Genomic DNA, 54,869 nt, shown 5'->3' on the forward strand with positions numbered 1-54,869 from the left:
CGCCATATCCTTGCGTGCCCATTGGCATTGGCGGCGTCCTCCATATCCAAGTTCTGCCAGACTATAGGGCACGAAGCGAGCTGGGCGCCAGCCGGGTAGTTCGCGTGTCTCAAAGGAGGCAGTGTGCCGGGATACAAGCGAGAGCGCCTCTTGAGGAGAGGAGGCCAGGGCGAGGTGTGGCACGGCGTTGATGAGCACGGATGTCCTGTGGCGATTAAGCGACTCTCGCCCAGTTCGGATCCCGCAATACATAACGCTCGCCTGGCCCGATTCCGCCGGGAGGTGGCCTGCCAAAGTACGTTGCTGCATGAAGGAATCGTGGAAGTGACGTATAGCAGTTTGGACGAAGACATTCCGTATTTCGTCATGCCGTTGGCCGAAGGGTCGCTGCGCGACGTCCTCTCCCTCAATGTGGACGGGCTTGACGTGGACCGGGCAGTTGAAATCTTCACTGAGGTGGTCGAGGCGATGGCATACGCTCATTCGCAACAGATAATCCATCGCGACCTCAAGCCGGAAAATATTCTGATGTACGGGTCGCGACCTCGGGTCTCAGACTTCGGGGTTGGCCGGCGGTTGGCCGCGGATAGCCAGCAGTTGACTAGAGCCGGCTTTCCCGTTGGCTCGGCGTCATACATGCCGACCGAGCAACTACGCGACTCGCACGCGGTCACGCCTAGCGCGGACGTTTTTGCTCTGGGCCTCATTTTCTACGAGCTGCTCACAGGTGCTCCTGGAATTGAAGGTATGGACCTGGACCGAGTCCCGTCGCGTTTCCACTATCTCTTGCGCGTCTCCACCCAAGAGGAGCCTTCACAGCGCTTCCAATCTGCAGTCGAACTGTTACGCGAGCTTATGGTTGCCGCCGGTGGCCCAATTGCGAGTGAGCCGGGAGAGGAACTCGCTCGACTATTCAACGATGTCGTCCAGGGCCGGGACCGCTCGGGGGACATGTATCGGTTGCTCAACGAGCACTCTGGCGATTTGGACCTTTTCGTGAACGCGCTGACTCAAGCACCCGCGTCCGTCGTGAATTGCCTAGCAGCCCGACCGGGCGAGTTCGAATGGCTTGTTAGAACTGTGGCTCGTCACGCGGATGGCGAATTCCCTAGCAACGCGGTGGATCGAATCGCATACTTTCTTTCATCGGCGGTGAGTGCCACCGTTAGTGAGGGTGCCCGACTTGTGGCGTTGGAGCGGCTCCTAGTGATTGCATTTCAACACGAGCGGCTCTACGCGCGGGATCGATTTGTTGACGCACTTGCGTATTGCCTGCAGGGTTCTGCGATGGTGCAACCGGTCTGCGCAATCCTGCGAAAGCATCACGAGACATTTCCCTTCGTTCGGCATGCTGTCCTAGAGCTTGAACCTCCTCTCGAAGTGCAGGCAGTCTTCACCCAAGGCGCTGTCTAACCGCCCGGCTGATTTGTCGGGAAATTAGGCTTGCGTGCTAGCCAAATTAGCCCACATTTTGCCCACCATCGGGTGAGCTCCTATGTGATCGCAGTCATCTCGAGGAGGTCCAAAAGCGCGGAATTCCGCAGATTTTGCCATCACGCGGACAGTGCTTGAAGGGTGGTCGCAGTTTTCCAGTCCCTTTGGCGGCGCCCGTGTCTCACTTCACCATTTCTCGCCCGGGGTGCAAGAAATCACCTGGGCGCAAAGCGTGGGCCAACTGACCGCGAAGCCGACTGTAGACGCTTCGTCAATCCGAAAGGTGTTGATGCCGAGAACTTCGCCAGCGGCATTCACCAACGGGCCGCCGCTGTTGCCGTGGTTGATTGCGGCATCCGTCATGACCAGTTGGCTTTCCGCAAGAACGTTGGAGGCAGTGCCAAACGTGACGGTGCCGGCAATCCCATGAGGGCTGCCGAAGGCTGCGACCCACATACCGACCTCCGGTTTGGTCGCCCGGGGCAGGGAGGGGATCGAGTGATCGATGCGAAGTGACGCAAGGTCGGAGTCGCTGTCGTCCGCTTCGACTGCGGCATCGCTCGTGAAGCCATCGCCGTCTACGCTCAGCGCGCCGCCTCCATGCGCACAGTCGGCGATGACATGGTGATTGGTGATCACTGTCCTCGCCGAGCCGGTCTCTGTGCCGTCGGCGAGTGCAAAGCCGGAACCGGTGGCTGTCTGACCGTCGCTGATGCAGTGCACCGTTACGACAGACTGCTGCACCTTGCCAACGAAATCTTCCACGCCGGCCGGCCGATCGAAGAGGGAAGGACCGCCGAGGGAGCCGGACCCGACGTTTGTGAAGACCACGACCGCCACGATCGTCGCCGCGCATAGGACGATCGAGGTGACGACCCACGAGGTCGGGCGCTGCCAGCGGGATCCGCTAGCAGTCTCGGATTGTGCCGCCTGACCCTCAGAAGAACTCGCTTCATGCAGGCGTCCGCCGCTGAAGACGTACGGCGCGTCGGCGAAGTGAATCGTGTCACCCTCGACCAGCTGGACTTGGTCCACGCGCTGCCCGTTGACGAAGGTTCCGTTTGCTGACTGGAGGTCGTGGATGGTGGCGCAGCCTTCGGTCACCGTTAGTTCCGCGTGTTGCCGCGACGCAAGTGGGGAGGGAACGATGACGTCCGCCGGCGCTTCTCGTCCGATGATGAAGCGATCGCCCGATGCCTCACTCATAGAGCATCCGGGTACTGGCCCCTGCAGGCTGTATCCGCACCACCGGGTAGGGACGCAATCAGATCGTCGACGCTAGACCATAGGGTCTTCACGTCCATTTGAATCATTGTGTTTTGCCGGGGGAGGAGGTCGTTGAGATTCCCATACTGAGATGGGCTCAGCCCGGCAATTGCGTTGGAGTACGAGTCCCAGTCCGTGATTACAGCAGACAGAGCATTCGATACAGCATCCGCGGTCCTTTTGACGCCCTCGGTGTACTCAGCCGCCCCGCCGGTTAGCGGAGCCTTTGATTGCTCGGTGGCGGTAGCGAGCTGAGCAAAGAGGTCGTTTGCCAGGCCCTTGGCTCGAGAGGCCCAGACATCCCAGGAAGCGGTCCCGCCTGCCGTGTACCCATGCGCCGCCTGAACGGAGTTGTAACTCTCACGAATGCCGATCAGCGTCGCTAGTCGGGACGACCACGCCGCCGACGTCGCGGATACGCACCTCTTGTATCCCTCGTATTCCTGGGTGACGTATTGCGTCTCATTGGCGCGGTCGAGCACGACGGTTCGCGGCTTCGGTGAACCCCAAAGTGAAGAGGGAGCGAGCGCCAGACGTACCTTGTCGTCGGTGATGTGAAGCCTGATGGTGAGCGGCTGGCCGACGGTGAACAAGCTCATACCCAGCTCCTCCGCGGCGAAGGTCTTCGAATAGCGTTGGTCGTTCTTGAACACAGGCTCGTATGAGACTGTGATGCGTGATCCCGGTTTCCAGGAAGCAAGCGTTTTAGTGTCGGAAAGCTGGTCGAGCTGCAGTGAGCGGCTCTTGCCTTTGTCGACGGAGACGCGGAGGGTGGGCGCCTCGCTGAAGCTGTTGCTCGGAGCTTTCAAGTCATACGTGACGGCGATCGCGCCACCGAGCGGTGCAACGGCGTTGGCGGTGACAACACCGAGGACGATGAGTAACACGACCAGAACCGCCGACGCGGCGACCAGTACGGGGCGGCGGCGAAGGCCGCCAAACATGTGGGTCGCGCCGGCCGCCTCTGCCCGCTCCGCTGCGTTACGCCCAAGGACCGTCGGCGACGCGATGACCGTGGGGGGTGACGCCCCTTCCGACGATTCCCCCATTCCGCTGAGCTGGGCTAGCCGGTAAGCGACCTGGGCTGCCGCCGGGCGCGCGGAGGGATCCTTGCTCATGCACGCAAGAGCGAGTTCCTTCAGTCCGTCTGGAACATGGGCAACGTTGGGGTCCGAGTTGACCACGCGGTAAAGGATCGCGTCGGGTCTCCCTTGACCGAACGGAAATGTGCCCGTACTGAGGTAGGCAATCAGAAGTCCGAAGGCGAAAATATCAGAGGCCGCTCGTACTGAATCACCGGTTGCCTGCTCGGGTGAAATCCACCCTGGCGTGCCGGCGAATGCGTTGGCCGTTGAGGCCCCTTCGACCTCACTGAGGACGCCGATGCCGAAGTCGATGACGCGAACCCCATCCGAGCCGTACAGGATGTTTGCCGGCTTCAGGTCGCGATGCACGACACCTGCGTCGTGAATGTTCACCAGAGCGTCGGCGATGCCGCTCAGCACCGTGTATAGCTCGGCGCCGCGGAGCGGCTGGGCTGGGAGTCGCTCAGAGAGTGGGGAACCTGGCACGTATTCGGTGACGAGATAGGGCATCTCGGCCACAGCGTTTACGTCCAGCACCCGTGCCACTCGGGTGCCGCGGACGCGCTCGAGGAGGAGGGCCTCCTGCGTCAGCAGGGCGCGTACCTCACGAGAAGTGCTCCCTTCGGTCCGCAGCACCTTGACGGCGACGCTTTTGCCGTCCCCTGTGCTACCCAAATAGACCGTCGACGAGGCCCCGGCACCCAACCGACCGACAATCCGGATCCCGCCGATCTCGAACGGATCGTCTGGCAAGAGCGTGATTGGCGTTTCCTGGTGCTCAGCGTCAGACCCTCGCGACATGCCTCGACCCTAGTGGGGCCTCAAGACTGCAGCCATTCCACGTTCGGGGGACCGAACGAGAGGTCCGCAAGCACCTAGATGGACGCCGTTCTTGCTTCGGGTGGCCTATCGATCTCGATCGTGGCCAGCCAGGCGGCGAGGTTGTTGACGTTCACCCGGTCGTGCGTCAGTAGCTGTCGCCGGCGCTGCGGACAGCTCGTGCCCCAACTCCGAGCAGATTTGCCATAAATTGCCCCCAACCGGGCGAGTTCTTATGTCATCGCCGTCATTCCTTGCGATGAAAAAGCGCGGCATTCGCGATTTAGGTGCGACGTCGACGGGCTTAGAGGCTGGTCGCAGTTTGTGAGGCGCCTTGAAGCTTTCCCATTGAGACGGGTTCGATATCGCCTCCGCGACGGTTGCACGTAGCGCTACGCTGCCTCCGCCTCGTTTGGGGCCAACTACTAGGGCTTGACCGGCGGGTCCACCGCGGAAGGCTGCTCGTACTTGCCGACGAATCGGATCGGCTCCCACTAGCTTTAGACGGTGACCTCATTGATCGCCTGGCTCGATGCCGACACGGACGATCAAGCCAGGATGCGGGACATCATCAAGCTGTTCACCGATCGAGATAGTCGTGATGAACTTGGGATCGGGCAAGTCCGTGACGTGATTTCCGAAGGACTGTTTCCCGGGACGACAGTACTGCTGACGCGGGCGCGCTATCTCCTGTTTGTTCCATGGTGTTTCCAGCTCGCCGAGGGCGCATCCGATCCGATGGCGCTGGCGGAGAAGAACGAGCGGCAGCTGATCTCCACTCTTCGCGCATCGGGTAGCGACGATCTCACCGGTCTGCTCGGTGCGCGAGCCGGTCAAGCCCTGCAGACGCTGCCGTCGACGATCTACTGGGGAACCTTGCGCCGATACGGCATCGTCCGCGAGGAGAGCACCGCAAAATCCGACGTGTTCGATTCGGTGGCACGGGTCCAGGACGGCGACGATGAAAGTGTTCGCAAGCGAAGCTCGGGATGGGCTCCAACCCTTCCGCCGATTCCGCCAAAGTTCCCGCACCAGATAGAGAACGCGTTCGCCCTCTCGCGGGACGAGGCCAGTTGGCTGCGGGAACGCGTGCTGGAGCACGCACCCGACACGGTCATGTCGCACCTCATGCAGCATGCGCCGCTAAAGGACAGCCGGAGCCCATGGGCCGATCCTGCTGTGCTCGGGAGCGAGGGAGACGCGGCGACATTGCTGCGCAACGCGGAGGCCTTCTCGACAGCGATGCACGGGGCTGCACTGCTCTACAACCTTCTGCTGGCCGAAGAGTACGAAAGCCTCGTTCCCGAGGACCGCCGTAGGTATCCTGCGGCAGTAGACCACTATCGGGGCGAACTGGCTGAGTGGGCCGACCGGGTGCAGCGGACGCGGATTGATCGGTGGGACATCGGTGAACTCTGGCACTGGGTGTACGGCACCGCGAAGGCGACGATCGCACCCAGTTCGAAGCGCTTCGTCTCCGATTGGGTCGAACACGTCAAACGCGCCGACCCGCGAACGATCGCCGATGACAGTGTCGCGAAGGGTCTCGTCCGCGAGCGGGAGCGCCGACAGAAGGGGGCGCTTGCGCGGCTGGGCAATCCGAAGCGGCTCAGTGCGTGGTCCGGTGCAGCCGGTGCTGGAGCCCTCACGTTCCGCTGGGAGACAGTGCGTGCACTCGCCCTCGACATCCACGCGGGTTTGGACGGCGATGCTTGAGCCGCAGGCGCGGGCCGCGCTGACGGACATGCTGCGCCCTCCGACGGGCTTCGCGCTGTCCCACGCGGTCGCGACGACTTTCACCCTCGATCTCGACACCGCGCTGACGGTTCCGCTTTCGTTTGCAGCGCACCGGGTCACCGCGGACGACGACCCGATCGGGATCCTCGACGCGGTTCGCCGTGCCGGTGACAAAGTCGACGTTTTCGCGCAGGCAGGGCAGGTCGGCGTCGAGATCCCGCCTAGCGCACTGGTGTCGTTCCTGGAGTCGATGGTGCATCCCGTCGAGGTCGCGCGAGGGATCTTCCATCCGAAGGTGTGGTTCCTCGAGTACGAGCGCGGGACAGAGCGCACCTATCGATTCGTCTGCGCGAGCCGTAACCTCACCGCGGACCGGAGCTGGGATGTCGTGATCTCTCTCGATGGAGCACCGGCTCTGCCGCCGGAGCGGGCCGCAGCACGGATGGTCAACGAACCGCTCGCGCGCCTGCTCCGTGCTCTGCCGGACCTGGCGGTTCGGCCGTTGCCTCCCGAGCGGCGGTCGCGCATCGAGCGCTTAGCGTCGAGCATTCGCGATGTGGTCTGGACGGCGCCTGCGGGTATGCACGATGTCCGGTTCCATGTCTGGGGTGTGGGAGATCGACCGCAGCCGGAGTTCCGGGGTGTCCGGGGGCTCTTCATGTCGCCGTTCCTGACTGACGCCGGCTTGATCGAGGTCAAGAGGGGAGCCTACGGCGATGCGTACTTGGTGTCTCGGCCGACCAGCATCGACTCGCTCTCGCCGACGACCTTCGACAGGAAGCTGCGCCAGGCCTATGTCCTCGACGACGCAGCCGATTTCGCGTCGGAGGACGACCTCCGGAAGAATCGTCGGTCTCCGCTCACCGGGCTCCACGCCAAGACGTATGTATTCGACCGTCAGGACGGGGCCCATGTCTTCATGGGATCGCTCAATGCCACCGGTCCGGCGCTGCACGAGAACGTCGAAGTGATGGTTGAGGCCGTCGGAAAGGTGAACACGTTCGGGGTGGAGAAGACGCTCGAAGGCCTCAGCGATTTCCTTCAGGAGTACGAGTACACCGGCGGTGTCGCGGAGACCGAGGACGACCGGGCGGATCGTGACCTCTCCGCAGTGTTGAGACGGGTCGCGGGAATCCGAATGTATGCGCGCGTGGTGCACGTTGCGTCGTACGAATTGCATGTCTGGCGAGAGGGGGAGGTCGCGGTTCCGCCGGATGTGGAACTATCGTGGCACCCGATCACCCGCACTGGTCTCGTCATTCCGGGTCTTCCAAACGAGCAGGGCGCGCCGTCGACCGTTGGCGATCTGAGTCTCACCGACATCACGCCGTTCATCATTGTGAGAGCACAGGACGCGCGGGGTGAGCGGTTCGCTCAGCAAGCTGTCGTCCTCGCCGAGCTCCACGACGACCCGGCCGATCGCCGAGACGCGGTGATCGCCGCGCATCTCACCGATCGTGCGGCGTTCGTGCGCTTCCTCATGCTCTTGCTGGAGTTGGGAGGCCTTGCGCTTCCTGGTCGCGGAGGCGAAGGCAGCTGGCAGCCGATTGCCGCCGAAGGTGCGCATACGGGGGGCCTGTTCGAAGCGCTGGTGCGCGCGGTCGGCCCCGACCGCACCGGTCTCGAGGACGTGCAACGGGTCATCGAATACCTCGGAAGGCAGCCGGACGGCACGTCCGTCCTTCCGGAAGGCTTCGAAGCGCTGTGGGCATCGATCTGGGCAGCGCAGCAGACCTTGACGAAGAAGAGCGAGCATGGCTGACGTCGACGTTGCCGGCGTTCTACGCGGGCTCAAAGGCTTCCAGCACGACGCGGTCGATCACCTCATCGCACGGTTCTACCCCGATGGCGACGAGCCCGCCTCTCGTCGATTCCTGATCGCCGACGAGACCGGCTTGGGAAAGAGCATCGTGGCGCGTGGCGCGATCGCGCGATCGATCGAAAAGCTGGAAGTGGATCCGAGGGTCGAACGGATCGACATCGTTTACATCTGCTCCAATCAGGACCTCGCGCAACAGAACCTTCACCGTCTCAATGTCACCGGTGAGGGCGAACTCCCGCTCGCTACACGCCTGACTCTTCTCGCGACTGTTTTGCCACGGCTATCCGCTCCGTCGGAAGGCGGCGGAAAGAAGATCAATCTGATCTCGTTCACGCCGGCGACGTCCGGGATGACCGGAGGCGGATGGCGCACCGGCAGATGGGAGGAACGAGCGCTCCTCTGTCTCCTCCTCAGGCCCCTTGTCGTGACGGAGGGAAGCGAGTGGGACGCGCTCATCGATCTGATGAAGGCGACCAAGGGAATTGAGAGATTCCGAGACGGGGTGGACGACCTGGCCCGGCAGATGGGAGGGGATGTCGACCCGGCCATCCAGGGCGCGTTCGAGTCGTTGATCCGGGATGGCGGGAGCGCCGACGATGACGCGTCATCGGTGCTCGGTCGTGTACGGGCACTCGTTAGGGAGCGGGCATCCGGTACGGACGTGCACGGGGATCGCATTGCGTCCGTCGTCGGCAGCCTTCGCCAGGCTCTCGCGAAGGCGAGCTTGAACGCACTCGAGCCGGACCTGGTCATTCTCGACGAGTTCCAGAGGTTCCGCGAGCTGCTCGCCGACCCCGGAACGAGCGAGGCCGCCGAACTGGCTCACGCGATGTTCACGCATGAGAGCGCCCGCGTGCTGCTCCTGTCGGCAACCCCGTATTCACCGTTCACGCGAGCCGACGACGTCGAGGACGACCATTACACGGAATTCCTCGCTACGGTCCGATTCCTCACAGGCTGGGAGGACGAACCGGTCGCTCGCGTTCGTGGTGCGCTCGAGGGCTACCGCGACGCACTGATCCGGGGCGGGGATGCCCACGCTGCGGCCGAAGCTGTGCGGGATGCCTTGCTTCCGTATATGACGAGGTCGGAGCGCCCGCAACTCAGCCACAGCTTCGTGATCAGCGAGCTGCCTGTCGACGTGCCCGAGCCTGCAGACATCATCGACTTCGTCCACCTGCGTACCTTCGGCGAGGAGATCGGCGCGCCAATCGATATCGAGTACTGGAAGTCCATCCCGTACTTCGCGAACTTCATGGAGGGATACAAGCCCGGGGTGACGGCGCGCGAGGCGTTCGGTCTGCCTGAGGGGCGACGTGCCGAGGCCGTACTCGCCTTGATGCGGTCGATAGATCCGACCGACGTGGCGGAGTTTGCCCCGGTCGCGCCAGCCAACGGATACCTCGCCGCTCTGAAGGGGGAGACAGTCGACTCCGGCTGGTGGCGGATGCTCTGGATGCCGCCCTCTATGCCGTACCTCCAGCCGGGTCCGATCTACGCCGCGATCGGCGATGTCACGAAACGGCTCGTGTTCTCGGCCTGGTCCGGTGTGCCGACCTCGGTCGCTTCGCTGCTCTCGTACGAGGCGGACCGAGCCATCGCCGAAGCATCCGGGGGATTCCTCACGGAGAACACCCCGCAGGCGCGGCTCCGGGTCGCCGACCGCTTCACGTATCGGACCAAAGCCGGCGAAGTCGGCGCCTTGTCGACCCTCGCGCTGTTCTGGCCCCACCCGTCTCTGGCGCGCGCGGGTGACCCTCTCGTAGCCGCACGAACGGCCGGGCAACGATTGGCCGCAGCCGACGCCGAGCAGTACGCCGAGCGAGGTTTCCCGACCAGCGTTGCGGACAACGCATGGGATGCCTTCTTCTCGATCGACGGACTGTTGCCTCAGAACGGTGATGCGCGAAGTCTGGTGCGCACCGCGCTCGGTGACGAGACGAGCGAAGACGCGGCTAACGATGTCCCGGATTCGGGTGTGCTGCGCCATGTCGAGGAGGCGATGAGCCGGTTCGAGGCCTCTCGTGCGGAGTCTGGACATCCCGACCTTGCCCGACTCGCAGTGCACGCGCCGGGCAACATCGCGTATCGAGCCGTCCAGCGCATCGCAGGGGCGAATACGACTCCTGAGGGAATATGGGCGGCTGCGTTTGCGCTCGCCGATGGTCTGCGCCGGCTCTTCGACCGAATCGAGAGCGTCGCCACCATCGTCGGAATCTATGGCGACCGTGCCGACCAGCCTTACTGGTCGTCGGTGCTGTCCTACTGCGCCGATGGCAACCTCCAGGCGGTCCTTGACGAGTACGTCTTCCAGCTCCGAAGCGATCTCGGCGGAGCGGACATCGGCGACGCGCAGCTGCTTCAGATCGCACGGCACGCCTCCGAAGTGCTTCGCCTTCGTCCCGCGCGTTACCTTGGTCACGACACCACCCAGAGTCGCGCACCGATCCCGTTCCATGCGCGATTCGCACTGAGGTACGGGGCGCGCTTCGGCGACAACGCGGATGTTCGAGACGGCGCTGTGCGCGCCGCATTCAACAGTCCGTTCGCTCCTTTCGTCCTCGTTTCGACAAGCGTCGGCCAGGAGGGCATCGATTTCCACTGGTGGTGCCACGCCGTCGTGCATTGGAACCTCCCGCGCAACCCCGTCGACTTCGAGCAACGTGAAGGGCGGGTGAATCGCTTCGCGGGTCACGCCATCCGCCGGAATGTAGCGGATGCGCACTGGAGCGATGTTCTCGCAGATGACAGCGAGGATCCGTGGGCGGCCGCCTTCAGCGCTGCTTCTTCGTCGGCCGCCGTCGAGGAGTACGGCGAGTTCGCCCCCTGGTGGGTGTACCCGGGAGCTGCGCACGTTGAGCGGATTCTCGCGCGCTACCCGCTGAGTCGCGACCAGGAGCGATACGAGCGGCTTCGCGACGACCTCGCGCTCTACCGGCTGACGCTCGGGCAACCCCGACAGGAGGACATGGTCGAACTGCTGCGCAAGCGCGGCGTCGACGGCGCCCGTGTGCCCACGATCGACCTGCACCCGCCACGATCACCCGCGCGTTGAGTCCGTGGCGCGTCGGTGCTGCCGGGTAACCTCAGTTCTCGAGCACTCGGGACAGGAGAACAGTGAGCGACGATGCTGAACGCCAAGCCGACCACGCTGACAGTGGTTCTACCGACGCAGGCGCCGTGGATGTGAATCCAGGTACTGCGTTGGTCGAGGTTGCACCGGGTCAGGCACTCGTCTTCGGTGACGTTCCCGACGGTCTGGATCTCGTTCCCTTCAAGCTGATCTCCTCCGCCGATCAACGTGCGATCGTAAGCGCCTTCGCGGCGTCCAGCTCGATCCTGAACGTGGGCGCACAGGCGGCGAACGCGCTAGCGCAGGCCCAGGGGCTTGTGCGGCTCGCCCCTGAGACCTTGAAGGCACTTCAAGCTGGTGCCGAGCCGATCAAGAGCGGTGGCTACTTCCTCGGAACATTGCGTGTCGGCAACCACTTCTCCAACTCGGTCCGTTGGCTGCCGGCCACAGCACCGACAGTGGCTGGCGTCCTGGCAAGCGTCGGGCCGGCGATCGCCATGATCGCGATCCAAATGCAGCTCAGCGAGGTCTCGTCGCTGGTTCGGCAGAACATGGCGCTCACCGAGTCCGTGCTCAAGTCGGTCCGCAATCTGCAGTGGGCGGAGCTCACCGGTCTCGAGCAGGCTGTCTCGAAGGCGCTGGCAGAGGCGACCAGGGTCGGTGAAGTTACGCCTTTGATCTGGGAGAACATCGCCGGCTACGAGGCTGAACTCAGCAAACAACGAGACCTCTTCCGACGCAACACACTGACCCACACGGCCGAGCTGTCGAAGCTGAACGGGCACCAGGAGCGTCGGCAGTACATCGAAAAGAACGGTGAGGCGATCCTGCTCGATCTTCACTGTCTCGTCGTGGCTCACAAATCATGGTTCGAATACCAAGCCATCCGCGCCGGACGTGCTCGTCTAAACGCGGAGAACGATCCGGCCGACGCCAGACTCCTGGAAGCCATCGTCGACAGCGCCCGCGCCGAGCACGACAAGGTCGTTGACGAAATGGCGACGATTCTCGGATCGGTTCACCGTGAGTTGGCCATTCTCGCCGAGCTCCCGGGAAAGCGGACGATCCCGTTCACAGGGTCGCGTCGAAGCGCCGGCGAGGTCGCGAAGATGGCGCAACAGCTGGTCGCCGCCGTGGAGCAAATCTCTGATTCGATCCACCTGGAACCCGCGCCTGTTGTGCGCCCCGACGTCGTCCTCGTAGACAAGGACGAACAGCTTGACAAAGATCTCAGGATCCTGCGCTGGCATCTTTCCGGCGACGAGCGGCTGCTCGCGATCTGTACCGCACATGAATTGATGGACGGTGCGCTCGAGCAATTCGGCAACAAGGTAGGGCGCAGGATGGATTCTGTCGCCGCCGCGGTCGAGGCGACCCTCCGCCGCCAGGACATCCTGGAAGCGGCCACCACGGGGTACGAGCAAGGGGACCTCATCGTTGCGGTGACGGACGCGCGAGTTCTGGTCGCGAACCGCAGTGAGTTTCACGCTCGGGGCGTGCTTCGGCGGTCGATCTCGAACGCGGACATCCGCTATGTACGTCACCACGCCGAGAGTTCTGGCGCCCGAGGGGGAGTCGATCTAATCACTAATCGTGAGAACTTCACGTGGCGCTTCTCCAAAGGGCGCGACTCGAGTGAGGCCATCCGGGCTGTCGCTTCCATCCTCGCTGAGCGCATGAGCATCCCGGAATCCGAGCGAACTGCACTTTCGTTTGCTCAGCTTTCTGATGCATCGGGCGTCAAGCAACTGGTGGAGTAGCTGTTCACGTACCCAGCCACGTGGGCCGGGTGGCTGCTCAAGCCCGCGAGTCGGGTTACAGGATCTGAAGCGCTTAGCGTTGAGCAGGCCCGTTCGGAATCGAGAATGGGTGGTAAATACGGATGACGCGGATCCACGATAACGGCACCGTCTATGCCCGCGGCGCCAAGTTCCAGGTCAGCCGCACCCTCGCCGGGAGCGATCGCCTATCGGGTCGAGGAAAATGACCGACTGCTGATTTTCGACGCCGATGGCACCTCCTGGCCGAATATCCCTGGCCGGCTCCCGCCACCAAATACGTCGGCAGCTGCAACCCCCGCGGACCCCGAGGGCCACGCAAGACTCGCGGAGTGTCAGAGATGTCCTGATACATCCTTTGTCAGAGGTGTCCTGGTGCAGAAACGTCGGAGATGTCCTGGTACATTACACTTGAACAACAAGCGTGATGACCAAATTTGCCCACAATTTGCCCACAAACGAGTGAGTTCCTGCGTGATCGCAGTCATCTCTATGGGGTCGAAAAGCCCGGAATTCCGCGGATTAGGCATCAGGCGGACAGTGCTTAAAGGGTGGTCGCAGTTTTCGAGTCTCTCCAGGGCACCTCTGGCCCCGACTTGGGCGGTCGTTCAGTCCTACATGTCTGACCGGTGATTCGCAGATCGGCGAACCTCGGACATATCCCCCCAGATTGTGTCCTGGCGCCTCATTGGGGGATGGGAGTTCATTGCTGATTCTGACAGCCTCATAATGCATGCATTCATCGACCTCGGGTCGACTGCGCCTGGGAGGAACGTTGGTTGGTTTATCGCGGCTGACGAGCAGAGCGGCAGTAGAAGAAGCGATTGCAGAATTCCGGCACATCGGGCGCCACGCTTTCCTCGACCGTTACGGCTTTGAGGGTTCGCGCGACTACTTCCTGCAGTTTGAGGGCGACCTCATCGACTCCAAGCCAGTCGTGGCCGTGGCGTACGGCATTGAGCATCCGGGCCATGGAGCTCTGGCGAGCTCCGAGTTCTCGGGAGGTACCGATGGTGCTGCCAAGGCGCTACGTAGGCTGGGGTTCAGCGTTGCCAGCCGCGCCGAGATGCAACCGCCACGTCTAAATGACGAGTATCCGGATCGCACCGCGATTCAGGAAATGTATGGTGGCGACAAGGTCGCCGGGATTGTTTGCTTTCCTGGCGAGGACACAGTCAACGCTTTCTCAGATGCAAGCGGACCGTATGCCGATGAGCCGCCTTCCGGTTTCGGTCAGTTCGGCTACCGCGGGGACGGCCTCACAGGTCCTCAACGGCTCGACTCGCCAGGAAACACGCGCTTGGAAAGGGCGCGACGGGACGGCACTGCTGTTCGGTTTTGGTACAAGGCCGATGGTCAGCCATGGCGGTTTTGGTGTTGGGTAGCGGTCGTGGGTCGCGCGTGGGTCAACGGCCTTGATTCGGAGAAGACGCCGCGGTGGGAGATCGAGTGGTGCTTCGTACCGGTGCCCAGCCAAGAACAAACGGAATGGCCTAGCGAAGTGCATCTCGCGCGTGAGTCCGCCGTCGTGTTCGACTCGCCCGAACTTGAGCCCGCGGCTCGTTCCGATGCTTCGTACATTGAACTTGTCCGGCGTCTTGGTGCGCCGGCTCCTGTGCCACGGCGTTCGGGCCGCATCAGCTTCGACTTCCAACGCAGTTTGACAGCTCGGGCCGCGGTGCTCGTCCGGTGTGGGGGCCTGTGCGAAAACCCGGATTGCACAGGAATGCCTGCTGAAGTGAACAAGAGCGGCCAGCCCATCCTTGAAGTGGACCATGTCAAGGATCTCGCATTAGGCGGCCACGACGACCCCGCGAACATGGTCGCCCTTTGCCCTAACTGTCACGCGTCCAAAACCCGCGGGAGGAACGCCGGGTCGTTGCGAGCGAAACTAGCTCGTGTTGCCGCTGGCGCACACGCCGCCGCCATACAAGCTTGACGGGCAGGAGTCGCGGACGTGCGCCGTAGCTCCGCCCGCCGCTCTCGTTGAAATGCGACCGAGCGGACCCCCAACTCATTGCCGCACACACCCCCGTCTGCAACACTTCCCGTAGAACGCCGGTGCCCCACATCTCGCCCGGACTTCCCGGGACCTGCGCTGGTCGGGAAGGGACGCGATCATGTCGAATCCAGGACAGCCGACGGTGCAGCAGGGGGACACCGGCACCACCGTGAGGCGCGTGCAGCGCGCGCTGCGGCGGACGCCGAATCTGAGCGTCGTCGTGGATGGGATCTTCGGCCCGGCGACGCACGCGGCGGTCGTCGAGTTCCAGCAGGGGGCCGGCCTGGTGCCCGACGGGATCGTCGGGCCGCTGACCTGGGCGGCGCTGCCCGATGGGGGGCCCATGCCGTTGCTGCACGAGGGCACGCACGGGCCGGTCGTGTCGAGTCTGCAGACGGTGCTGACCAACGGCGCCGACCAGTGGGGCGGGGTCACGCCCGGGCCGATCGACGGGATCTTCGGGCCGCGCACGCGGGAAGCGGTGGAGGCGTTCCAGGGCTGGGCACTCATCACCGTGGATGGTGTGGTGGGGGACCAGACGTGGAGCGTGCCGCTGCACGCGGGGAACGCTACGCTGGAGTCGGCGGTCGGGCTGGAATACGTGGTGTCTTAGGGTCCGGAGTGGTCTCCCGCCTCAGCGCCCCTCCGTCACCCACCGCTCGATCCGCCGGTGGTCCGGCGTGAAACCGTGCTCCACGCCCCACAGCACCGCCTGCGTCCGGCTGTCGGCGCCGATCTTCCGGTAGACGCTGCGGATGTGCGACTTGACCGTGTTGGGGCTGAGGTAGGTGAGCTCGGCGACCGCCGCGTTGCTCTTGCCTTGGGTGATCAGGGCCAGGATCTCGGACTCGCGGTCCGTGATCCCCTCTTGCTTGCCCGGCCAATCGAGCTCCTCGGCGCTGCGGGCGCGCGGCGGCGGTTCGCTCAGCACGATCTCGCCGGCATTCACAGCCTCCAGAGCTGCGACCAGCTCCGGGGCGGTGAGCGTCTTCGAGAGGTAGCCGTGGACGCCCTGCGCGCGAGCGCTCTCGATGAGTTCGGGATGGAAGTTCCACGTGTACACGACGACGTGGCGGGCGCGGGGGTTCTTCACGAGCTCGCCGATCTGGGCGTGGCTGGACTCGGGCTGGGCGAAGGCGTCGTAGAGCACCACGTCGATCGACTCGCTCAGCGGGGCGTTCGCGTCGATCTCGACGACCTCCAGGGTGTCGCTGTAGGCGTCGAACATGTGCGCCAGGCCGAGGAGCACGACGTCGTAGTCGTCCACGAGCGCGATCGTGAACGGCTTCTTCGTTGTTGTGGCCGGTGCCGACATGGCGCGAGATTACACCCCTAGGGGTGAGGCGACCCTCCCTCCCCGGTGGTTGCCTGGGACCATCAGCCCAACTACCAGAAAGGGTCCCCTGATGAACATCCTCCTGATCGTCATTGCCGTGATCGCCATCATCCTCCTGCTCACGGGAGGCTTCGTCTCGTCCCTGAACTTCCTGCTCTGGGTCGGGATCATCCTGCTCGTGCTGGCCGTGATCGTCTGGCTCGTGCGACTGCTCACCGGCAGCCGGCGCGTCTGAGACGTCCGTCGTCGGGCGCCGGCGCGCCGTCGACCGTTGCGGTCGTCAGGCGCCCGAGCGCCGGCGGCGGCGCACCAGCGCCACGATGATCAGCACCACGCCCACGATGAGCACGATGGGGCCGATCGTGCCCCACACCGGGGAACCGCTCATGACGGACCCGCCGAGCACGTTCAGCCCCTGAAGCGTCCACAACAGTCCGATGAGGACGAGCACGATCCCGACGACGACCAGCAACCACATGGTTCTCACGGAGTGAGGCTACGTCCGAACGCGCGATCCGTGTGTGCTCCGCTTCAGACCGCTGCCGACTCAGTCGTGGGGAGGGCGTCGCAGCCGCTTGATATCGGTGCGGCGCTTCTTGGCATCCAGTCGCCGCTCCCTCGCGCCACGGCTCGGCTTCGTGGGTCTGCGCGGTGGCGCCGGCGGACGGAGCGCGTCGGCCACGAGGTCGGCCAGCCGCTCGCGCGCGGCGTCCCGGTTGCGCAACTGCGCGCGGTGCTCGGAGGCAGCGATCGTCAGCTTCCCGTCGACGATGCGGCCGCTCAGGCGGTCGAGGATGCGCTCCCGCTGGGCGGGCGAGAGAACGGTGGATGCGGCCACATCCCACACGAGCTCCACCCGGGAGTCGGCGGTGTTCACACCCTGCCCGCCGGGACCGGACGACCGCGAGAACCGCCACGACAGCTCGGACTCGGGGATGGTGAGTCCGGCGTCGACCTGAAGGCCGGGACGGTGGGCGGTAGGCATGCCTCCATCATCCTCTTGCGCGTCGGCAACGCCTGGTCGGTTAGCCTGTGGATATGGCCGCATCCGCTCCGATCGAAGACGTCCCCATCGGAAGTGACGGCATCCGCCTCGGTCAGTTCGTCAAGTTCGCGGGGCTCCTGGACTCCGGGGGCAACGTGAAAGAGGCCATCATCGACGGCTACGTCACCGTCAACGGCGAGGTCGACCGCCGGCGCGGACGGCAGCTGCAGATCGGGGATGTCGTCACGTTCGAGGGGCGCAGCGTCCGCGTCAGCCCCTGACGGTCTCGGCTGGCCGGGGGAGCGTCAGCGCGCGACCATGGCCTTCGCCGTCGCCACGACATGGGCGCGGTAGCGGCGCTTGGCCTCGTCATCGGAGACGTCGCCGAACACCATCCGCACCAGCTGCGGCGCCGCCACGAACCAGTACGCCATCGAGATGATGGAGAAGAAGATCGCCTCGGCATCGCGGTCGCTGTCGTCACCGAGGGCGGCGCGCACGGCGGCGACGCGTGACTGGAAGTAGTCGGAGCGTTCCTCGAGCGCGGGGACGTCGTCCGCGCCGTAGTGCAGCCCCTCCTGCTCGAACAGCCACGCGACGGACGGGTCGGCGGTGAGGAAGTCGAACAGGTCCCCGGCGTACGCGGCGAGATCGTCGGACTGGATGGCGACCGTCTTGGCGAGTTCACCGAGTTTGGATTGCAGGGTCGCCTCGAACAGGTCGTCCTTGTTGCCGATGTACGAGTAGATCGACGCCTTGTTGACCTCGGCCCGATCGGCGATCCGGTCGACCCGCGCGCCGCCGACGCCGTGGCGCGCGAACTCCTCAGCGCTCGCCTCCAGGAGCAGGCGGATGCTCTCGTCCCGGTCGTACCGTCTGGCCATGGTCGCTCCTCCGCTTTCCTTTTGCTCCGACGTGGTCTACTATACAACTAAACGTTTAGTTATATTGGAGATGAAATGAACGTCGAACTCACCGCACGCACCATCACCGAGGCTCGGCTCGACGCCGCGCAGGTGGCAGAACTCAGCAGCCGCCCGCAGGCGGCCGGCCCGCAGATCGTCCTCCAGGGCGAGGGACTCGGCTCGCCCCGCCAGTGGACCGCCCAGCTCCCGACCGCCGCAGACCGCATCGTCGTCGAGTACGACTCGGCTGCCGGACGCGTCGAGCGCTCGTGGGCACTCTCGGCCGAGACCCGAAGCACCCGGTACTACACGCTGGAGCACGGCACCGACGGCGAATACATCAGCCGCTGATCTCAGCGAAGTACGTCGGCCGCACGGTAACGGCCTGGCGAAAAGGGGCGCAGCATCCGCTGCGCCCTTTCGCTGTCCTGGCTCGCTCGACGGTGCCGCGGGGCCCGGGAAGACGCGCTATTCGTGCTCGGGCAGCAGCGGCGCCGACCATCCCGGGTCGCGGCCGAGCTGCGCGGCCCGCGCGACCGAGGTCGCGCCGAAGCGGTCGCGGACGGCGTCGAGAGCAGTGTCGAGTCGCGCACCGTCCCCCCAGTCGATCGGCAGTTCGGGCTGGAAGCTGTCCGAACGCCCCAGGTGCGAGAGCGAGATGCCGATGAGGGTGATGCCACGCTCTGCGATCTGCGGCTGAGCCGCCGCCAGCAGACTGCGGGCCACGGTCAACAGCACCGAGGTGCGGTCCGACGGGAAGCCGAGCGTGCGCGATCGCGTGGCCCGGGAGAAGTCGCCGAAGCGCAGCCGTAACACGACCGTGCGGCACGTGCGGTCGCCATCCCGCAGCCGTCGAGCCAGCCGGTCGACGATCTGGGTGAGGATGAGGTCGAGCTCCTCCGCGGTGCGCGGGCGGCTTCCGAGCGCCCGCTGGGATCCGATGGAGCCGCGCCGCTTCGTGCTGTCGACCGGCCGTGGGTCGCGCAGCCGGGCCAGTGCGTGGAGGTGGGCGCCGGTCGCCTTGCCGAGCAGTCGCTCGGCGGTCGCCTCTTCGAGCTCGGCGAGCTGGCCGACGGTGCGGATGCCGAGGCGGTGCAGCTTGTCCGCGGTGACGGCGCCGACTCCCCACAGGCGTTCCACCGGCAGCGGGAGCAGGAACTCCTGTTCGCGGTCGGGTTCGACCAGCAGCAGGCCGTCGGGTTTGCTCACGGCGCTCGCGACCTTGGCGAGGAACTTGGTGCGGGCGATTCCGACCGAGATGGCGAGGCCGACCTCCGCGCGTACCCGCTCGCGTAGTCGTGCCGCGATCTGCTCGGGCGTGCCGGCGATGCGCCGGAGTCCGCCGACCTCGAGGAACGCCTCGTCGATCGAGAGTCCCTCGACGAGGGGAGTCGTATCGCGGAAGATCGCGAAGACGTCCTTGCTCGCGGCGGAGTACGCATCCATCCGCGGCGGGACGACCACGGCCTCCGGGCACAGCTCGCGCGCCTGCCGGCCGCCCATCGCAGTGCGCACTCCGCGCGCCTTCGCCTCATAGCTCGCGGCGAGCACCACACCGCCACCGACGATGACCGGTCGACCGCGGAGCCCGGGCGCATCGCGCTGCTCCACCGAGGCGTAGAAGGCGTCGAGGTCCGCGTGCAGCACCGTCGCCTCGCCGCGCATGCTGCCTCCAATCGCTCGAACGTATGTTCGAATCCATGGTCGCAGAGACCCCGGACATCACGCCATCAGGTTGTCGCCTCCCGCACCGCACGGATGCGCTCCACCGAGCCGGAGTGCAGGCGCTCGTCCTCGACGACCGAAAGGCCGGCGGCTTCAACCTCGTCGCGGTGGCGGCGCGTCAGGTGCTCGCCCTGGAGCGGGATGGTGAAGCGTTCGAGCATCCACTGGCCGGCGAAGAAGACGGCGCGGTCGCTGCGGACGTGGTCTACGACGACCACCGACCCGCCCGGCGCCACCACTCGTGCCATCTCCGCCACCGCGACGGCGGGACGCGGGATGGAGCACAGCGCCAGCGCGCACACCACCGTGTCGAACGATGCGTCGTCGAAGGGCAGGGCTTCCGCGTTGCCCTCGCGGAGGTCCACCGGCCGGCCGAGCTCGGCGGCCCGTCGCCGGGCGATGGACAGCATCTCGGGACTGAGGTCGACACCGACCAGCGACACATCCCGCCGGTAGAAGGGGAGGCTGCGGCCGCTGCCGATCGCGACCTCCAGCACGCGGCCGGTCGCGCGCTCGCCGACCCACTCGCGCGTCCCGGCGAGCATCGACAGTTCGGCCTTGGCCACCTTCGAGTCGTAGCTCTCCGCATGCCGACCCCAGTGGCGCTGCTGGCGGCGCAGTTCGCGGGACTCGTCCGCATCCTTCATGGGGCCATTCTGGCCGCAATGGGAGGAAGTGGAGACTCTTTTCCTGGACATCGCGCTCTGCGTGCCGCTATGCTCGCACAGCTGCGCCGATCGGCCAGCGAACGTACGCCCCGTTGATCTGGAGAGAGGACCGAGCCGTGAGCTATCTGCGCCCGCTCAGCCCTCAGCGACCGCTGCCCACCAAGCGCGGCCAGCGCGAACTCCAGCACCTCGTGTAGGCGCGAACCGTCATTTCTCGACGCTCCGTGCCTTCGAGGGCCCGGGGCGTTCGACGTCTCCCCAGCCGTTTCGGCTCGAGACATTTCGGATCTCTCGGGTGCCATCCATCCACCCACCGAAATCCACACAGACAAGAAAGACGATGAGAGAGATCAACAAGCGCTTGCTCAGCTGGGCGAGCATCCTCGACGCGAAGGCGGAGGAGCAGGCGCGGACCACATCCACGATGCCGTTCGTGTTCCCGCACATGGCACTGATGCCGGACGCCCACCTCGGGCTCGGAGCGACGGTCGGGTCGGTGATCCCGACGCTTCGCGCGGTGATGCCGGCCGCCGTCGGCGTCGACATCGGGTGCGGCATGATCGCGGTCCGGACGCAGTTCCGGCTCGACGAGCTGAACGGCGACCTGCGGGTTCTGCGGGAGCAGATCGAGCGGGCCATCCCCGTGTCGGCCGGAGCGCACAACAACAAGATCGTCGCGACCGCGGCACCGAGAGTGGCCGAGCTGGAGGCCATGGCCGAGGCTGCGGGCTTCGACCCGGCGCGGGCGCTCGGCACGTGGCGGGAGCAGCTCGGGACGCTGGGAAGCGGCAACCACTTCATCGAGGTGAGCGTCGACGAGACCGACGGTGTCTGGCTGTTCCTCCACTCCGGGAGCCGGGGAGTCGGCAACAAGATCGCCCAGCGCCACATCAAGGTCGCCCAGCGGCTGATGGAGAAGTGGTGGATCACGCTTCCCGACCCGGATCTCGCCTACCTCGTCGAGGGCACGCCCGAATTCGACCGGTACATCGCCGAACTGCGGTGGGCGCAGCACTACGCGCTGCTCAACCGTGAGGAGATGATGGACCGGGTCGTCCGGCAGTTCAGCGAGTGGATGGGGACCGCGGTCACCGAGGTGGAGCGGATCAACTGCCACCACAACTTCACCCAGAAGGAGACGCACTGGGGGAAGAGCGTGTGGCTGTCCCGGAAGGGCGCGATCTCGGCCCGGGCCGGCGAGCCCGGGCTCATCCCCGGGTCGATGGGCACCGCCTCCTACGTGGTGGAGGGCCTCGGGAACGCGGCCGCCCTGCAGTCCAGCCCGCACGGCGCGGGCAGGAACTACTCGCGGAGCGCGGCGCGGAAGACGTTCACCCACGACCAGCTGAGGGAGGCCATGAAGGGCATCGAATACCGGGACACGGATGCGTTCCTGGACGAGATCCCCGCCGCCTACAAGCCGATAGACCAGGTCATGGCGGACGCGTCCGACCTGGTGAAGGTGCGGCACGAGCTCCGGCAGATCGTCAACGTGAAGGGCGACTGAATGGATGGGGCGTCAGCGATGGCGCCCTATCCGTGCGTCAGCGACGCGCGGCGCCGCCTTCGCGCGTGAACGCGTACGCCTCCTCGGCGAGTGACTCCCAGACGCCTGGTGCCGCATCCGTCACCACCAGCCACTGCCGCATCGGGCTCTTCGTGCCCGCGCGGAACGGCTCGCCGGTGGAGGCCGCGATGAGCTCGTCGACGCGCGCCGCAGGCAGCTTCACGACGAAGCGCTCGCCGCTCGACACCATGCAGAAGACGGAGCCGTCGACGCGCAGCGCATCCGACCCGAAGCGCCGCGGGCCGCCGGGGATCGGGGGCGTCACGCCGGGACGGCCGACGAAAGCGGTCACGATGTCGTCGAAGCGGTCGTGGACGGTGGTCATGGTTCACGGTAGCGCAGCAGCGTCCCCAGCTCGGGGGCGAGACCGCCAGCGGCCCGGCGGATACCGTCGTCCTTGTGCCCGATGAACCCGCAGCGCCGACGACGGCGGAACGCGTCGACTTCGCGGGCATCAACGCGCTGTCCTCACGGCCGGCCGGGTACGCGGTCGCGCTCAAGTGCCTGCAGGTCCAGGCGGAGGAAGAGGAGCGCGACCCCAACCTGAGGTCCGACGAGCGGGTGGTTCTGCATCCCGACGCGTGGTCCTGGTATCAGGGCGCTGTGGGCGAGATGGCCGTGGGGCAGATGCTCGCTCAGCTGGGGCCCGAGTGGTTCGTGCGGCACTCCGTCCCGATCGGTGCAGGCACCAAGGATGTCGACCACCTGGTGATCGGGCCGGCCGGCGTCTTCGCCATCAACACCAAGCATCACGCGGGAGCTTCGGTGTGGGTCGGCGACCGCGTTCTGAGGGTCAACAACGGGAACACGCGCCACCTCCCGTCTGCGGCAGGCGACGCGCAGGATGTGACCCGCAGACTGGAGGCCAAGACCGGCTTTCCCGTGCCGGTTCGGCCGGTGCTCGCGGTCCTCGGGGCTCGGGCGCTCAAGGACGGTCGCGCACCGCAGAATCGGCCGGTCGCTGTGGTGGATGCGCTGGAGCTCGTGTCGTGGCTGCAGTCGCAGCCCCAGCAGCTGAGCGCGGCAGAGGCCGCCATGTTGAAGCTCGCGGCCGAGGAGCCGCAGACCTGGCACGTCGATCCGCGGGCCGCCGACACGCACCGGGTGATGCAGCGGTTCGAGCGACTGGTCGCCCGCGTCGGGCCGCAGACGCCTCCACTCCAAGTGAGCGCATCTCCGAAGCGGCAACCGACACGACGGCCCGCCGCCTCCGCGCCCAAGACCACTCGCGGGTCGGGGGCGAAAGCGCCGGTGCGAGCGATCGACCTCCTGCGGCCGTGGGGCATGGTGGTCGTGGCGATCGTCGGCATCCTCGTCTTCCGCGCCTTCGCCGATCAACCGTGCACCTCGCCGACGGGATGCCTGCTCCCGCCGCTCTACCTCGCGATCAAGCCGTTCCTCATTCTGGGGATCGTCGGCCTCGTCGCGTCAGCGCTGCTCCAGAATGTCGCACGGCTGCTTCGGCGGGACTCTCCGGCTTCACGCAAAGGCCGCCGCCGCTGAGCGCTTCACCGCTCGGACGCGTGGGGCTCTTCCCACGGAGCACGCGAGTGTTTGATGGGTGCGTGATCCTCGAAATCCTACGCAGGAGCCACCGGTGACCATTCCCGCGTCGCCAGGTGGGCTGCTACGACGCATTCAGTTGAGCCGACGGAAAGGCTGGCGGAAGCCCGAGAACACCGTCGTCGTCGCGAGGCCGTCGAAGTGGGGCAATCCGTTCCCGATCGCTGACCTGGGCCGCGCGCAGGCCATCGCAGCGTTCCGGGCGATGCTCGATGACCCGGCGACCCGAGCGGCGTTGGGCTATCCGGAGCCCGAGGAGATCCGGGCGCAGCTCGCCGGCAAGAACCTGGCCTGCTGGTGCCCGCTGGATCAGCCCTGCCATGCCGATGTTCTGCTCGAGGTCGCGAACGGACGGCGACGATGACTGCCGAGACGAGCAGTCGGCGCCCTACGAGCGCCGCATCCACTCCTCCTGCAGCATGCCCAGCACCACCTCGTCCATGAACTCACCGAGCACCCACGCCGACCGGCGCAGCACGCCCTCGCGGACGAAGCCGTTGCGCTCGGCAGCCTTCAGCATGGCGTGGTTGTCGGCGAGGGTCTCGATCTGGAGGCGGTTGAGGCCGCGGACGACGAAGCCGTAGCGGCAGAGGACGGCGACCACGTCGGTACCGTAGCCGCTGCCGCGGGCGGAGGGGATGAGGCCGAGGCCGAGGTGGGCGAAGCGGTTGTGGGTGTCGATGCCCCAGAGGTTCGCGGAGCCGATCAGGGCGTCGTCGGCGAGGGAGACGACCGAGAACGCGACCACGTCCTCCTTCGACTCGTCCGTGATGAGGCGCGGGTCCCGGGCGCTGGGACGGATCGGGCGCCACGGGGAGCCCTCGGCGCGGGAGCCGTTCACCACGTCGTTGTACAGCTCGGTCACCAGGATGGGGATGTCATCCTCGTAGCGCGCCCTCAGACCCACGGTGGTGCCGGTCAGCATCCACCCTTCATAGCCGACGGGTCCCGGCGCCCGCTACGCAGTAACCGCGCCCGCTCAGCCCGCGAGCGTCAGCTCGGCGATCAGAAGCTCGTCGGCGCCATCCGTCCACCTGTCCGTGCGGGCGACGGCGAAGCCGGCCGGCGCGACGGTCCCGGCAAGGTGCTCGACCGAGTCGAACGGGCTGTGATTCAGGTAGCCGGGCGGGGGAGCGGCGCGATGACGCGACGGGTCGAACTGCAGGAATGTCGCCGTCAGCGCCCGGCCGCCGGGGCGCAGCACGCGCGACCACTCCAGGATGGCGGCGTCAGGATGCGGGAACAGCTGCAGCCCGGTGACGCACGTCACGAGGTCGAAGGTGTCGTCCGGCAGCGGCAGGCTGGTCGCATCCGCCACCAGCAGCTCGGCGTCGGGCAGGTGGCGGCGAGCCTCGTCGATCATGCCTGGGGACAGGTCCACGCCGGTCGCTGCGCCGGTGTAGCCGCGCTCGCGGAGGGCGCGGAGCACCAGGCCGGTGCCGGTCGCGATGTCGAGCACCGCATCCACGCCGTCCAGGTCCGCGAACGCGGCGACTGCCGCAGCGAGTCCGCGGTGCATCGGACTCTCGTCGTAGGTGGGGGCGCGGTCGTCGAAGCGCTCGCGCACCATCCGCAGGTGCTCGTCGTCGGTCACCACGCCAGGGTAGTCAGCGGCCGCGCGGTGCGGGAGGCCCCGGGAACGATGCGACGGTCGGCCCACCCGAGCCGACCGTCGCGCACCGGGAATGCAGTACAGCTGCCCGCCCCCTGCGGTCCAGCCTGCCATCCGGTTGCTTAGTGCACACAGTAAAGCGCTTTCGCGGAATGTCAACCGGTCTCACGCGACGTATTCCGGCCGTTCATCATGCGTTCACCTCGGGCGGCCCGGCGACGATCAGAGGTGTGCCTCGAGGCCGCGGACGGCGGCGGCGATCGCGTCCGGCGCCTCCCAGGCGGTGAAGTGGCCTCCCCGCTCCAACCGGTCGAACGAGCGGATGTCGGCGTAGCTCTTCTCAGCGAGAGAGCGCGGGTAGGCGGCCTCGTGCCGCTGCACCAGGATCGACGCCGGGACGGTGATGACGGGATGCAGCTCGTCGTCGTCAGGCGACTCCCGGTAGGGGCGGAAGCTCGTGCCGATCGACCGCGTCACCCAGTACAGCGTGACGTTGGTCAGCACGTCGTCGACGTCGAAGCGCTCGAGGGTGTCGCCGTCGCTCCAGGCGGCGACCTTCTCGACGATCCAGGCCAGCAGGCCGCTAGGGGAGTCGATGAGCGCAGCGGCGAGGGTGTCCGGACGGGTGCCCTGCTCGTGCGCATAGCCAGACTCGGCGGGGGAGGCGACGGATGCCAGGAAAGTCCGCTCCTCGTCGGTCAGCTCGACGCCGGGGCGCGAGCGCCCAGAGAAGGAGGCATGGCTCGCGACGATGCCCGCGACGGATTCGGGAGAGGAGGCCGCCAGCCAGTCGCTCACGCCGGCGCCGACATCCTCGCCGTAGGTCAGATAGCGGTCGTACCCGAGCTCGCGCGTCATCAGTGCGTGCCAGCGGCGGGCGGTGCCGGCGGACGAGTACGGCTCGGGCAGCGGGGCGGAGTAGCCATAGCCGGGGAGGGACGGGATGACGACGTCCCGCTCCTCGCTGAGCAGGTCGGCGAGGTCGAGCATGGACGCGAACGAGTACGGCCAGCCATGCGTCAGGACGATCGGCAGCGCACCGCTCGGCGCGCGGGCCGGCGCGCGCACGACGTGCACAGCGCACCCGTCGAGGTCGAGCATCCACTGGTCGTAGCGGTCGAGGCGGCGCTCGAAGGCGCGCCAGTCATAGCCGTCGCGCCAGCGGTCGACGAGCCCCGCGAGCACGTGCGGCGGGATGCCGTTCGACCAGTCCGGACCGGGAGTCTGCTCCGGCAGGATGGCGACCTCTAACCGGCGCTGCAGGTCGTCGAGCACGGGCTGGGGGACGTCGATGCGGAACTCCATGAAGCGACGGTAGCGGAGGCCACCGACACGTCGGCGGCGGCGTCGGAGGCCCGGCGTAGAGTGAAAACATGGCCCGCAACCGTGACGAAACCCGTCGCCCGGCTCGCGAGTCCGACCCGCTCGTGGAGGCCGCGCGCTACCGGCTGCGACGTGACGCGGAGGCCCGCGGCGAGCAGGTGGAGGAGGCGAACGCCGGGCAGCCGTCGATGGAGCAGCGCGCGCAGATCGTCGAGACGGCGATCCAGCAGGCGATGCGGCGAGGCGACTTCGACAACCTCCCCGGGGCGGGCAAGCCGCTGCCCGGGCTCACCGGGACGCACGACCCGGACTGGTGGATCCGCCGCAAGATCGAGCGCGAGCAGCTCACCGGGCTCGGCCCTCCCGCGCTCCTGCTGCGCACCGAGGACAAGGAGCTCGACGCGAAGCTCGACCGGCTCGCGTCCGAGACCGCGGTGCGCGAGCACCTCGAGACGTTCAACCGGCGGATCGTCGAGGCGCGGCGGCAGCTGCAGGGCGGCCCGCCCGTGGTCACACCGACGCGCGACGTGGATGCGGAAGTGCGGCGCTGGAGGGAGCGGCGCGAGCAGCGCATCCGGGAGGCGGACGCCCGTCGCCGCGCCGAACGCGAGGAGTGGGAGTCGCTCACCTGGCGGGAACGCCGCAGGCGGAAGCGGTCGGAGGGCCGCTGACCGCTACTCGGTCAGGTGCTGGTGCGGTGCCGTGAAGTGGATGCTGTCCGCGGTCACCCCGACGAGCCCGAGCGTGACGCGCAGCAGCTGCGGCGGCAGGCCGTCGGCGGGCGGCGGGGTGGCGGCGCCCAGTGTGATGCTCTTGCCGTCCTGGCTGGTCGCGGTCACCGAATCCACGTAGACGTTCACGTTGCCGCGCAGCGCCATCTGGTCGGCGGTCGTCGCGAGCTTGGGCCCTGTCGCCTTGCGCACGGTCAGGCTGAACCCGTCGACGGTGATGCTGTCGGCGGAGATCTTCAGCACGGGGATGCGGCTGCCGTCGGCGAGCGGGACGGTCACCACGCTGATGCCCTTCAGCCCCGAGAACGACAGGGACCGGCTGCCCAGCTGCGCGGGCGGCTGGGTGAACACGGGGGCGCCGGCGTCCGGCCCGGCGGGCGCCGGGGGAGCGGTCGGGGTGGGCGTCGCTCCGGGGACGGCGGGGGCGTCGGAGGTTCCGGGCAGCGGGAGGTTCGGGATGCCGGGCACGCCCGGGGTGGTCGAGCTCGGCGACGGCGTGGGGCTCGGGCTCGGAGAGCTGCACGACATGAAGAGGGGGATGCACAGGGCGGCCGGCGCAGACGACGGCACGCGCGCGGCGCCCAGACCGGCGAGCGCCGCGGCGACGCACGCGATCAGCGCGCCGGCGACGACGCCCGAGCCGCGGCGCCTCATGCGGTCGTGCCTTCGCGGTCGGCGGGGACATCCACCGCGTCCACCGCATCCTTCTTCGGCATCCACGCCACGGTGAGGATGCCGCCCACCGTGCTCAGCAGCATCCCGATGAAGAAGCCGCCCAGGTTCACGCCGACGAGCGAGTACACCGCGACCGCCAGCGCGATCACGCCGTAGAAGATGCGGTGCGCGGGCATCGCGATGACGAGCACGCCCAGCAGTACCAGCAGGATCGGGATGATCGTCGCCTGCAGCCCCTCGATGCCGAGCTGCACGTGGATCTTGCCGATGTCGAGCTGTCCCGAGAAGAACATCTCGATTCCGCCGAGAGCGGTGAGGACGCCGCCCACGAACGGGCGACGGCGCCGCCAGGCGCGGAAGCGCGCCCAGCGGCCGGTCGCGTGCTCAGCCACGATCAGAAGCATCCCTTCGAGCCGTCGGTGAGCTGCACGTGCATGCCGGTCAGAGTGAAGACGGAGGCCTGCGTGCTCCACGCGGTCTGCTGGAGGTTCGTGATGGTGACGGTGTCGGCGTCCTGCGCGAAGTCGCCGGCGGCGCCCTTGGCCGTCGTGTTCACGGTGGAGGCGTCGACGCCGATGCGGATGTTGTGGAACTCCGAGTCGCCCTTGAGGTCCGTCATCCCGATCTGAAGGTCGGACGCGCTCGCGGGGGAGCCGCCGCCTCCCGCGGTGATGAGCATGCCGACCTTGCCGAGCGGGGTGTCGGTGACGACGGCCTGGCAGAGGTCGGAGAGGGTGGCGGACTTGATGTTCGCGATCGCGACCTGGTGCTCCTTGCCGGCGGTGTCCGGCGCGACGCCCGCGTACTGGGAGAAGCCGGTTCCGTCGAGCTTGGAGGCGCTGATCTGGAACTGGCTGCCGGAGACGGCGAACGAGACGGGCACGGCGCCCTGCGCGACACCGGCCATCAGCACGGTCGACACCACGGCGACGGGGACGGCCGCGAGCACGATCCGTCCGGCGTGCGACCCGGCGAGCTTTCGGAACTTCATCGATCCTCCTGTTCGGGGGACTTGACAGCCACGGCGCGGTCAGGTCCAGGAGCGAGCTTAGACGTTATTGACCGCGTGTCAATAGTCGAGGTCGCCACTCTCGCGGAGAGGGGCGGCGGATAGGCTCGACGCATGGACACGGACCGGCGGACGCGACTGACGCCGGACGAGCGGCGGGCGCAGCTCGTCGCCCTCGGGGTGGCGTTCCTCGCCGACAACCCGCTGGACCAGCTGACCATCGAGGAGCTGTCGGCGCGGGCGGGGGTCTCCCGCGGGCTGCTGTTCCACTACTTCGGGTCGAAGCAGGGACTCCACCGGGAGGTCGTCCGCACCGCGCGCGACAGCATGCTGTACGCCACGGAACCGGTCGCCGGGCTGCCGCCGCTGGAGCGCCTCCACGACACCCTCACCCGGATCGTCGCGTTCGTGCGCGAGCACAGCGGCACGTTCTACTCGCTGGTGCGCGGCGTCGCCTCCGGGGACACGGAGGTGCGCGCGGTGGTCGAGGAGGCGCGCGGCGAGCAGGCCGAGCGCGTGCACGCGGTGTTCCTCGAACTGGGCGTGCCGGACACGGAGCTGCTGCGCATCGCGCTTCGGTCGTGGATCGCGTTCGCCGAAGAGGCGCTCGTCGAGAGCGCGATCGGCACCGACCTGCCGTCCGAGCGGATCGTCGGCTTCCTCGAGCGCAGCGCGCGCGGGGTGGTGGATGCGCTGGAGCCCGGCCCGGAGGCTGGTGCAGAGGGGTAGCGCGGAGGGCTAGCGCGGAGGGCTAGATGCCCTCCTCCTCGACGTCCTCCTCGGTGAGCACGCCCGCATCCACGTCGTCGTCGCTGTGCTCGTCGTACTCCGGCTCCGCCTCGCGGGCCTGACCGCCGGTGGGGCCGTCGTTGCCGTCGCCGGGGCCGGACCAGATCGTCTCGCCGGCGACCGCGTCGTTGGTGACCAGCTCGTCGGCGAAGTCGGCCTCCGCCTCCCGGTCGTTCAGCGCGTAGTCCACGTCGCCGTCAGCCGGGTCTGCCCAGCCGGCCGTGTCGCCCGCATCCCCTTCGCCCACCTCGACGCCATCGACGCCGTCCTCCGGTACTCGCTCCATGCCCGCACCGTACCACCAACGGTTCCTCACTTAATCCGCGATTTCGGGTCGAAAACCGGGATTAAGTGAGGAACCGATTGCTAGGAGGCGGTGGGGAAGGTGATCGTCTTGCCGGAGCCGGCGTCCTTGACCGCGGCGTCCTTGAAGGCGGCGAACTGGGCGGCGTCGGTGAAGCCGCCCTGGTAGCGCTCGCCGTTCACGAACACGGTCGGGGTGCCGAAGCCGCCCGAGGTCGGGTTCTTCAGCTGCGAGTTGGCGGTCGCGTCCGACGTCATCGTGGTGATGAACGACGCGAAGGTCTGGTTGTTCACGCAGTCGGTGATCGCCTTCGACGAGACGCCCGCATCCTTGAAGATCGACAGGATCTGGGCGTTGCTCAGGCCGCCGCCCGTCTGCTCGTCCGGCTGCTTGGCGAAGAGCGCGGCGTTGATGTCGAAGAACTTGTCGGGGTCGGAGTTCGCGACACAGGATGCCGCGGCCGCGGACCGCGTGGAGTACTGCTTGTTAGCGCTGCTGTCCAGGATCGCGACCGGGTGGACCTCCAGGGTCGCCGAGCCGTCCTGCAGCCACTGCTTGATCTGCGCGTTGTTGGTGGTCTCGAACTGGTCGCAGTAGGGGCACTGGTAGTCGAGCCAGATCTGGATGTGCGCGGTCTTGCCGTTCAGCTCCATCTTGGTGGGCGTCGGCTTGCCGCCGGCCGGGATGGCGGGCGTGCTCGTGGCCTGCGTGGGCGAGGTCAGCAGGATGCCGCCGCTCGCCATGTTCTTGGGGTTCGCGGCGCTGGCGCCCGGTCCCATGCTGGTGAAGACGACCACGCCGATGATGGCCAGCACCGCGACGATGCCGACGATGACGGAGCTCTGGACGACGATCTTGCGACGGCGCGCCTTCTTGGCGGCCTCCTCGCGCATCCTCCTGGCGGTCTCGCGCGCCTCCTCGCGGCGGTCGCGTTTCGTGGGACCCGTGGTTCCCCTGCCAGTTGCCATTCAGCTCATCCCATCGAACGGTGGACAGTTCCTCCACGATCGTAGGGGTCTTTTGCTTTGAAGGCGCTGTGCCGGGCGGCGTCGTGGCCTAGCGTGGAGGCATGCTGTTCACGGATCGAGCCCGCTGATGTCCGACGATGCCGCCGGCGCCGCGAGCGGCGGCCCGAAGGACGGCCGCGACACCGCCGGCGCCGACTACGCGGAGCGGCTGCGCCGCCTGGACACGTCGTGGTGGCGCCGCACCCTCAACGTGCAGGCGCCCTACCGCTGGAACATCCGCCGCCTCCACCTGGGCCGGGTGCTGGATGTGGGGAGCGGCCTGGGCCGCAACCTCGCGCATCTCGGCAACAACGGGGTCGGTGTCGACCACAACCCCGAGTCCGTGGCGATCGCGCGGGCGCGCGGGCTGACGTCGTTCACGAGCGACGAGTTCCCGACGACCGAGTACGCGAAGCCGGGCACGTTCGACTCGATGCTGCTGGCGCACGTGGTCGAGCACGTGGACCCGGACTTCGCGGTGGAGCTGGTGCGGATGTACCTGCCGTACGTGAAGCCCGGCGGTCACGTCCTCTTCATCACGCCGCAGGAGCGCGGCTACGCGAGCGACGCGACGCACGTCGCGTTCACGGACTTCGCCGGGCTGCACCGGCTCGCCGACAGGCTGGGGCTGGTGGTGGAGCGGGAGTACTCGTTCCCGCTGCCGCGGTTCGCCGGCAAGGCGTTCACGTACAACGAGTTCGTGGTGCTGACGCGCATCCCGGGCTGAGCGGGGCGGCCGACCTACTCCGCCGTCGCGGGCGCCCGTCCCAGCTCGACGTCCTCGACGCGCGAGCGCGGCATCGCCAGGCCCGCCGCGATCGTCAGCACCGTGGCGATCGCCACCGCCACGAACACCGCCGTCGACGCCGACTGGATGGTCTCGGGCGACTTCGCGCCGCCCGCCGAGCCCGCGATGATCGAGTTCGCTATCGCGCCGAACACGGCGACGCCGACGGCGCTGCCGATGGAGCGCGCGAACATGTTGCTGCCGGTGACCACGCCGCGCTCGTTCCAGGCGACGCTCGACTGCGCCGCGATCAGCGTCGGGGTCGCGATCAGGCCCATCCCGAGGCCGACCACGAAGCAGCTGACTGCGACGAACAGCACCGACGGGGTCACTGAGGTGAGCGCGAGCGAGATCGCGCCGACGATGGCGATACTCATCCCGAGCAGCGCGGTGTTGCGGAAGCCGATGCGCAGGTAGAAGCGTCCGGACAGGCTGGCCGCGATCGGCCAGCCGAGGGTCAGCGCGGCGACGGCGAGACCGGACACGATGGGCGCGACGCCGATCGTGCCCTCCAGATACGTAGGAACGTACGAGGTGAGGCCGATCAGGATGGCGCCGACGCCCAGCGAGATCAGCGTGGTCGTCACCAGCAGACGGCGGGAGAACACCCACAGCGGCAGCACCGGCTCGGTAGCCCGCCGCTCGACCAGCACGAACGCGACGAGCAGAAGGCCGCCGAGCGCGAACGCGCCGATGCTCCAGATCGAGTTCCACGCCCACGCCTGTCCGCCCTCGAGCACGGCGAGGATGAGCAGGGTCGTGCCGCCGGTCAGGAGTACAGCGCCCGCGTAGTCGATGCGGTGCTTGCGGCGCTCGATGCTCTCGTGGAAGCTGCGGATCAGCATCCACGCGGCCAGGATGCAGAGCGGCACGTTGACGAAGAAGATCCAGCGCCACGACAGGAACTGCGAGAACACGCCACCGAGCGTCGGTCCGACGACGGAGGAGATCGCCCAGACGCTGGCGAGGTAGCCCTGCGTCTTGGCGCGCTCCGCGACGGTGTAGATGTCGCCCGCGATGGTGATCGACATCGGCTGGATGGCTCCGGCGCCGAGCCCCTGCAGGGCGCGGAACGCGATCAGCGCCGGCATGCTCCACGCGAACCCGCACAGCACCGAGCCGATCAGGAACAGGGCGATGCCGACGAGCACGATCGGCTTGCGGCCGACGGTGTCGGAGAGCTTCGCATAGACCGGGACGGACACCGCCTGCGCGAGCAGGTACACCGAGAACAGCCACGGGAACTGCGCGAAGCCGCCGAGGTCCTGGACGATCGAGGGGACCGCCGTCGCGAGGATCGTCGAGTCGATCGCCACCAGCCCCGTCGTCAGCATGAGGGCGATGAGGATGGGGCCGCGCTCCGATCGGAAGCCGACGCTCGCTCGGGTGGGTTGATTCATATCGGTCAACAACGTAGACCTGGTCCCTGCATTCCCGCTTGACGTGAAAGAAAGAGCACGCCATGATCTGAAACATGTCTTTCACATCGGGTCGGCCGGAGCGCCGCACCACGGTCACCGACCCCCGCGCGCTGCGGGCGCTCGCGCATCCGCTGCGCCTCGCCCTGCTCGACCACCTGATGTCGTTCGGTCCGCGCACGGCGAGCGAATGCGCTGCGGTCGTCGGCTCCACGGCATCCAACTGCAGCTATCACCTGCGCGCGCTCGCGAAGGTCGGACTGGTCGAGCCGGCGGATGCGGAGGACGGCCGCGAGCGCCCCTGGCGATCGGCGTCGACCGGTCTGAGCTTCGGGCGATCGGAAGACCCCGAGTTCGAGATCGGCGCGGACACCGTCGAGCGCGCCCTCGCCGACCGGCAGGTCGACGACGAGGGCGCGCTGGTGCACCGGGCGATCGCGCAGCGCGACGAGCAGCCGGTGGAGTGGCGCGAGGCGAGCATCCTGAGCGGCTACGCGCTGAAGCTGACGGCCGTCGAACTGCGCGAGCTGGGGGAGCGGCTGGATGCGCTCATCCGCCCGTACATCGCGCTCACCCGCACCGACGCACCGGCAGGGAGCGACGTCGTCGCGCTGCACCTCAACGCGTTCCGCCACCCGGACGCGATCGCGGCGGCGCGGGTCGCGGAGGAGCGGCCAGCGGAGTCCCGCGTCGCGGAGGAGCGGCTCGCGGAGTCCCGCGTCGCGGAGGAGGACTCATGACCACCGTGCCCGCGCAGAAGCGCTCGCCGTCCCCGCTGCTGCGCCGCGACTTCGCGCTGGTCTGGTCGGCCGGACTCGTCTCGGACACCGGCGACTGGCTGCTCCGGATCGCCCTGCCGCTGTTCGCCCTCTCGGCGACCGGCTCGGCGCTCGGCGCCTCCACCGTCTTCCTGGTCGAGCTGGTGCCGATGCTGCTGGTCGGCAGCTTCCTCGGGGTGCTCGTCGACCGCTGGGACCACCGGCGCACGATCGTGATCGTCGCCGTGCTGCAGGGGCTGTTCCTGCTCCCGCTGCTGGCGGCGAGCGCCGACCGGATGGGCATCGTCTACGCGGTCGCGGCGGTGGAGGCGGTGCTCGGCGCGGTCATCAACCCGGCCCGGCAGGCCATGACCCCACAGCTGGTCGGAGCCGACCAGCTCGCCCGCGCCAACGCGCTGATCGCGGTCAGCGACAACCTGGCCCGGCTGATCGGCTCGCCGCTCGGCGGACTCTCGTTCGCCATCTGGGGGCTGCCGGGCGTGGTGGTGGCGGATGCGGCGTCGTACGTGATCACCGCGGGGCTCGTGGCGCTGAGCCGGCCGCATCCACTCGGGGTGGACGGTGCGGGCGAAACAGGCGCCGACGGCGAGCCCGCGGTGGCGGTCGAGCGGCGCATCCTGCGCGAGTGGGCCGACGGGATCGCGTTGATCGCGCGCTCGGGAACGCTCCGCATCCTCGCCCTCATCGCGGCGCTCGGCGGGGTCGCGCAGGGCCTCTTCCTCGTGCTGTTCCTCGTCTACGTCACGCAGAACCTCGGCGCGGGCGACACCGGCGCCGGCGTGATCCGCGGCGTGCAGGCCATCGGCGGGGTGCTCGGCGGACTTGTCACCGGGCTGCTCGCCCGCCGTCTCGGACCGCGCTCGCTGATCGGCGGCGGGTACCTGGTGTTCGGGATGCTCTCCCTCCTCACCTGGAATCTCGCGCCGTTCACCACCGCGCTCTGGGTGTACTGCGGGCTGTTCATCGCGATGGGGCTCCCGGCCGTGACCACGGCGACCGGCGAGATCACGCTCGTGCAGACCGAGGTGCCGCCGCGCGCCCTCGGGCGCGTGATCGCGGCGGTGACCACGCTCGACGGGGCGGCGCAGGCGCTCGGCCTGCTGCTGGGCGGCCTGCTCGCCGACTCGGGCGACATCGTGCCGATCCTGGATGTGCAGGCGTCCCTCTATCTGCTGTGCGGGGTGATCGGGATCGTCGCTCTGCGGGGCGCGAAGCGTCTTCCATAACGGCCCGCCGCGAGGATAGTGTGGCGCCACGCTGGTCTCCCGGAGGTGGATGATGTCGTTCCGATCACCGCAGCTTCGCCGCACGGCGCTCCGCCGCACGATCGCCGCGGGAGCCGTCGCCGCCTGCGCGCTCACCGGCCTCACCGCGTGCGACCTGTGGGCGCCCCAGGACACGCTCTACATCGAGTCGGCCATCGTCGGCGCGAGCGCGACGGTCGGCGAGGTCTACGTCGGCAACGCGGTGCTGGTGACCGGCGAGGACGACAGCGCGAACCTCGTGATGACCCTGATCAACCAGAGCCAGACGGATGCGCAGGAGATCACGATCATCCCGACCGGCGGCCAGACCATCCAGGTGTCGATCCCCGCGCGCGCCACCAAGAAGCTCGGCGATCCGCCCTCGGAGACCACGCTCGTCACCGGGCTCGACGCGAAGCCGGGCTCGCTGACCACGGTGTCGGTCACCAGCGGCGGCAACTCGGTCGGATTGCAGGTGCCCGTCGTCACCCAGGCGCTGCAGCCGTACGGGACGCTGACGCCCGTCCCGGTGCCGACCTCGACCTCCACGTCGACGCCGTCGCCGACTCCGTCACCCACGCCGTCGAAGTGAATGCGCCGCTCCGCGGGGAGAGCCGCTTGCGCTGAGCACGCCTCCACGCCGGGACTCGCGCTCACGCATCCCGGCGTGATATTGACACGAAACCCGCGCGATTTCCCGGCGATTCCGCGGAAGTGAACGTAGGGTGTCCGTGTGTGGCGACTGGACAGGAAGACCGACGATGACGACGCGACGTCGGACATCGCAGACGACGACGCCCTGAACCCGCGCACGACGACCTCCCCGCACGCCCTCAGCCTCGGCGACCCGGCCCTCGTGGCCGGCAACATCGCCGAGCCGGTGTGGCGGCGCTGGCGGGAGGAGATCGCGGCGATCGGGGGCGACTCCCCGCTGCTCCACTTCGAGGACAGTCCGCGCACCCGCATCGAGCTGAGCACCACGCATCCCGGCGGCCTGCCGCAGTTCATCACCGGCCAGAGCACGCTGCTGTCGAGCCTCATCCGCGACGAGCTGGCGCTGCGCACCGCACGCGCCGCCGCCAACGCGATCACCCAGAAGGGCATCGAGCTGCGCTCGGTGCGCGGCATCGAGTCGGTGCACCTGGCGATCGGCCTCGCCCAGTGGCGGCACGGCGCCGAGGAGTACTTCGCGCCGATCCTGCTGCGTCCGCTCGCCATCCGCCGCTACGGCCGCGACTTCGAGCTGAAGCTCAAGGGGCAGACGTTCCTCAACCCCGAGCTCGCGCGCGCCCTCAACGAGCAGTTCCAGATCACGCTCGACGCGGACGCGTTCGTGGCGCTCGCCGTGTCCAACGGCGTCTTCAAGCCGCAGCCGGTGATCGACCGGCTGCGCGGACTCACCTCGCACCTGCCGTGGTTCAACGTGCAGCCGCGTCTGGTGGCCTCGTCCTTCGCGGATGTCGCCCCCGCGCTGAGCGAGGAGGCCCGCGACCTCGACACCGTGCTGCTGGATGCGCTGGCCGGCAACCCGACCGCGCGCACCACCGTCGAGGGCGCGTTCAACCCGATGGAGCCCATCCGCCAGGACGAGCGCCCGCCCGCGACCGACACCCTGCTGCTCGACGCCGACGAGACGCAGGAGAACGTGGTCGCCCAGATCGCCGCCGGCAACTCGCTCGTCGTGAAGACCCTCCCGGGCACCGGCGGCACGCAGACGATCGTCAACGCGATCGGCGCCCTGGTGTCGCAGCACAAGCGCGTGCTCGTGGTGAGCCCGCGCCGCTCCAGCCTCGACGACATCGCGCAGCGGCTGACCAAGGCCGGGCTGCCCGGGCTCGCGGTCACCCCGCGCACCCTGCGTCGCGACCTCGTGCAGTCGATCGCCCGCAACGAGAAGGCGACGCAGCCCAAGGTCACGGACGTCGACGAGGCGCTCGTGCGCCTCCGCAAGGTACTCGTCGACTACCGCGCGGCCCTCACCCGCCGCGACCCCGTGCTCCGGGTGTCGGTGCTGGATGCGCTGCGCGAGCTGTCGCGCCTGTCGCTGCTGCCGTCGCCGCCGTCCACCACCGCCCGTCTCGGGCGCCACGCCATCGAGGCGCTCGCACGCGACCGCGACGCGTCCGCCGACGCGCTGATCCGCGCCGCACGGCTGGGCGAGTTCCGCTACGGCCCCAACGACTCGCCCTGGTACGGCGCCTCCTTCACCACCACGGAAGAGGGAAAGGCCGCCCACGAGCTCGCCAAAAAGCTCAACCGCGCCGAGCTGCCGCGCCTGATCGACCGCGCGCAGGCGCTCATCGGCCAGACCCGGATGCGTCCGTTCGCGTCCATCGCCGAGCTGGGCGTGTACCTGCGGCTGCTGCTCGACATCCGCGAGACGCTCGACAAGTTCACTCCGTCGGTGTTCGACCGGTCGCTCACCGAGCTGATCGCGGCCACCGCATCCCGCCGCGAGTCGCCGTCGATGTCGAGCGCGAACCGTCGCCGCCTGCGCAAGCACGCGCTGGAGTACGTGCGCCCGGGCGTCCATGTGACCGACCTCAACGAGAGCCTGCGGCGCATCCAGCAGCAGCGCATCCTGTGGAACCGCTTCGCCGTCGCCGGCGTCGTGCCGGAGGTGCCGGTCGGCATCGCGGACGTGCAGGTCGCCTACCAGCGCGTGGCCGAAGACCTGGCGCGCCTCGACATCCCGCTGCGCCGCACCGGCACCCCGCAGTCGCTCGCCGCGTTGCCGGTGGAGGAGCTGACCCGCCAGGTCGCGGGTCTTGCGGCCGAGTCCGAGGTGCTGGCCAACCTGCAGGAGCGCACCGCCCTGCTCACCCAGCTGCGCGACCTGGAGCTCGACCCGCTGATCTCCGACCTCTCCATCCGCCACGTGCCCGAGAGCCAGGTCAGCGCCGAGTTGGAGCTCGCCTGGTGGCAGTCGGTGCTCGAGTCGCTGCTCGCCTCGGACCGCGCTCTGCTCAGCGCCAACACGGGTGTGCTCGACCGGCTGGAGGCCGACTTCCGGCTGGTGGACGAGGCGCACGCCTCGGCGACGGGCAAGCAGCTCGCGTGGATGCTCGCCGAGACCTGGAAGATCGGCATCGTCGACTGGCCCGACGAGGCGGCCGCGCTGAAGCGCCTGCTGAAGTCGAGCATCCCGACCGCGACCACGCTCAACGAGGCGGCGCCGCACCTGGCGCGCCCGCTCGCGCCGGTGTGGCTGATCTCGCCCTACGAGGTCCCGTCGATCGGCCGCGAGGTCGGCTTCGACGCGGTGCTGCTCGTGGATGCGGGAGCGTCGAGCCTCGCCGAGAACGTCCCCGTCATCCGCCGCGCGAAGCAGGTCGTCGCGTTCGGCGACCCGGTGACGCAGACCCCGTCGCGCTTCGACATCGGCGTGCACGAGTACGGCACGACGGTCGAGGACGTCGACGTGGATGCGCTGCACGCGGACTCCGCGCTCAGCCGGCTCTCCGAGCTGCTCCCGGTGTACACGCTCAGCCGCAGCTACCGCGCGGGCGGCGAAGACCTCGCCGAGCTCGTCAACCGCCGCTTCTACGGCGGCATGATCGACTCCCTCCCGTGGGCGGGGACCTACCTCGGTCACGGCAGCCTCGCGCTGCACTACGTGACCGGCGGCCAGGGCATGCCCGACAGCGACACCGGGGCCGTCGAGTCGACGGACGCCGAGGTCGCCAAGGTGGTCGAGTTGGTGCTCGCGCACGCGACCGAGCGGCCGCGCGAATCCCTCATGGTCATCACCGCGAGCGAACGGCACGCGGTGCGCGTCAACCAGGCGGTGCTGGCGGCGTTCGCCAAGCGGACCGAGCTGGCCGACTTCATCCTGGGCGAGCGCGCGGAGCCGTTCACCGTCGTGACCCTCGACCAGTCGGTCGGCCAGAGCCGCGACCGCGTCATCTTCTCCATCGGCTACGGGCGCACCCCGCACGGACGCCTGCTCTCCAACTTCGGCGCGCTGGCCGAGCCGGGCGGCGACCGCCTGCTCGCGGTCGGGATGACCCGCGGACGCCGCGGCATGGACATCGTCTCGTGCTTCAAGCCGGAGGACATCGACGAGTCCCGGATGCGCCACGGCATCGCCGCGCTCGCGCAGGTGCTGGGGGAGGCCGACCAGATCCAGGCGGCGGCGCCCGAGTACCTCAGCCCGGACGCGGACCCGATGGTGCTCGACCTGGCCAAGCGGCTCGCCCGCCGCGGCCTCGACGTGCAGCTCGGCTACCGCGGGAAGCTCACGCTGGTCGCCTCGCACCAGGGCCGCGCGGTCGTCGTCGAGACGGACCAGGACGTATCGAAGGGCAGCCTTCGCGAGTCGCTGCGGCTGCGCCCGGACGTGCTGCGCCGCCTCGGCTGGCACTACCTCCGCGTGCACAGCTTCGAGCTGTTCGCCGACCCCGACGCGGTCGCCGGCCGCGTCGCGGCGCTCATCGGCAAGGCGGAGCCCGACGCCGAGACCGCGCCGATCACGCTGCCGACGCTGTCGTAGCGGTTGGCTTGCGCGCGGCCGGCCGTTCTAGGCTGGATGCGATGAGCGAGACACCCGGGAGGCGGCGGAACCGTCGCGTGCAACGCCCCGGCGCGCCCGGAACCGACCCGGCGCCCCGCGTCGCCCCGCGCGACGAGCCGGCCGCAGCCGGCGCCGCCGGCGCCGCGCCCGACTCCGACGACGCTCCCGCCTGGGGCTCGAACGACGAGCGCCTCCGCCGCGACGTCCCGCCCCACTGGTAGCGCGCGCCCCGCGACCCCCTCCCGTTTCGCCGAGGTGCACTTGTTGCGCACCTGCACGGCGTGTCGCCCGCATCTACGTGCACCTCAGCGGAGGTGGGCTCCGGCGAGGAGGGCCGGATCGCCGAGGTGCACGTTGTTGTGCACTCGCACGGCGTGTCGAGCGCAATTACGTGCACTTCAGGACAGGTGCGCTCCTGCGGGTGGCGCCAGATCGTCGAGGTGCACGTTGTTGTGCACTCGCACGGCGTGTCGAGCGCAACTACGTGCACTTCGAGGAGGGGGAAGCCCTTGGGAGGGACGGAGCATCCACGAGTGGTGACTTGTTGTCGCAACTCCCGCGGGATTCGCGCAACTACTCACGACTCGTCGCGCGAGGCGCGGCGCGAGGCGCGCGGGAGGCGTCAGGTCAGGGGGTCGGCGTGCTTGCCCGTGGGCTGGGGCGGGGACTGCTGCGCCTGCAGGAGGTCGCGGATCTCGGAGAGGAGGTCGAGCTCCGTGATCGGCTTGTCGGGCTGGACGACGCCCTTCTTGCGCAGGCGCTCGGCGCGCTGCTTGACCTGGTTCAGCGGGTACACGAAGACGAAGTAGACGACGACCGCGACGATCAGGAAGTTGATGATCGCCCCGAGTACGGCGCCGAACTTGATGTCCGACCCGTTGAGGGTCACGACCATCGCGCTGTCCAGGGTGCTCGACTTGAAGAACGCGCCGATGAGGGGATTGATCAGGTTGTTGACGATGGACGTCACGACCGCCGTGAACGCCGCACCGATGACGACCGCGACCGCGAGGTCGATCACGTTGCCGCGGAGGATGAACTCCTTGAATCCTTTGAGCATGACCGGACGGACCCTTCTACGCGGCGGAACCCGACGACGACGTCGACGGGCTCGAGGAGGTGGAGGAGCTGGACGAGGACGAAGCGGACGAGCCGGAGCCCGAGGAAGACGAGCCCGACGAAGACGACCCGGAGGATGACGCCCCAGACGACCCCGAGCCCGACGACGAGTCCGACTTCTTCCCCCCGCCGCGCGAGTCCGTCCGGTAGAACCCGGACCCGTTGAACGTCACGCCGACCGTCCCGAACACCTTCCGCAGCGATCCGCCGCAGTTCGGGCAGACCGTGAGGGCGTCGTCGGTGAAGGCCTGCTGGATGTCGAAGGCGTGGCCGCAGTCGCGGCACGAGTAGGAGTAGGTGGGCATTCTTCTTCCGCTGCGCTTCAGGGTGGAGTCGGGTGGAGCCGGGTGGATCGGCGGCTCAGGTGAACTGGACGATCCGGCTGGGCGTGACCGCGCCGTCCACCGGCTGGTCGTGGCGTTCGCGCGGCACCTCGTCGACGAGCTCGCCGTCGAACAGCACCGCGTACACCGGGGGACATTTTTCCATGCTGCCGAGCGTCTTGTCGAAGTACCCGCGGCCCCAGCCCATCCGCATCCCCGTCGCGTCGACGGCGGCGGCCGGGACGACGATGAGGTCGACGTCGTTGATCGCGATCGGTCCGAGCAGCTCGCCGACCGCCTCCGGGAGCCCGTACAGGCCCTCGGTCTCGGTCTCGCCGTCGCCGGTGGTCCAGTCGAGGAGGCCGTCCTCGCGCGAGATCGGCAGCAGCACGCGCATCCCCTGGGCGTGCGCCCAGTTGAGGAACGGTCGCGTGTCGGGCTCGATCGGGGTGGAGAGGTAGGCGGCGACGGAGCGTGCGGAGAGGTCCGTCGCGAGGTCGACGAGGTTGCGGGTGATCCCGGCTGTCGCCGTCTGTCGCTCGGTCGTGGTGAGGTTCTGCCGGCGCTCGCGGAGCTCCGCGCGCAGGGCGCGCTTGCGATGAGCGGCAGTGTCCGGATCCATACGGCAATCCTAGGAGATGCCATCCTGTGCTCCGCTGAAATGCGGATACTGTAGGCGGCATGGCTAATCACGACCGCGTTACGAAAGCAGTGATCCCGGCAGCCGGCCTCGGTACCCGGTTCCTCCCGGCGACCAAGGCGATGCCCAAGGAGATGCTTCCCGTCGTGGACAAGCCCGCCATCCAGTACGTGGTGGAGGAGGCGGTGGATGCGGGACTGCACGACGTCCTGATGGTCACCGGCCGCAACAAGAACGCCCTCGAGAACCACTTCGACCGCAACGCCGAGCTCGAGGAGACGCTGACCAAGAAGGGCGACACCGAGCGCCTGCAGAAGGTCCTGTACTCGACGGCCCTCGCCGACATGCACTACGTGCGCCAGGGCGACCCGAAGGGTCTCGGCCACGCCGTGCTGCGCGCCAAGATGCACGTCGGCCGCGAGCCCTTCGCCGTGCTGCTCGGCGACGACATCATCGACGCGCGCGACGACCTCCTCAAGCGGATGCTGACCGTCCAGGCCCAGCGGCACGCGACCGTCGTCGCCCTGCTCGAGGTCGACCCCGACTCCATCCACCTCTACGGAGCCGCTGCCGTCGAGGAGACCGACGAGGACGACGTGGTCCGGATCACCGGCCTGGTCGAGAAGCCGGACAAGGAGCACGCGCCCTCCAACTACGCGATCATCGGCCGCTACATCCTGCGCCCGGAGGTCTTCGACGTGCTGGAGCGCACGGAGCCCGGACGCGGCGGCGAGATCCAGCTGACGGATGCGCTGCAGTCGATGGCCGAGGCCCCGGACTGGACCGGCGGCGTCTACGGCGTCGTCTTCCGCGGCCGCCGCTACGACACCGGCGACCGGCTCGACTACATCAAGGCGATCGTGCAGCTCGCCGTCGACCGCGAGGACCTCGGCCCCGAGCTGCGCCCGTGGCTGCGCGACTTCGCGTCCGGCCTGGAGGACGAGCCCGTGGAGATCGTCGAGGAGATGCCGGCCGACCCGACCGGTCCCATCCAGACGCTCTCCGCCCGGGACCTCTGACAGCCGGCCGAAGGAGGAGTACGTGGCGATCGTGGTCCCCACCCTCACCGAGGGCCGCGTGGGCTTGCGCCCCATCCGCTTGCGGGATGCGCGCGCCCTCGAGCGCTCGCTGCTCGACAACCGCGGCTGGCTGCGCCAGTGGGAGGCGACGAGCCCATACTCGCCGGGCTCCTTCGACACGCGGGCGAGCATCCGCTCGCTGCTCGGGAACGCGCGCGCCGGCCACGGCCTCCCGTTCATCGTGGAGTGGGACGGCCAGCTCGCCGGCCAGCTGAACGTGTCGTCGATCGCCTACGGCTCCCTCTCGAGCGCGACCATCGGCTACTGGATCGCGGAGGAGTTCGCCGGCCGCAACATCACGCCGACCGCGGTGGCGCTCGCGACCGACTACTGCTTCTACCAGCTGGGCCTGCACCGGATGGAGATCTGCATCCGGCCCGAGAACGGCCCGAGCCTGCGCGTGGTCGAGAAGCTCGGCTTCCGCTACGAGGGGCTGCGGCGCCGCTACATCCACATCAACGGGGACTGGCGCGACCACTTCTGCTTCGGGCTGGTGTCGGAGGAGCTGACCCAGGGCGTGCTGCGCCGCTGGCTCGACGGCAACGTGCCGGCGGATGCGGCGAGCATCCCGGCCGAGGACCGCGCGGCCGCGGCGATCCCGCTGCCGGTGGCGCGCCATCGCTGAAGCTACCGCTGAAGCCTCCCGCCGCGTCTCCTGAAAGAACTCTGGATCGCGTGACACACCCCTCCGCCTGACCGGGCGCGGGCGGCCGCCGCCCCTACCGTAGAGGCATGAACGGGGATGTGATGGGCGGTGGGGTCGTCGTCGCGCTCGCGGCCGCTCTCTGGCTGGCCTATCTCGTCCCGGTGTGGCTGCGCCGCCGCGAGTACATCGCGACGGAGCGCAACGCGGTGCGGCTGCAGCAGACCCTGCGCATCCTCGCCGAGACCAGCGAGCTGCCGGACGAGGTGCGCATGGAGGCGACCGCACGCACGGTCGCGGAGCAGCAGCGCATCCTGCGCCGCGCCGAGCAGAAGTCCCTCGCTGCGGCACGCGCCGAGGCCGCCGCGCACGCCCGCCGCGAGCAGGCGATCGCGGAGGAGCGCCGCCGCGCGGCCGAGGAGGCCGAACGCGCCGCCGCCGAGGCGATCGCCATGGAGCGCGCCGCCCGGGCGGCAGCCGCCCAGCGGGCCCGCGCGATGGCGAACGCGGCCACCACCATCCCGATGTCTCCCCAGCGCCGCCGACGCGTGCGCCGCGCGCGGGCCATCTGCACCCTCGTGCTCGTCGCCGGGCTGACCGGCCTCGTCAGCGGCGCCGTGGTGCTCTTCGAGACCGGCGCCTGGCTGTTGGCGGTCGCCTCCGCCGGCGCCGTGATGCTCTCCGGCTGGATGCTCGGTCGCCTGGCGCGCCCGCAGCGTCCCGTCGCCTCCGCTCAGCCGCTCGTGCGCACGTCGCCGATCGCGCCCGAGCTGTACGACGACGCCCAGCACGACCTGCCGGTGCAGGAGCGCCTCAAGCAGAGCTGGACGCCGCGCCCGCTGCCGAAGCCGCTGCACCTGTCGCCGGGAACGGTCGCCGCGGCGGCCATGGCCTCGGTGGATGCGGCGGCCGAGCTGCGGCGGGCCGCGGCCCGTGCGGAGTTCGAGCGGAAGGCGGCGGAGGTCGCCCCGCCGGCGCCGCAGCCGGTGCCGTTGCGGGTCGTGGCGGCCGCTCCGGCGGCTGTGGCACCTGTCGGTGTCGCGCCGGTCGCGGTGGCTGGTTCGCCGGTCGCCGCCGCGCCCGTCGCGGTCGCGCCGGAGCCCGTCCCGAGCCGGTACGCGAGCATGGGCGTGCTCGACGACGTGGACACCGGGAGCATGGATCTGGACGCCGTCCTGCGCCGTCGCCGGGCCGCCAGCTGAGCCGTGCTCGATTTCGACTCGGTGCGCGTGGGGTGCTATTGTTTCTAAGCAGTTCCCCGGGGCTATGGCGCAGTTGGTAGCGCGCTTCGTTCGCATCGAAGAGGTCAGGAGTTCGAATCTCCTTAGCTCCACCACCACCGGAAAGGCCGCCCGAATCGGGCGGCCTTTTCGTATGTCCGGCTGTCTGGTTGCTTTCGTCGCGGAGGCGCGAGGCGGCTCAGATCACCAGCAGTACGGCCAGCACCAGCATCAGCACGGCGATGCCGCCGTCGAGGATGCGCCACGCGACCGGTTTGGCGAACACCGGCGCCGCGAAGCGCGCGCCGAAGCCGAGCAGCCCGAACCAGAGCAGGCTGGCGGTCGCGGCGCCCGCGCCGAACACCCAGCGGCCCGGGTCGCCGTGCGACGCGGACAGCGAGCCCAGCAGCAGCACGGTGTCGAGGTACACGTGCGGATTCAGCCACGTGATCGCGAGGCACGTGCCGATGGCCGCGGCGAGCGATCCGGCGACGGCGCCGGAGGCGTTCAGCGATTCGGGTTTGAGCGCACGTCTCGCTGCGAAGACGGCATAGCCGACGAGGAAGGCGAAGCCCGCCCAGCGCACGATCTGGAGGGCGACGGGCGCGTTCTTCACCAGCACGCCGATGCCCGCGACTCCCGCGGCGATGAGCAGCGCGTCGCTGAGCACGCAGATGATCACGACCGGCAGCACGTGCTCGCGCCGCAGCCCTTGACGGAGCACGAACGCGTTCTGGGCGCCGATGGCGACGATGAGGGAGGCGGCCGAGCCGAGGCCGGTGAGGAACGTTGGGAGCACTCCTCGACGCTACGAGTGCCGGTTTCATAAGTACAGCTCAGGTTGCTTACGCAGGATTAGCATGGCTTCATGGCGGACATCGAGCACCTGCGGACTCTGGCCGCTGTCGTGGACGGCGGCACGTTCGAGGCGGCCGCGGCGTCCCTCCACATCACCCCGTCGGCCGTGAGCCAGCGGATCAAGGCGCTCGAGGAGCGCAGCGGGCGCGTGCTGGTGCGCCGGACCCGGCCGGTCGAGGCGACGGAGCCCGGCCGCGCCCTCCTCCGCCTCGCCCGCCAGCTGGTACTGCTGGAAGCCGAGGCCGAGCGCGCCCTCGCCGCGGAGGATGCGGCGCGTGCGACGGCCGTCCCGCTCGTGGTCAACGCCGATTCGCTCGCCACCTGGGTGCTGCCCGCCCTGGCGCGGCTGGACGGGATCGCCTTCGAGGTCGTGCTCGACGACCAGGAGCACACCCTCGACCGGCTGCGTGACGGCACGGCCCTCGCAGCGATCGGTTCGGACTCGGAGCCGGTGCAGGGCTGCATCGCGCGGCCGCTGGGGTCGATGGTCTACCGCGCCGCCGCAAGCCCGAGGTTCGCCGCCCGGTGGTGCCCGGACGGATGGACGCCGCAGGCCGCGGCGGCAGCGCCGATGCTGGTGTTCGACCGCAAGGACGCCCTGCAGCACCGCTACCTGCGCGCGTTCGCCCCGGACGCCCGCCCGCCGCAGCACTTCATCCCGGCGTCGACGCAGTTCGTGGAGGCGGCGGTGCTGGGGCTGGGCTGGGGGATGCTGCCGGACCTGCAGGTCGAGGAGCTGGTGCGGGACGGTGCGCTGGTCGTGCTGGATGCGGAGCGCGTGGAGGAGGTGCCGCTGTTCTGGCACCAGTGGTCGCTGCGGTCGGCCACGGTCGACGCGGTCGCGGCGGCGATCGCGGAGGAGGCGGGGCGGGTGCTGCGCCCTGTCGGCGTGTCCGCTACAGCGTCGCGAGCACCAGGTCGAGGGCGTCCACGAAACGGTCGGCGCTCTCCCGCGTGATGCAGAGCGGCGGCTTGATCTTCAGCACGTTCTTGTAGTCGCCGGTCGGCTGCACGATGCAGCCCTCGGCCAGCATCCGCTCGCACACGACGGCCGCTTCGGCGATCGCCGGAGCCAGCGTCTGGCGGTCGAGCACCAGCTCCATGCCGAGGTAGAGGCCCATGCCGTGGACCGCACCGACGAGTGGATGCCGCTCGCCCAGGCCGCGCAGACGGGCGGCGAGGTGGTCGCCGACCGTTGCCGCGTTCTGCTGCAGTTCTTCGTCGCGCATCACATCCAGCACGGTGAGCCCGACCACCGAGGACACGGGGCTGCCTCCCGCGGACGAGAAGAAGCTTCCCTCGGCGGCGAACGACTCGGCGATCTCGCGCCGCGTGATGACGGCGCCGAGCGGCTGGCCGTTGCCCATCGCCTTGGCGATCGTGATGACGTCCGGCACCACGCCCTGCTGCTCGGAGCCCCAGAAGTAGTGTCCGAGCCGGCCGTAGCCGACCTGCACCTCGTCCGCGATGCAGACGCCGCCCAGAGCGCGGATGCGCTCGTACACCCCGGCCAGGTAGCCGTCGGGCAGCATCAGGCCCCCGGCGTTCCCGAAGACGGGCTCCGCGATGTAGCCGGCTACCTCGATGCCGGCGGCGTCGAGCGCGGCGAGGTCCGCATCCAGGTCGGCCAGGTATGCCGGTCCCGCGTCGGGACCGGTGTGGATGCCGCGCAGGGAGTTGGGTGCGGCGACGAGCTTCACCCAGTCGGGCCGCGTCTCGAGGGCGCGCGGATTGTCGCCCAGGGAGGAGGAGACGGCGTCCGAGGCCATCGTCCACCCGTGGTACGCCTCCGTCACGGCGAGGATGGTGCGCCGGTCGGTGTGGATCTGCGCGAGCCGTAGTGCGAGGTCGACGGCCTCGCTGCCGCTGTTCACCAGGAAGACGGTGTCGAGTCCCTCCGGCGCGATCTCCGCCAGCCGCTCGGTGAAGCGCGACAGCTCGTCGTAGTGGAACCGCGAGTTGGTGTTGAGTTGCGCCCACTGGTCACGCACGGCCTCCACGAGCCGCGGGTGCCCGTGCCCGATCTGCGTGACGTTGTTGACCATGTCGATGTAGGTCTGCGCACGCGTGTCGACGAGGTGGTGGCGCCAGCCGCGCTCGACGAGCGGGGGATGCGCGAAGTAGTGCTCCTGCACCGTCGCGAACGTGGCGTCCCGGCGTGCCAGCGACGCGTCCGGATCGGGCGCCTCGACGGTGAGCTCGATTCCGAACAGTGCGGACGGGTCGGGGGAGACCGCGGCCCACTCGGAGAACGGCAGCGTCGGCGTGACGAACGCGGGCGGACGGTGCCCGCTGAGGGTGCTCAGCTGCGCGGTCAGCCGGATGGCCGTCCCGATCGTGTCGCCGGCGCGCACCGTCGCCGTGGTGAGCGGCCGGGTGAGGCCGTCCAGCCACAGCTCCAGCCCGTCGCCGCGGAGCAGCCAGGAGCCGCCGCTCAGCGACAGCTCGCCGTCGAACGGTGCGATTACGTCGACGCCGGTGGGAGCCTCCAGGGTCACGGCGAGCGCGACCGTGCGGCTCGGGAGGGAACGGTCCGTGGACGCGCGGGTCAGCCGCGCCTCGGCGAAACGGGTGACGGCGTGGCCGTGCTCCCGGCAGATGCGGGCCAGGATGGCGTCCTCGGCGTCCGGCCGGAGCCACGCGCCGGCGTCGAGCTCGCGGGAGGTGACGGAGAGGTCGGCGAGGTTGGCCGCGGTCGTGCTCAGCGAGACGAGCGGTGCGATGGCGGGGCGGCCGGACGCGGCGGGCTGCTGGGCGGCGCTCGAGGCGGCCAGCCGGGCGCGGATCAGCGTCTCGACCTCGTCGGCGTCGAGCCGCCGGGCGACGTCGAACGCCACCCACTCGTGGGCGCGGTTCTCGGCGGCGTAGACGTTGTCTGCCTCCAGGGCCACCTGCTGCTCGCCGCTCACGACCAGGACGGCGCCGCGCAGCACCACCAGCGGCCACAGGGCGGCGAGGTCGCTGTCGTCGAGCGGCGCCTCAGCGTGGAACGCGTCGATCACATCCAGCACCGCCAGCGGCTCGTCGGGCACATGGTGCAGTGCGCTCGTCACCGTGGCGGCGAGCTCGGCGACCAGCCACCCGTCCGAGACGTCGCCGAAGTCGATGACGCCCGGACCTCCGGCGCCGAGGACGATGTTGTCGTCCGTCACGTCGCCGTGCACCGCCTGGACGCGCAGCCGGTCGCGCAGGGGCGCCAGGCGGGCGAGCGCGGCGTCCGTGGCGTCGCGCACGACGCGGCGCTTGGCGGGCTGCTCGACGTGCTCGAGGAGAAGGTCGACCACCTCGCCGCCGATCCGCGCGTCCCACTGGGTCGACCGGTCGAGCCCGGGGTGACGCAGCGTGGAGAGCCCGGCGGCGACGCGTCCGGCGAGGGTTCCGAGGGTCCGTAACTGCTCAGGCGTGGGACGCCCGACGTCGGTGAGCGGGTCGCCGTCGAGGTAGCGGAGGACGCGGGCGAGCAGAGTGATGCCGCGCACGTCGACCTCGACCAGCTCCTGGCCGTCGAGGGTGGCGATCACCTCGGGGATGCGGATGCCGGAGCCGGTCAGCGCCGCGAGCGCCGCGTTCTGCGCCCGCAGTTCGTCGGCGGAGAACACCGGATTGGCGAGCTTGAGCACGTAGCGGGCGTCGCCCGTGTCGACGCGGAAGTTGCGGTCTTGATTGCTGCCCAGCTCGATGATGCGGCCCTGCAATCCGAATCGCTCGGCCGCGATCGCGACGGCGTCGTCGGCCGTCACGTCGGGCCGCGGAAGCGCAGGCTGGGTGAGGAAATCGAAGTTCGGCAAGGGGGCTCCCGGGGGCTGGGCGGCGATCTGACGCCAGTCTATTGACGGGGTTCGACGCCCTGTCGATGAACGTGGGGATCTGTGGACAACCTGCCGCTTGTGGACGGATCGTCCAGGCGATCTGTACGGACGCAGCATCGCGCGATCGCATGCCGCTTGTACGCATAACAGCCAGCATCAGCACGGGTTCCGTCCAGCCAATGCTCGGGCGGCGCCGCGTAGCCTGATGGCGTGAAGCCCTGGAGGACCGCGCTCATCGCCTTCGTCATCGACGTGGCGTTCGTCGTCGTCTTCGTCCTGGTCGGACGCCGGAGCCACGGTGAGGCGAACTCCGCCGCGGGCATCCTCGACACCCTCTGGCCGTTCCTGGTCGGGCTCGTCGTCGGCTGGCTCGTCACGTGGGCCTGGCGCCGCCCGCTGGCGATCGTGTGGCCCGGGGTGCCGGTGTGGCTCATGACGGTGGCGGTCGGGATGCTGATCCGCACGTCCGCGGGCCAGGGCGTGCAGCCGACGTTCATCGCGGTGGCCGCCGTCGTGCTCGGCGTCTTCTTCGTGGGGTGGCGACTCCTCGCCCTGCCGTTCGCGAGGCGCCGGTCGGCTCGACTGGCCGAGCAGGACCGCCGCGCGCACGCGCAGGCGCGGGCCTAGGGGCTGGCGCGGGACGCCCGCGCCTCATCCCGCTCGCCTTCACCCCACGAGGTGCAGCGCGTGGCTCGAATTGTTGAGCCGGTGCGCACCGTCCTCCGTGGCCACCACGATGTCTTCGATGCGGACCCCGAACCGTCCCGGCAGGTAGATCCCGGGCTCGATCGAGAAGCACATCCCCGCCTCGATCGGCCGCTCCTCGCCCTCCACCATGTAGGGCGGTTCGTGCGTCGTCACGCCGATGCCGTGACCGACCCGGTGGATGAAGAACTCGCCGTAGCCCGCATCCCGGATCACGGCACGCGCGGCCCGGTCGACCTCCTGGCACGGGACGCCGACGGCGACGGCCTCGAACGCCGCCTGCTGCGCCTGGCGCACGATGTCGAAGACCTCGTGCTCCTCGTCGCTCGGCTCGCCGACGTGGACGGTGCGCGTGGTGTCCGAGCCGTACCCGTCGAGCAGGCCGCCGAAGTCGAGCACCACCATGTCGCCCTCGGCGATGGTGCGCCCATCGGGCTCGTGGTGCGGATCGGCGCCGTTCGGACCCGACGCGACGATCGTGAAGTCGACCTGCTGGTGGCCGTGCTCGCGGAGCAGCCGGTCGAGGTCGGCCGCGAGCTGGAGTTCGGTCCGCCCCGCGAACGGCAGCCCCAGCACGTCCTCGAACGTCGCGTCGGCCGCCGCGCCGGCGGCGGCGAGCCGGTCGACCTCGTCCGCGCCCTTGACGGCCCGCAGCATCGGCAGCGCGTGCGAGATGGCCTCGAACCGCGCCTGCGGCAGCTTCTGCTGGAGCGCGAGGAGGTGCATCGCCCACGTTGCGTCGGAGATCGCGTAGCGGCCGTCGGCACGGAGGAGTCCGGCCGCAGGTACGTACTCGTCCTCGCCGTCGGACCAGTCCACGATCCGGATCGCCTCGGCGGCGCGCGTCTGCGCTGCTCCACCGTGCTCCAGGGCGGGGACCAGCATGGCCGGCTCGCCTTCGGCGGGGACGACCAGCAGCGTGATGCGTTCGGTCGTCGCGACGGGGAGGTAGTCGGCGAAGTACGCCAGGTCGGGACCGGGCGCGACGATCAGCCCGTCGAACCCCGCCGCGGCCGCCTGCCTCGCTCCGCGCTCGAGCCGCTCGGCGAAGTGCCGGGCCGTGATCTCCTTCATCGTGCCTCCTCGTCTTCGGTGCCCGCTGGGCGTTACTCCTCGATCGGCCCCAGCCAGGCGTTCGCCACCGTGTTGTGCGCCGACTCCGCGTCGGACGGGTGGAACATGCCGGCGAGCACATCCCGGTACAACCGGCCGAGCTCGTTGCCGGAGAAGAAGGTGGACCCTCCGGAGACGCGGATCGCCTGATCCACGACGCGACGCGCGGTCTCCGTGGCGCGGATCTTGAGGCCGACGAGCTTCGGGAACCACAGGCGGCCGTGGTCGGCGCGCTCGTCGACGTCGCGCGCGAGCGCATCCAGCTGGGGGAGGAGCGCATCCTGGTCGATCGCCGCCTCGGCCACGCGCCAGCGGATGTCCGGATCGTTCGCGTAGCTGCGTCCGTCGTTCTTCAGGCTCGTCCGCCGGTGCGCCGACGCGACCGCCAGCTCCAGCGCCCTGGCACCGATGCCGGTGTAGACCGCGGCGAGGAGGATCTCGAAGTTCGCGAAGATCGCGAACACGAGCGGATCGGGGTTGGGGCCGGGATCGAGCCGGCGCACGACGCGGTCGGCGGCGGCGGGTGCGCCGTCGAGCACCGTCGTGTTGCTCTGGGTCGCGCGCATCCCGAGCGTGTCCCAGTCCTCGCGGATCTCGAACCCGCCGCCGGTGCGCTCGATGAAGCCGTACACGATCTTGGGCGCATCCGGGCTGGTGGTGTCCAGTCCCATGGTGCCCAGCCGCGTCCACGCCGGGGAGAGGGAGGTGAAGATCTTGCGGCCGTGGAAGCGGTACGAGCCGTCGGGTTGCGGACGTGCCTCGGTCGTCGAGCCGAACAGCACGAGATCGTTGCCCGCTTCGCTCAGGCCGAAGGCGAAGACCTCGCCGGCGCCGGCCTCGCGGAGCACGAACTCGAGCGAGTCGTCGCCGCGGTCGCGCAGCGTCTTGGCGATGCCGGTCCACACCAGGTGCATGTTCACCGCGAGGGCCGTCGCGGGCGCGGCTCCCGCCAGCCGCACCTGCAGCCGGGCGGTCTGCTCCAGGCTCAGCCCGAGGCCGCCGAACTCGACGGGAACGAGCGCGCGCAGGTAGCCGCCGTCGGCGAGCTCGGCGAAGTCCTCCGTGAAGAAACGGTTGTCGCGGTCGTAGCCGTCGGCGCGCTGCCGGATGCGTTCCAGCAGCTCGTCGGTGAGGGGGTCAGGGGTGTCGTGCTCGGTCACGCTCCTCAGAGTAAGGGAGCGTGACCGGGCGCGGCAGGACGCTGCGAAATCTGTGGAGAACGCAGCCGTTGTGGATTACTGAGCGGTGTATCCGCCGTCCACGAGGTGGTAGCTGCCGGTGATGAAGCTGGCAGCGTCGGAGGCGAGGAAGGCGACGAGCGCGGCGACCTCCTCGGGCTCCCCGAGACGACCCAGGGCGTGCTTGCCCTCGAGGAAGGCCAGGGCGTCGGTGTCGAGGTTCGCGGCCACCAGCGGGGTGCGGATGAAGCCGGGGCCGACGGCGACGACGCGGACGTTCTTGCCGGCGTACTCCAGCGCGGCGTTCTGGGTGAGTCCCAGCAGCGCGTGCTTGGCGGTGACGTAGGCGGACGAGTTGGCGAAGCCGACACTCCCGAGGATGGACGCCATGTTGACGATCGCACCGCCGCCGTTGCCGGCGATGGCGTCGAGCTGCGGCTGCATCCCGTAGAAGACGGCGTTGAGGTTGACCTCGATGACCTTGCGCCACGAGTCGATCGGGTAGTCCCCGACCGGAGCCGAGGCGCCGCCGATGCCGGCGTTGTTGACGGCGATGCGCAGCGGGGCCAGCTCGTTCGCGGCGGCGACGCTGGCCGTGGCGAACTCCGGGTCGGTCACGTCGCCCGCGAGGGCCTTCGCGGTTCCGCCCGCCGCTTCGATCTCGGCCACGACGGCCTGCGCGTGCTCCTCGTTCAGATCGGTGACGAGGACGGAAGCGCCGCTCGCCGCCAGGGTGAGCGCGATGGCGCGGCCGATGCCCGAGCCGCCTCCGGTCACGATCGCGGACCGGTCGGCGACGTCGTACTGAGCCATGGAAAATCTCCCTTCGTAATCCGACATCTGTCGGATAACTCCATTGTACGATCGTCCGGTGGATGCGCGCCAGCAGAAGACCCTCGCCCGGCTCAGCGCCGCCGTGCTCGACCTGGCGACGCGCGGACCCGTCACCGAGGTGACCGTGTCGGCGCTCGCCGCCGCCGCAGGCGTGCACCGCTCGACGGTGTACGAATACGCCTCGTCGCCGGCCGATCTGCTCGAGAAGGTGCTGCGCAGCGAGCTCGACGACCTGCGGACGGAGTACCTGGTCGGGATCGAGCCCTCCGACGCGGCGGCCGCGGTCACCGACGTGACCCGGGCGGTGCTGCACCACGTCGATTCGCATGACGCGGTCTATCGGAGAGGCCTCGGCGCGGAGAGCGGTACGGCGAGCCTCCACCGGATGCTCAGCGAGCACTTCCAGGGATCCGTCGAGCTGCTCCTGGAGCAGCACAGCTTCACGGTGCCGGCGGACGACGACACCGACCGCCACGCGATCGCGCGATTCATCGCCGACGGCACGATCGGCGCGATCGACGTCTGGCTGACCCGGCCGCGCCCGCGCGACGTGGATGCGTTCCTCGCCCTGGTCGGACGGCTCACGCCGGCCTGGTGGCCGGGGACCGGGGCGGGCGCCGGGACGGGCGCGGGCGCTCGCTGAGGGCGGTCCCCTGGTCGCCCACGGGCCAGCGCCTAATGTGTAGACATGGAACAGCGCATCCTCGGTGGGACCGGACGTGAGGTGTCGGTCGTCGGACTCGGAACCTGGCAGCTCGGAGCGGACTGGGGCGACGTCTCCGAAGACGACGCCCTCGGCGTGCTGGAGGCGGCCGCCGAATCCGGGGTCACCTTCTTCGACACGGCCGACGTCTACGGCGACGGGCGCAGCGAGCAGATCATCGGGCGGTTCGTGACCGCGCATCCCGAGCTCCCGCTCACCGTGGCCACCAAGATGGGGCGCCGCGAGGCACAGGACCCGGTCAACTTCACGCTCGCGAAGTTCCGTGAGTGGACGGACCGCTCCCGCCGCAACCTCGGCGTCGACCGGCTCGACCTCGTGCAGCTGCACTGCCCGCCCACGCCCGTGTTCTCCACGGAGGCGGTCTACGACGCGCTCGACACGCTGGTCGAGGACGGCGCGATCGAGAACTACGGCGTCAGCGTCGAGACGGTGGATGAGGCGCTCGCCGCGATCGCGCATCCCGGCACGGCGACGGTGCAGATCATCCTGAACGCCTTCCGCCTGAAGCCGCTCGACCGCGTGCTGCCCGCCGCCCGCGAGGCGGGAGTCGGGATCATCGCGCGCGTGCCGCTGGCCTCCGGCCTGCTCAGCGGCCGCTACACGGAGCAGACGACGTTCGCGGCCGACGACCACCGCTCGTACAACCGCCACGGCGAGGCGTTCGATGT

Annotated in this window: 55 protein-coding genes and 1 tRNA gene (2 of these 56 cut by a window edge); 29 read left to right on the forward strand and 27 right to left on the reverse strand. The window is 68.8% G+C overall.

Annotation, left to right across the window (positions count from 1 at the left end):
* Positions 1-28: the start of a deaminase gene (locus tag ACTJI1_RS03755; RefSeq protein WP_440741590.1), read on the reverse strand. 1,844 nt of this gene lie to the left of the window's left edge; only the first 28 of its 1,872 coding nucleotides appear in the window; it begins with the start codon at positions 26-28; the stop codon falls past the left edge of the window.
* Positions 29-123: 95 nt separating this feature from the next.
* Here ACTJI1_RS03755 and ACTJI1_RS03760 point away from each other — a divergent pair, with 95 nt between their 5' ends.
* Entirely contained in the window at positions 124-1,413 is a 1,290-nt protein-coding gene (locus tag ACTJI1_RS03760) for a serine/threonine-protein kinase (RefSeq protein ID WP_440741591.1), read from the forward strand.
* A 207-nt stretch (positions 1,414-1,620) separates the two neighbouring features.
* Here the strand turns inward: ACTJI1_RS03760 and ACTJI1_RS03765 are convergent, their stop codons facing one another.
* On the reverse strand, positions 1,621-2,640 hold the full coding sequence (locus tag ACTJI1_RS03765; protein WP_440741592.1) for a trypsin-like peptidase domain-containing protein: 1,020 nt from the start codon (positions 2,638-2,640) through the stop codon (positions 1,621-1,623).
* On the reverse strand, positions 2,637-4,586 hold the full coding sequence (locus ACTJI1_RS03770; protein ID WP_440741593.1) for a serine/threonine-protein kinase: 1,950 nt from the start codon (positions 4,584-4,586) through the stop codon (positions 2,637-2,639). The genes ACTJI1_RS03765 and ACTJI1_RS03770 overlap by 4 nt, the downstream gene beginning before the upstream one ends.
* Before the next feature lie 525 nt (positions 4,587-5,111).
* On the opposite strand from ACTJI1_RS03770, the gene ACTJI1_RS03775 reads away from it, so the two are divergent.
* The 6 genes from ACTJI1_RS03775 (at position 5,112) to ACTJI1_RS03800 (ending at position 15,629) form a co-directional block, all read left to right on the forward strand.
* Positions 5,112-6,320: a DUF6361 family protein gene (locus tag ACTJI1_RS03775; protein ID WP_440741594.1), complete on the forward strand. Its 1,209-nt coding sequence runs from the start codon at positions 5,112-5,114 to the stop codon at positions 6,318-6,320.
* A complete protein-coding gene (locus ACTJI1_RS03780; RefSeq protein ID WP_440741595.1) occupies positions 6,313-8,103 on the forward strand; it encodes a hypothetical protein in 1,791 nt (596 codons plus the stop codon). Before ACTJI1_RS03775 ends, ACTJI1_RS03780 begins: the two co-directional genes overlap by 8 nt.
* Entirely contained in the window at positions 8,096-11,218 is a 3,123-nt protein-coding gene (locus tag ACTJI1_RS03785; protein ID WP_440741596.1) for a DEAD/DEAH box helicase, read from the forward strand. Before ACTJI1_RS03780 ends, ACTJI1_RS03785 begins: the two co-directional genes overlap by 8 nt.
* A 62-nt stretch (positions 11,219-11,280) precedes the next feature.
* On the forward strand, positions 11,281-12,996 hold the full coding sequence (locus ACTJI1_RS03790; RefSeq protein ID WP_440741597.1) for a hypothetical protein: 1,716 nt from the start codon (positions 11,281-11,283) through the stop codon (positions 12,994-12,996).
* A 751-nt stretch (positions 12,997-13,747) separates the two neighbouring features.
* Entirely contained in the window at positions 13,748-14,953 is a 1,206-nt protein-coding gene (locus tag ACTJI1_RS03795; RefSeq protein WP_440741598.1) for an HNH endonuclease signature motif containing protein, read from the forward strand.
* 181 nt (positions 14,954-15,134) lie between these two features.
* Positions 15,135-15,629 carry a peptidoglycan-binding domain-containing protein gene (locus ACTJI1_RS03800; RefSeq protein ID WP_440741599.1) on the forward strand — a complete coding sequence of 165 codons (495 nt, stop codon included), beginning with the start codon at positions 15,135-15,137 and terminating at the stop codon, positions 15,627-15,629.
* Between the two features lie 21 nt (positions 15,630-15,650).
* Here the strand turns inward: ACTJI1_RS03800 and ACTJI1_RS03805 are convergent, their stop codons facing one another.
* Positions 15,651-16,331 (reverse strand): response regulator transcription factor, encoded by a 681-nt coding sequence (locus ACTJI1_RS03805; RefSeq protein WP_440741600.1) that lies wholly within the window; start codon positions 16,329-16,331, stop codon positions 15,651-15,653.
* Positions 16,332-16,422: 91 nt separating this feature from the next.
* Between ACTJI1_RS03805 and ACTJI1_RS03810 the strand changes: the two genes are divergently transcribed.
* On the forward strand, positions 16,423-16,587 hold the full coding sequence (locus ACTJI1_RS03810; RefSeq protein ID WP_440741601.1) for a hypothetical protein: 165 nt from the start codon (positions 16,423-16,425) through the stop codon (positions 16,585-16,587).
* 45 nt (positions 16,588-16,632) lie between these two features.
* Here the strand turns inward: ACTJI1_RS03810 and ACTJI1_RS03815 are convergent, their stop codons facing one another.
* Together ACTJI1_RS03815 and arfB are read right to left on the reverse strand one after the other, a co-directional pair.
* Positions 16,633-16,830 (reverse strand): hypothetical protein, encoded by a 198-nt coding sequence (locus ACTJI1_RS03815; RefSeq protein WP_310134967.1) that lies wholly within the window; start codon positions 16,828-16,830, stop codon positions 16,633-16,635.
* Between the two features lie 69 nt (positions 16,831-16,899).
* Positions 16,900-17,337 carry an alternative ribosome rescue aminoacyl-tRNA hydrolase ArfB gene (arfB, locus tag ACTJI1_RS03820; protein ID WP_440741602.1) on the reverse strand — a complete coding sequence of 146 codons (438 nt, stop codon included), beginning with the start codon at positions 17,335-17,337 and terminating at the stop codon, positions 16,900-16,902.
* Positions 17,338-17,390: 53 nt separating this feature from the next.
* On the opposite strand from arfB, the gene ACTJI1_RS03825 reads away from it, so the two are divergent.
* Positions 17,391-17,618 carry an RNA-binding S4 domain-containing protein gene (locus ACTJI1_RS03825; RefSeq protein ID WP_310130536.1) on the forward strand — a complete coding sequence of 76 codons (228 nt, stop codon included), beginning with the start codon at positions 17,391-17,393 and terminating at the stop codon, positions 17,616-17,618.
* Positions 17,619-17,642: 24 nt separating this feature from the next.
* Here the strand turns inward: ACTJI1_RS03825 and ACTJI1_RS03830 are convergent, their stop codons facing one another.
* Positions 17,643-18,221, reverse strand: a complete 579-nt coding sequence (locus ACTJI1_RS03830; protein ID WP_440741603.1) for a TetR family transcriptional regulator — start codon at positions 18,219-18,221, stop codon at positions 17,643-17,645.
* 75 nt (positions 18,222-18,296) lie between these two features.
* Between ACTJI1_RS03830 and ACTJI1_RS03835 the strand changes: the two genes are divergently transcribed.
* A complete protein-coding gene (locus tag ACTJI1_RS03835) occupies positions 18,297-18,593 on the forward strand; it encodes a hypothetical protein (RefSeq protein WP_440741604.1) in 297 nt (98 codons plus the stop codon).
* A gap of 117 nt (positions 18,594-18,710) precedes the next feature.
* Here ACTJI1_RS03835 and dinB read toward each other — a convergent pair whose 3' ends face one another.
* Entirely contained in the window at positions 18,711-19,907 is a 1,197-nt protein-coding gene (dinB, locus tag ACTJI1_RS03840) for a DNA polymerase IV (protein WP_440741605.1), read from the reverse strand.
* A 65-nt stretch (positions 19,908-19,972) separates the two neighbouring features.
* Positions 19,973-20,614, reverse strand: a complete 642-nt coding sequence (locus ACTJI1_RS03845; RefSeq protein ID WP_440741606.1) for a class I SAM-dependent methyltransferase — start codon at positions 20,612-20,614, stop codon at positions 19,973-19,975.
* Positions 20,615-20,975: 361 nt separating this feature from the next.
* Here ACTJI1_RS03845 and ACTJI1_RS03850 point away from each other — a divergent pair, with 361 nt between their 5' ends.
* Positions 20,976-22,142, forward strand: coding sequence for an RtcB family protein (locus ACTJI1_RS03850; RefSeq protein ID WP_440741607.1), 1,167 nt, complete (start codon positions 20,976-20,978; stop codon positions 22,140-22,142).
* A 37-nt stretch (positions 22,143-22,179) separates the two neighbouring features.
* On the opposite strand, the gene ACTJI1_RS03855 is transcribed toward ACTJI1_RS03850, so the two are convergent.
* Positions 22,180-22,527 carry a hypothetical protein gene (locus ACTJI1_RS03855; RefSeq protein WP_440741608.1) on the reverse strand — a complete coding sequence of 116 codons (348 nt, stop codon included), beginning with the start codon at positions 22,525-22,527 and terminating at the stop codon, positions 22,180-22,182.
* 74 nt (positions 22,528-22,601) lie between these two features.
* On the opposite strand from ACTJI1_RS03855, the gene ACTJI1_RS03860 reads away from it, so the two are divergent.
* Both ACTJI1_RS03860 and ACTJI1_RS03865 read left to right on the forward strand, forming a co-directional pair.
* A complete protein-coding gene (locus ACTJI1_RS03860) occupies positions 22,602-23,705 on the forward strand; it encodes a nuclease-related domain-containing protein (RefSeq protein WP_440741609.1) in 1,104 nt (367 codons plus the stop codon).
* A gap of 94 nt (positions 23,706-23,799) precedes the next feature.
* On the forward strand, positions 23,800-24,129 hold the full coding sequence (locus ACTJI1_RS03865) for a DUF4326 domain-containing protein (RefSeq protein ID WP_440741610.1): 330 nt from the start codon (positions 23,800-23,802) through the stop codon (positions 24,127-24,129).
* A 24-nt stretch (positions 24,130-24,153) separates the two neighbouring features.
* Here ACTJI1_RS03865 and ACTJI1_RS03870 read toward each other — a convergent pair whose 3' ends face one another.
* The 3 genes from ACTJI1_RS03870 to ACTJI1_RS03880 form a co-directional block, all read right to left on the reverse strand.
* Complete coding sequence (locus ACTJI1_RS03870; RefSeq protein ID WP_440741611.1) at positions 24,154-24,690, reverse strand: GNAT family N-acetyltransferase; 537 nt, start codon at positions 24,688-24,690, stop codon at positions 24,154-24,156.
* Positions 24,691-24,744: 54 nt separating this feature from the next.
* A complete protein-coding gene (locus ACTJI1_RS03875; protein WP_440741612.1) occupies positions 24,745-25,359 on the reverse strand; it encodes a class I SAM-dependent methyltransferase in 615 nt (204 codons plus the stop codon).
* A gap of 240 nt (positions 25,360-25,599) precedes the next feature.
* Positions 25,600-26,682 carry an epoxide hydrolase family protein gene (locus ACTJI1_RS03880; RefSeq protein WP_440741613.1) on the reverse strand — a complete coding sequence of 361 codons (1,083 nt, stop codon included), beginning with the start codon at positions 26,680-26,682 and terminating at the stop codon, positions 25,600-25,602.
* Positions 26,683-26,750: 68 nt separating this feature from the next.
* On the opposite strand from ACTJI1_RS03880, the gene ACTJI1_RS03885 reads away from it, so the two are divergent.
* Complete coding sequence (locus tag ACTJI1_RS03885; protein ID WP_310130513.1) at positions 26,751-27,371, forward strand: J-domain-containing protein; 621 nt, start codon at positions 26,751-26,753, stop codon at positions 27,369-27,371.
* 3 nt (positions 27,372-27,374) lie between these two features.
* Here the strand turns inward: ACTJI1_RS03885 and ACTJI1_RS03890 are convergent, their stop codons facing one another.
* Genes ACTJI1_RS03890 through ACTJI1_RS03900 form a run of 3 tightly spaced genes read right to left on the reverse strand, consistent with a single transcriptional unit; the run spans position 27,375 to position 29,097 of the window.
* Complete coding sequence (locus tag ACTJI1_RS03890; protein WP_440741614.1) at positions 27,375-28,085, reverse strand: hypothetical protein; 711 nt, start codon at positions 28,083-28,085, stop codon at positions 27,375-27,377.
* A complete protein-coding gene (locus tag ACTJI1_RS03895) occupies positions 28,082-28,498 on the reverse strand; it encodes a DUF6114 domain-containing protein (protein WP_440741615.1) in 417 nt (138 codons plus the stop codon). The genes ACTJI1_RS03890 and ACTJI1_RS03895 overlap by 4 nt, the downstream gene beginning before the upstream one ends.
* Before the next feature lie 2 nt (positions 28,499-28,500).
* Positions 28,501-29,097, reverse strand: coding sequence for a DUF6230 family protein (locus ACTJI1_RS03900; RefSeq protein ID WP_310130510.1), 597 nt, complete (start codon positions 29,095-29,097; stop codon positions 28,501-28,503).
* Between the two features lie 132 nt (positions 29,098-29,229).
* On the opposite strand from ACTJI1_RS03900, the gene ACTJI1_RS03905 reads away from it, so the two are divergent.
* A complete protein-coding gene (locus tag ACTJI1_RS03905) occupies positions 29,230-29,844 on the forward strand; it encodes a TetR/AcrR family transcriptional regulator (protein WP_310130509.1) in 615 nt (204 codons plus the stop codon).
* Between the two features lie 22 nt (positions 29,845-29,866).
* Here ACTJI1_RS03905 and ACTJI1_RS03910 read toward each other — a convergent pair whose 3' ends face one another.
* Positions 29,867-30,190 (reverse strand): hypothetical protein, encoded by a 324-nt coding sequence (locus tag ACTJI1_RS03910; RefSeq protein ID WP_440741616.1) that lies wholly within the window; start codon positions 30,188-30,190, stop codon positions 29,867-29,869.
* Positions 30,191-30,270: 80 nt separating this feature from the next.
* The gene (locus ACTJI1_RS03915) at positions 30,271-31,176 is read right to left on the reverse strand and encodes a DsbA family protein (RefSeq protein ID WP_310130506.1); all 906 of its coding nucleotides are present in this window, start codon (positions 31,174-31,176) and stop codon (positions 30,271-30,273) included.
* A 127-nt stretch (positions 31,177-31,303) separates the two neighbouring features.
* Between ACTJI1_RS03915 and ACTJI1_RS03920 the strand changes: the two genes are divergently transcribed.
* Positions 31,304-31,942 carry a class I SAM-dependent methyltransferase gene (locus tag ACTJI1_RS03920; protein ID WP_440741617.1) on the forward strand — a complete coding sequence of 213 codons (639 nt, stop codon included), beginning with the start codon at positions 31,304-31,306 and terminating at the stop codon, positions 31,940-31,942.
* Between the two features lie 14 nt (positions 31,943-31,956).
* Here the strand turns inward: ACTJI1_RS03920 and ACTJI1_RS03925 are convergent, their stop codons facing one another.
* Positions 31,957-33,402: an MDR family MFS transporter gene (locus ACTJI1_RS03925; protein WP_440741618.1), complete on the reverse strand. Its 1,446-nt coding sequence runs from the start codon at positions 33,400-33,402 to the stop codon at positions 31,957-31,959.
* A 74-nt stretch (positions 33,403-33,476) separates the two neighbouring features.
* On the opposite strand from ACTJI1_RS03925, the gene ACTJI1_RS03930 reads away from it, so the two are divergent.
* From ACTJI1_RS03930 to ACTJI1_RS03950, 5 genes are all read left to right on the forward strand, one after another.
* Positions 33,477-34,160: an ArsR/SmtB family transcription factor gene (locus ACTJI1_RS03930; RefSeq protein WP_440741619.1), complete on the forward strand. Its 684-nt coding sequence runs from the start codon at positions 33,477-33,479 to the stop codon at positions 34,158-34,160.
* Positions 34,157-35,425 carry an MFS transporter gene (locus ACTJI1_RS03935; RefSeq protein WP_440741620.1) on the forward strand — a complete coding sequence of 423 codons (1,269 nt, stop codon included), beginning with the start codon at positions 34,157-34,159 and terminating at the stop codon, positions 35,423-35,425. Before ACTJI1_RS03930 ends, ACTJI1_RS03935 begins: the two co-directional genes overlap by 4 nt.
* A 52-nt stretch (positions 35,426-35,477) precedes the next feature.
* Positions 35,478-36,035 (forward strand): hypothetical protein, encoded by a 558-nt coding sequence (locus ACTJI1_RS03940; RefSeq protein WP_310130494.1) that lies wholly within the window; start codon positions 35,478-35,480, stop codon positions 36,033-36,035.
* A gap of 141 nt (positions 36,036-36,176) precedes the next feature.
* Entirely contained in the window at positions 36,177-39,935 is a 3,759-nt protein-coding gene (locus tag ACTJI1_RS03945) for an AAA family ATPase (RefSeq protein ID WP_440741621.1), read from the forward strand.
* A gap of 41 nt (positions 39,936-39,976) precedes the next feature.
* Entirely contained in the window at positions 39,977-40,177 is a 201-nt protein-coding gene (locus ACTJI1_RS03950; protein ID WP_440741622.1) for a hypothetical protein, read from the forward strand.
* A gap of 401 nt (positions 40,178-40,578) precedes the next feature.
* Here ACTJI1_RS03950 and mscL read toward each other — a convergent pair whose 3' ends face one another.
* From mscL to ACTJI1_RS03965, 3 genes are read right to left on the reverse strand one after another with little or no spacing between them, the layout of a single operon-like run.
* On the reverse strand, positions 40,579-41,016 hold the full coding sequence (mscL, locus tag ACTJI1_RS03955; RefSeq protein WP_310130489.1) for a large-conductance mechanosensitive channel protein MscL: 438 nt from the start codon (positions 41,014-41,016) through the stop codon (positions 40,579-40,581).
* 16 nt (positions 41,017-41,032) lie between these two features.
* Positions 41,033-41,380 (reverse strand): FmdB family zinc ribbon protein, encoded by a 348-nt coding sequence (locus tag ACTJI1_RS03960; RefSeq protein WP_440741623.1) that lies wholly within the window; start codon positions 41,378-41,380, stop codon positions 41,033-41,035.
* Between the two features lie 55 nt (positions 41,381-41,435).
* Positions 41,436-42,020: a 5-formyltetrahydrofolate cyclo-ligase gene (locus tag ACTJI1_RS03965; protein ID WP_440741624.1), complete on the reverse strand. Its 585-nt coding sequence runs from the start codon at positions 42,018-42,020 to the stop codon at positions 41,436-41,438.
* 59 nt (positions 42,021-42,079) lie between these two features.
* Here ACTJI1_RS03965 and galU point away from each other — a divergent pair, with 59 nt between their 5' ends.
* The 4 genes from galU to ACTJI1_RS03985 all read left to right on the forward strand — a co-directional run bounded on the left by galU (position 42,080) and on the right by ACTJI1_RS03985 (position 45,096).
* A complete protein-coding gene (gene galU / locus ACTJI1_RS03970) occupies positions 42,080-43,057 on the forward strand; it encodes a UTP--glucose-1-phosphate uridylyltransferase GalU (RefSeq protein WP_310130482.1) in 978 nt (325 codons plus the stop codon).
* A 22-nt stretch (positions 43,058-43,079) separates the two neighbouring features.
* Complete coding sequence (locus ACTJI1_RS03975) at positions 43,080-43,742, forward strand: GNAT family N-acetyltransferase (RefSeq protein ID WP_310130479.1); 663 nt, start codon at positions 43,080-43,082, stop codon at positions 43,740-43,742.
* Between the two features lie 107 nt (positions 43,743-43,849).
* Entirely contained in the window at positions 43,850-44,962 is a 1,113-nt protein-coding gene (locus tag ACTJI1_RS03980) for a hypothetical protein (RefSeq protein ID WP_440741625.1), read from the forward strand.
* Positions 44,963-45,020: 58 nt separating this feature from the next.
* Positions 45,021-45,096 (forward strand) — tRNA-Ala (locus tag ACTJI1_RS03985).
* Between the two features lie 83 nt (positions 45,097-45,179).
* Here the strand turns inward: ACTJI1_RS03985 and ACTJI1_RS03990 are convergent.
* Positions 45,180-45,779: a LysE/ArgO family amino acid transporter gene (locus ACTJI1_RS03990; protein WP_440741626.1), complete on the reverse strand. Its 600-nt coding sequence runs from the start codon at positions 45,777-45,779 to the stop codon at positions 45,180-45,182.
* 69 nt (positions 45,780-45,848) lie between these two features.
* Here ACTJI1_RS03990 and ACTJI1_RS03995 point away from each other — a divergent pair, with 69 nt between their 5' ends.
* Positions 45,849-46,796: a LysR family transcriptional regulator ArgP gene (locus ACTJI1_RS03995; protein WP_440741627.1), complete on the forward strand. Its 948-nt coding sequence runs from the start codon at positions 45,849-45,851 to the stop codon at positions 46,794-46,796.
* Here the strand turns inward: ACTJI1_RS03995 and ACTJI1_RS04000 are convergent.
* Positions 46,735-49,626 carry an aminotransferase gene (locus tag ACTJI1_RS04000; protein WP_440741628.1) on the reverse strand — a complete coding sequence of 964 codons (2,892 nt, stop codon included), beginning with the start codon at positions 49,624-49,626 and terminating at the stop codon, positions 46,735-46,737. The genes ACTJI1_RS03995 and ACTJI1_RS04000 overlap by 62 nt on opposite strands.
* Before the next feature lie 231 nt (positions 49,627-49,857).
* Between ACTJI1_RS04000 and ACTJI1_RS04005 the strand changes: the two genes are divergently transcribed.
* Positions 49,858-50,274: a DUF3054 domain-containing protein gene (locus ACTJI1_RS04005; protein WP_310130467.1), complete on the forward strand. Its 417-nt coding sequence runs from the start codon at positions 49,858-49,860 to the stop codon at positions 50,272-50,274.
* A gap of 39 nt (positions 50,275-50,313) precedes the next feature.
* On the opposite strand, the gene ACTJI1_RS04010 is transcribed toward ACTJI1_RS04005, so the two are convergent.
* The 3 genes from ACTJI1_RS04010 to ACTJI1_RS04020 form a co-directional block, all read right to left on the reverse strand.
* Entirely contained in the window at positions 50,314-51,426 is a 1,113-nt protein-coding gene (locus ACTJI1_RS04010) for an aminopeptidase P family protein (RefSeq protein ID WP_440741629.1), read from the reverse strand.
* 32 nt (positions 51,427-51,458) lie between these two features.
* The gene (locus tag ACTJI1_RS04015; RefSeq protein WP_440741630.1) at positions 51,459-52,625 is read right to left on the reverse strand and encodes an acyl-CoA dehydrogenase family protein; all 1,167 of its coding nucleotides are present in this window, start codon (positions 52,623-52,625) and stop codon (positions 51,459-51,461) included.
* Between the two features lie 75 nt (positions 52,626-52,700).
* Positions 52,701-53,456 carry an SDR family NAD(P)-dependent oxidoreductase gene (locus ACTJI1_RS04020; protein ID WP_440741631.1) on the reverse strand — a complete coding sequence of 252 codons (756 nt, stop codon included), beginning with the start codon at positions 53,454-53,456 and terminating at the stop codon, positions 52,701-52,703.
* Between the two features lie 58 nt (positions 53,457-53,514).
* On the opposite strand from ACTJI1_RS04020, the gene ACTJI1_RS04025 reads away from it, so the two are divergent.
* Entirely contained in the window at positions 53,515-54,120 is a 606-nt protein-coding gene (locus ACTJI1_RS04025; RefSeq protein ID WP_440741632.1) for a TetR/AcrR family transcriptional regulator, read from the forward strand.
* Between the two features lie 45 nt (positions 54,121-54,165).
* Positions 54,166-54,869 carry the 5' portion of an aldo/keto reductase gene (locus tag ACTJI1_RS04030; RefSeq protein ID WP_440741633.1) on the forward strand. Its footprint extends 277 nt past the window's final position, so 704 of the gene's 981 nt are visible here — the first part of the coding sequence; it begins with the start codon at positions 54,166-54,168; the stop codon falls past the right edge of the window.

It is taken from the genome of Leifsonia sp. 22587 (assembly GCF_052044215.1).
GTDB lineage: Bacteria > Actinomycetota > Actinomycetes > Actinomycetales > Microbacteriaceae > Leifsonia > Leifsonia shinshuensis_C.

What these genes read in the sequence shown, in the direction of transcription:
- ACTJI1_RS03765 (WP_440741592.1), bottom strand. Translation starts at nt 2,640, where the DNA reads ATGAGTGAGGCATCGGGCGATCGCTTCATCATCGGACGAGAAGCGCCG.
- ACTJI1_RS03770 (WP_440741593.1), bottom strand. Translation starts at nt 4,586, where the DNA reads ATGTCGCGAGGGTCTGACGCTGAGCACCAGGAAACGCCAATCACGCTC.
- ACTJI1_RS03780 (WP_440741595.1), top strand. Translation starts at nt 6,313, where the DNA reads ATGCTTGAGCCGCAGGCGCGGGCCGCGCTGACGGACATGCTGCGCCCT.
- ACTJI1_RS03785 (WP_440741596.1), top strand. Translation starts at nt 8,096, where the DNA reads ATGGCTGACGTCGACGTTGCCGGCGTTCTACGCGGGCTCAAAGGCTTC.
- ACTJI1_RS03795 (WP_440741598.1), top strand. Translation starts at nt 13,748, where the DNA reads ATGCATTCATCGACCTCGGGTCGACTGCGCCTGGGAGGAACGTTGGTT.
- ACTJI1_RS03800 (WP_440741599.1), top strand. Translation starts at nt 15,135, where the DNA reads ATGTCGAATCCAGGACAGCCGACGGTGCAGCAGGGGGACACCGGCACC.
- ACTJI1_RS03805 (WP_440741600.1), bottom strand. Translation starts at nt 16,331, where the DNA reads ATGTCGGCACCGGCCACAACAACGAAGAAGCCGTTCACGATCGCGCTC.
- ACTJI1_RS03810 (WP_440741601.1), top strand. Translation starts at nt 16,423, where the DNA reads ATGAACATCCTCCTGATCGTCATTGCCGTGATCGCCATCATCCTCCTG.
- ACTJI1_RS03815 (WP_310134967.1), bottom strand. Translation starts at nt 16,830, where the DNA reads ATGTGGTTGCTGGTCGTCGTCGGGATCGTGCTCGTCCTCATCGGACTG.
- arfB (WP_440741602.1), bottom strand. Translation starts at nt 17,337, where the DNA reads ATGCCTACCGCCCACCGTCCCGGCCTTCAGGTCGACGCCGGACTCACC.
- ACTJI1_RS03825 (WP_310130536.1), top strand. Translation starts at nt 17,391, where the DNA reads ATGGCCGCATCCGCTCCGATCGAAGACGTCCCCATCGGAAGTGACGGC.
- ACTJI1_RS03830 (WP_440741603.1), bottom strand. Translation starts at nt 18,221, where the DNA reads ATGGCCAGACGGTACGACCGGGACGAGAGCATCCGCCTGCTCCTGGAG.
- ACTJI1_RS03835 (WP_440741604.1), top strand. Translation starts at nt 18,297, where the DNA reads ATGAACGTCGAACTCACCGCACGCACCATCACCGAGGCTCGGCTCGAC.
- dinB (WP_440741605.1), bottom strand. Translation starts at nt 19,907, where the DNA reads ATGCGCGGCGAGGCGACGGTGCTGCACGCGGACCTCGACGCCTTCTAC.
- ACTJI1_RS03845 (WP_440741606.1), bottom strand. Translation starts at nt 20,614, where the DNA reads ATGAAGGATGCGGACGAGTCCCGCGAACTGCGCCGCCAGCAGCGCCAC.
- ACTJI1_RS03850 (WP_440741607.1), top strand. Translation starts at nt 20,976, where the DNA reads ATGAGAGAGATCAACAAGCGCTTGCTCAGCTGGGCGAGCATCCTCGAC.
- ACTJI1_RS03855 (WP_440741608.1), bottom strand. Translation starts at nt 22,527, where the DNA reads ATGACCACCGTCCACGACCGCTTCGACGACATCGTGACCGCTTTCGTC.
- ACTJI1_RS03870 (WP_440741611.1), bottom strand. Translation starts at nt 24,690, where the DNA reads ATGCTGACCGGCACCACCGTGGGTCTGAGGGCGCGCTACGAGGATGAC.
- ACTJI1_RS03880 (WP_440741613.1), bottom strand. Translation starts at nt 26,682, where the DNA reads ATGGAGTTCCGCATCGACGTCCCCCAGCCCGTGCTCGACGACCTGCAG.
- ACTJI1_RS03885 (WP_310130513.1), top strand. Translation starts at nt 26,751, where the DNA reads ATGGCCCGCAACCGTGACGAAACCCGTCGCCCGGCTCGCGAGTCCGAC.
- ACTJI1_RS03890 (WP_440741614.1), bottom strand. Translation starts at nt 28,085, where the DNA reads ATGAGGCGCCGCGGCTCGGGCGTCGTCGCCGGCGCGCTGATCGCGTGC.
- ACTJI1_RS03900 (WP_310130510.1), bottom strand. Translation starts at nt 29,097, where the DNA reads ATGAAGTTCCGAAAGCTCGCCGGGTCGCACGCCGGACGGATCGTGCTC.
- ACTJI1_RS03905 (WP_310130509.1), top strand. Translation starts at nt 29,230, where the DNA reads ATGGACACGGACCGGCGGACGCGACTGACGCCGGACGAGCGGCGGGCG.
- ACTJI1_RS03910 (WP_440741616.1), bottom strand. Translation starts at nt 30,190, where the DNA reads ATGGAGCGAGTACCGGAGGACGGCGTCGATGGCGTCGAGGTGGGCGAA.
- ACTJI1_RS03915 (WP_310130506.1), bottom strand. Translation starts at nt 31,176, where the DNA reads ATGGCAACTGGCAGGGGAACCACGGGTCCCACGAAACGCGACCGCCGC.
- ACTJI1_RS03920 (WP_440741617.1), top strand. Translation starts at nt 31,304, where the DNA reads ATGTCCGACGATGCCGCCGGCGCCGCGAGCGGCGGCCCGAAGGACGGC.
- ACTJI1_RS03925 (WP_440741618.1), bottom strand. Translation starts at nt 33,402, where the DNA reads ATGAATCAACCCACCCGAGCGAGCGTCGGCTTCCGATCGGAGCGCGGC.
- ACTJI1_RS03930 (WP_440741619.1), top strand. Translation starts at nt 33,477, where the DNA reads ATGTCTTTCACATCGGGTCGGCCGGAGCGCCGCACCACGGTCACCGAC.
- ACTJI1_RS03935 (WP_440741620.1), top strand. Translation starts at nt 34,157, where the DNA reads ATGACCACCGTGCCCGCGCAGAAGCGCTCGCCGTCCCCGCTGCTGCGC.
- ACTJI1_RS03940 (WP_310130494.1), top strand. Translation starts at nt 35,478, where the DNA reads ATGTCGTTCCGATCACCGCAGCTTCGCCGCACGGCGCTCCGCCGCACG.
- ACTJI1_RS03950 (WP_440741622.1), top strand. Translation starts at nt 39,977, where the DNA reads ATGAGCGAGACACCCGGGAGGCGGCGGAACCGTCGCGTGCAACGCCCC.
- mscL (WP_310130489.1), bottom strand. Translation starts at nt 41,016, where the DNA reads ATGCTCAAAGGATTCAAGGAGTTCATCCTCCGCGGCAACGTGATCGAC.
- ACTJI1_RS03960 (WP_440741623.1), bottom strand. Translation starts at nt 41,380, where the DNA reads ATGCCCACCTACTCCTACTCGTGCCGCGACTGCGGCCACGCCTTCGAC.
- ACTJI1_RS03965 (WP_440741624.1), bottom strand. Translation starts at nt 42,020, where the DNA reads ATGGATCCGGACACTGCCGCTCATCGCAAGCGCGCCCTGCGCGCGGAG.
- galU (WP_310130482.1), top strand. Translation starts at nt 42,080, where the DNA reads ATGGCTAATCACGACCGCGTTACGAAAGCAGTGATCCCGGCAGCCGGC.
- ACTJI1_RS03980 (WP_440741625.1), top strand. Translation starts at nt 43,850, where the DNA reads ATGAACGGGGATGTGATGGGCGGTGGGGTCGTCGTCGCGCTCGCGGCC.
- ACTJI1_RS03995 (WP_440741627.1), top strand. Translation starts at nt 45,849, where the DNA reads ATGGCGGACATCGAGCACCTGCGGACTCTGGCCGCTGTCGTGGACGGC.
- ACTJI1_RS04010 (WP_440741629.1), bottom strand. Translation starts at nt 51,426, where the DNA reads ATGAAGGAGATCACGGCCCGGCACTTCGCCGAGCGGCTCGAGCGCGGA.
- ACTJI1_RS04020 (WP_440741631.1), bottom strand. Translation starts at nt 53,456, where the DNA reads ATGGCTCAGTACGACGTCGCCGACCGGTCCGCGATCGTGACCGGAGGC.